The 55,501-nt window shown below is 63.6% G+C and carries 57 protein-coding genes and 1 riboswitch (2 of these 58 cut by a window edge); of the genes, 26 read left to right on the top strand and 31 right to left on the bottom strand.

What is annotated here, in order from left to right:
* Positions 1–135, top strand: partial view of a helix-turn-helix transcriptional regulator gene (locus U5A67_RS06210; protein ID WP_321818510.1) — the end only. Its footprint begins 738 nt before the window's first position; the window shows 135 of its 873 coding nt (coding positions 739–873); the start codon falls outside the window, past its left edge; its stop codon occupies positions 133–135.
* A 193-nt stretch (positions 136–328) separates the two neighbouring features.
* Positions 329–946 carry a LysE family translocator gene (locus U5A67_RS06215; protein ID WP_321818511.1) on the top strand — a complete coding sequence of 206 codons (618 nt, stop codon included), beginning with the start codon at positions 329–331 and terminating at the stop codon, positions 944–946.
* A gap of 22 nt (positions 947–968) precedes the next feature.
* On the opposite strand, the gene U5A67_RS06220 is transcribed toward U5A67_RS06215, so the two are convergent.
* Complete coding sequence (locus U5A67_RS06220) at positions 969–2,387, bottom strand: PLP-dependent aminotransferase family protein (protein ID WP_321818512.1); 1,419 nt, start codon at positions 2,385–2,387, stop codon at positions 969–971.
* Between the two features lie 145 nt (positions 2,388–2,532).
* Between U5A67_RS06220 and U5A67_RS06225 the strand changes: the two genes are divergently transcribed.
* Together U5A67_RS06225 and U5A67_RS06230 are read left to right on the top strand one after the other, a co-directional pair.
* Positions 2,533–3,861 (top strand): aspartate aminotransferase family protein, encoded by a 1,329-nt coding sequence (locus U5A67_RS06225; protein WP_321818513.1) that lies wholly within the window; start codon positions 2,533–2,535, stop codon positions 3,859–3,861.
* A gap of 156 nt (positions 3,862–4,017) precedes the next feature.
* Positions 4,018–4,266, top strand: coding sequence for a hypothetical protein (locus U5A67_RS06230; protein ID WP_205987665.1), 249 nt, complete (start codon positions 4,018–4,020; stop codon positions 4,264–4,266).
* 65 nt (positions 4,267–4,331) lie between these two features.
* Here the strand turns inward: U5A67_RS06230 and pcaC are convergent, their stop codons facing one another.
* The 5 genes from pcaC to U5A67_RS06255 form a co-directional block, all read right to left on the bottom strand.
* A complete protein-coding gene (gene pcaC / locus U5A67_RS06235) occupies positions 4,332–4,730 on the bottom strand; it encodes a 4-carboxymuconolactone decarboxylase (protein ID WP_205987666.1) in 399 nt (132 codons plus the stop codon).
* Positions 4,727–5,518, bottom strand: coding sequence for a 3-oxoadipate enol-lactonase (gene pcaD / locus U5A67_RS06240; protein ID WP_321818514.1), 792 nt, complete (start codon positions 5,516–5,518; stop codon positions 4,727–4,729). Before pcaD ends, pcaC begins: the two co-directional genes overlap by 4 nt.
* 4 nt (positions 5,519–5,522) lie before the next feature.
* Positions 5,523–6,911 carry a 3-carboxy-cis,cis-muconate cycloisomerase gene (locus tag U5A67_RS06245; protein WP_321818515.1) on the bottom strand — a complete coding sequence of 463 codons (1,389 nt, stop codon included), beginning with the start codon at positions 6,909–6,911 and terminating at the stop codon, positions 5,523–5,525.
* A 135-nt stretch (positions 6,912–7,046) separates the two neighbouring features.
* A complete protein-coding gene (locus tag U5A67_RS06250) occupies positions 7,047–7,706 on the bottom strand; it encodes a 3-oxoacid CoA-transferase subunit B (protein WP_205987669.1) in 660 nt (219 codons plus the stop codon).
* Between the two features lie 17 nt (positions 7,707–7,723).
* Entirely contained in the window at positions 7,724–8,425 is a 702-nt protein-coding gene (locus U5A67_RS06255) for a 3-oxoacid CoA-transferase subunit A (RefSeq protein ID WP_205987670.1), read from the bottom strand.
* A gap of 289 nt (positions 8,426–8,714) precedes the next feature.
* On the opposite strand from U5A67_RS06255, the gene U5A67_RS06260 reads away from it, so the two are divergent.
* Together U5A67_RS06260 and folE are read left to right on the top strand one after the other, a co-directional pair.
* The gene (locus U5A67_RS06260; protein WP_321818516.1) at positions 8,715–9,638 is read left to right on the top strand and encodes a LysR family transcriptional regulator; all 924 of its coding nucleotides are present in this window, start codon (positions 8,715–8,717) and stop codon (positions 9,636–9,638) included.
* Positions 9,639–9,751: 113 nt separating this feature from the next.
* The gene (gene folE / locus U5A67_RS06265) at positions 9,752–10,423 is read left to right on the top strand and encodes a GTP cyclohydrolase I FolE (RefSeq protein WP_205982778.1); all 672 of its coding nucleotides are present in this window, start codon (positions 9,752–9,754) and stop codon (positions 10,421–10,423) included.
* A gap of 105 nt (positions 10,424–10,528) precedes the next feature.
* On the opposite strand, the gene epsC is transcribed toward folE, so the two are convergent.
* Both epsC and U5A67_RS06275 read right to left on the bottom strand, forming a co-directional pair.
* A complete protein-coding gene (epsC, locus tag U5A67_RS06270; protein WP_321818517.1) occupies positions 10,529–11,452 on the bottom strand; it encodes a serine O-acetyltransferase EpsC in 924 nt (307 codons plus the stop codon).
* Between the two features lie 98 nt (positions 11,453–11,550).
* Complete coding sequence (locus U5A67_RS06275; protein WP_205982780.1) at positions 11,551–11,784, bottom strand: hypothetical protein; 234 nt, start codon at positions 11,782–11,784, stop codon at positions 11,551–11,553.
* Positions 11,785–12,146: 362 nt separating this feature from the next.
* Here U5A67_RS06275 and U5A67_RS06280 point away from each other — a divergent pair, with 362 nt between their 5' ends.
* The 3 genes from U5A67_RS06280 to U5A67_RS06290 all read left to right on the top strand — a co-directional run bounded on the left by U5A67_RS06280 (position 12,147) and on the right by U5A67_RS06290 (position 13,812).
* Positions 12,147–12,563: a DUF3005 domain-containing protein gene (locus tag U5A67_RS06280; protein WP_415767792.1), complete on the top strand. Its 417-nt coding sequence runs from the start codon at positions 12,147–12,149 to the stop codon at positions 12,561–12,563.
* A gap of 234 nt (positions 12,564–12,797) precedes the next feature.
* The gene (locus tag U5A67_RS06285; protein WP_205982782.1) at positions 12,798–12,941 is read left to right on the top strand and encodes a hypothetical protein; all 144 of its coding nucleotides are present in this window, start codon (positions 12,798–12,800) and stop codon (positions 12,939–12,941) included.
* Between the two features lie 166 nt (positions 12,942–13,107).
* Positions 13,108–13,812 (top strand): helix-turn-helix transcriptional regulator, encoded by a 705-nt coding sequence (locus U5A67_RS06290; RefSeq protein ID WP_205982783.1) that lies wholly within the window; start codon positions 13,108–13,110, stop codon positions 13,810–13,812.
* Here U5A67_RS06290 and U5A67_RS06295 read toward each other — a convergent pair.
* Entirely contained in the window at positions 13,796–14,122 is a 327-nt protein-coding gene (locus U5A67_RS06295; RefSeq protein WP_205982955.1) for an XRE family transcriptional regulator, read from the bottom strand. The two genes, U5A67_RS06290 and U5A67_RS06295, sit on opposite strands and share 17 nt — an antisense overlap.
* Positions 14,123–14,290: 168 nt before the next feature.
* Here U5A67_RS06295 and U5A67_RS06300 point away from each other — a divergent pair, with 168 nt between their 5' ends.
* Positions 14,291–14,881, top strand: coding sequence for an acyl-homoserine-lactone synthase (locus U5A67_RS06300; RefSeq protein WP_205982784.1), 591 nt, complete (start codon positions 14,291–14,293; stop codon positions 14,879–14,881).
* A 167-nt stretch (positions 14,882–15,048) separates the two neighbouring features.
* Here the strand turns inward: U5A67_RS06300 and U5A67_RS06305 are convergent, their stop codons facing one another.
* A complete protein-coding gene (locus U5A67_RS06305; protein ID WP_205982956.1) occupies positions 15,049–16,623 on the bottom strand; it encodes an MFS transporter in 1,575 nt (524 codons plus the stop codon).
* A gap of 384 nt (positions 16,624–17,007) precedes the next feature.
* Here U5A67_RS06305 and U5A67_RS06310 point away from each other — a divergent pair, with 384 nt between their 5' ends.
* From U5A67_RS06310 to U5A67_RS06320, 3 genes are all read left to right on the top strand, one after another.
* On the top strand, positions 17,008–17,478 hold the full coding sequence (locus U5A67_RS06310; RefSeq protein WP_205982785.1) for a universal stress protein: 471 nt from the start codon (positions 17,008–17,010) through the stop codon (positions 17,476–17,478).
* A 174-nt stretch (positions 17,479–17,652) separates the two neighbouring features.
* Positions 17,653–18,408, top strand: a complete 756-nt coding sequence (locus U5A67_RS06315) for a helix-turn-helix domain-containing protein (protein WP_205982786.1) — start codon at positions 17,653–17,655, stop codon at positions 18,406–18,408.
* Between the two features lie 145 nt (positions 18,409–18,553).
* Positions 18,554–19,843 (top strand): SUMF1/EgtB/PvdO family nonheme iron enzyme, encoded by a 1,290-nt coding sequence (locus U5A67_RS06320; protein WP_321813411.1) that lies wholly within the window; start codon positions 18,554–18,556, stop codon positions 19,841–19,843.
* Between the two features lie 53 nt (positions 19,844–19,896).
* Here the strand turns inward: U5A67_RS06320 and U5A67_RS06325 are convergent, their stop codons facing one another.
* The gene (locus U5A67_RS06325; protein WP_321813412.1) at positions 19,897–21,138 is read right to left on the bottom strand and encodes a multidrug effflux MFS transporter; all 1,242 of its coding nucleotides are present in this window, start codon (positions 21,136–21,138) and stop codon (positions 19,897–19,899) included.
* Between the two features lie 43 nt (positions 21,139–21,181).
* Entirely contained in the window at positions 21,182–21,346 is a 165-nt protein-coding gene (locus tag U5A67_RS06330; RefSeq protein ID WP_321813413.1) for a hypothetical protein, read from the bottom strand.
* A gap of 134 nt (positions 21,347–21,480) precedes the next feature.
* Here U5A67_RS06330 and U5A67_RS06335 point away from each other — a divergent pair, with 134 nt between their 5' ends.
* Entirely contained in the window at positions 21,481–22,392 is a 912-nt protein-coding gene (locus U5A67_RS06335) for a LysR family transcriptional regulator (protein ID WP_321813414.1), read from the top strand.
* A 114-nt stretch (positions 22,393–22,506) separates the two neighbouring features.
* Here U5A67_RS06335 and U5A67_RS06340 read toward each other — a convergent pair whose 3' ends face one another.
* The 5 genes from U5A67_RS06340 to U5A67_RS06360 all read right to left on the bottom strand — a co-directional run bounded on the left by U5A67_RS06340 (position 22,507) and on the right by U5A67_RS06360 (position 26,868).
* Positions 22,507–23,247 (bottom strand): SDR family oxidoreductase, encoded by a 741-nt coding sequence (locus tag U5A67_RS06340; protein WP_321813415.1) that lies wholly within the window; start codon positions 23,245–23,247, stop codon positions 22,507–22,509.
* Positions 23,247–24,401 (bottom strand): alkene reductase, encoded by a 1,155-nt coding sequence (locus tag U5A67_RS06345; protein ID WP_321813416.1) that lies wholly within the window; start codon positions 24,399–24,401, stop codon positions 23,247–23,249. Before U5A67_RS06345 ends, U5A67_RS06340 begins: the two co-directional genes overlap by 1 nt.
* Before the next feature lie 107 nt (positions 24,402–24,508).
* Entirely contained in the window at positions 24,509–25,201 is a 693-nt protein-coding gene (locus U5A67_RS06350; RefSeq protein WP_321813417.1) for a type 1 glutamine amidotransferase domain-containing protein, read from the bottom strand.
* Positions 25,202–25,314: 113 nt separating this feature from the next.
* A complete protein-coding gene (locus U5A67_RS06355) occupies positions 25,315–25,920 on the bottom strand; it encodes a TetR/AcrR family transcriptional regulator (protein ID WP_321813418.1) in 606 nt (201 codons plus the stop codon).
* Between the two features lie 57 nt (positions 25,921–25,977).
* Entirely contained in the window at positions 25,978–26,868 is an 891-nt protein-coding gene (locus U5A67_RS06360; protein WP_321813419.1) for a LysR family transcriptional regulator, read from the bottom strand.
* A gap of 115 nt (positions 26,869–26,983) precedes the next feature.
* Here U5A67_RS06360 and U5A67_RS06365 point away from each other — a divergent pair, with 115 nt between their 5' ends.
* Positions 26,984–28,351, top strand: a complete 1,368-nt coding sequence (locus tag U5A67_RS06365) for an amidohydrolase (RefSeq protein WP_321813420.1) — start codon at positions 26,984–26,986, stop codon at positions 28,349–28,351.
* Positions 28,352–28,399: 48 nt separating this feature from the next.
* On the opposite strand, the gene U5A67_RS06370 is transcribed toward U5A67_RS06365, so the two are convergent.
* Positions 28,400–29,353, bottom strand: a complete 954-nt coding sequence (locus U5A67_RS06370) for a LysR family transcriptional regulator (protein ID WP_321813421.1) — start codon at positions 29,351–29,353, stop codon at positions 28,400–28,402.
* A 118-nt stretch (positions 29,354–29,471) separates the two neighbouring features.
* Between U5A67_RS06370 and U5A67_RS06375 the strand changes: the two genes are divergently transcribed.
* Complete coding sequence (locus tag U5A67_RS06375) at positions 29,472–30,566, top strand: aromatic ring-hydroxylating dioxygenase subunit alpha (RefSeq protein ID WP_321813422.1); 1,095 nt, start codon at positions 29,472–29,474, stop codon at positions 30,564–30,566.
* Between the two features lie 5 nt (positions 30,567–30,571).
* A complete protein-coding gene (locus U5A67_RS06380) occupies positions 30,572–31,534 on the top strand; it encodes a PDR/VanB family oxidoreductase (protein ID WP_321813423.1) in 963 nt (320 codons plus the stop codon).
* Between the two features lie 63 nt (positions 31,535–31,597).
* Here the strand turns inward: U5A67_RS06380 and U5A67_RS06385 are convergent, their stop codons facing one another.
* The gene (locus U5A67_RS06385; protein WP_321813424.1) at positions 31,598–34,243 is read right to left on the bottom strand and encodes an alpha-L-rhamnosidase C-terminal domain-containing protein; all 2,646 of its coding nucleotides are present in this window, start codon (positions 34,241–34,243) and stop codon (positions 31,598–31,600) included.
* A gap of 204 nt (positions 34,244–34,447) precedes the next feature.
* Between U5A67_RS06385 and U5A67_RS06390 the strand changes: the two genes are divergently transcribed.
* From U5A67_RS06390 to U5A67_RS06405, 4 genes are read left to right on the top strand one after another with little or no spacing between them, the layout of a single operon-like run.
* Positions 34,448–35,614 (top strand): MFS transporter, encoded by a 1,167-nt coding sequence (locus U5A67_RS06390; RefSeq protein ID WP_321813425.1) that lies wholly within the window; start codon positions 34,448–34,450, stop codon positions 35,612–35,614.
* A 50-nt stretch (positions 35,615–35,664) separates the two neighbouring features.
* A complete protein-coding gene (locus tag U5A67_RS06395) occupies positions 35,665–36,921 on the top strand; it encodes an amidohydrolase family protein (protein WP_205982798.1) in 1,257 nt (418 codons plus the stop codon).
* Between the two features lie 25 nt (positions 36,922–36,946).
* Positions 36,947–37,861 (top strand): alpha/beta hydrolase, encoded by a 915-nt coding sequence (locus tag U5A67_RS06400; protein ID WP_321813426.1) that lies wholly within the window; start codon positions 36,947–36,949, stop codon positions 37,859–37,861.
* A gap of 45 nt (positions 37,862–37,906) precedes the next feature.
* Positions 37,907–38,803 carry a transporter gene (locus tag U5A67_RS06405; RefSeq protein ID WP_205982800.1) on the top strand — a complete coding sequence of 299 codons (897 nt, stop codon included), beginning with the start codon at positions 37,907–37,909 and terminating at the stop codon, positions 38,801–38,803.
* Positions 38,804–38,824: 21 nt separating this feature from the next.
* Here the strand turns inward: U5A67_RS06405 and U5A67_RS06410 are convergent, their stop codons facing one another.
* The 7 genes from U5A67_RS06410 to U5A67_RS06440 form a co-directional block, all read right to left on the bottom strand.
* Complete coding sequence (locus U5A67_RS06410; protein ID WP_321813427.1) at positions 38,825–39,736, bottom strand: LysR family transcriptional regulator; 912 nt, start codon at positions 39,734–39,736, stop codon at positions 38,825–38,827.
* 85 nt (positions 39,737–39,821) lie between these two features.
* Positions 39,822–41,228, bottom strand: coding sequence for an MFS transporter (locus tag U5A67_RS06415; protein ID WP_321813428.1), 1,407 nt, complete (start codon positions 41,226–41,228; stop codon positions 39,822–39,824).
* Between the two features lie 102 nt (positions 41,229–41,330).
* Positions 41,331–42,911 (bottom strand): bifunctional 3-(3-hydroxy-phenyl)propionate/3-hydroxycinnamic acid hydroxylase, encoded by a 1,581-nt coding sequence (locus U5A67_RS06420; RefSeq protein WP_415767782.1) that lies wholly within the window; start codon positions 42,909–42,911, stop codon positions 41,331–41,333.
* Positions 42,912–42,913: 2 nt separating this feature from the next.
* The gene (locus U5A67_RS06425; protein ID WP_321813429.1) at positions 42,914–43,780 is read right to left on the bottom strand and encodes a fumarylacetoacetate hydrolase family protein; all 867 of its coding nucleotides are present in this window, start codon (positions 43,778–43,780) and stop codon (positions 42,914–42,916) included.
* A gap of 51 nt (positions 43,781–43,831) precedes the next feature.
* The gene (locus tag U5A67_RS06430; RefSeq protein WP_205982804.1) at positions 43,832–44,743 is read right to left on the bottom strand and encodes a VOC family protein; all 912 of its coding nucleotides are present in this window, start codon (positions 44,741–44,743) and stop codon (positions 43,832–43,834) included.
* A gap of 1 nt (position 44,744) precedes the next feature.
* Positions 44,745–45,773, bottom strand: coding sequence for an amidohydrolase family protein (locus U5A67_RS06435; RefSeq protein ID WP_321813430.1), 1,029 nt, complete (start codon positions 45,771–45,773; stop codon positions 44,745–44,747).
* Positions 45,774–45,785: 12 nt separating this feature from the next.
* On the bottom strand, positions 45,786–46,211 hold the full coding sequence (locus U5A67_RS06440) for a GlcG/HbpS family heme-binding protein (protein ID WP_321813431.1): 426 nt from the start codon (positions 46,209–46,211) through the stop codon (positions 45,786–45,788).
* A 177-nt stretch (positions 46,212–46,388) separates the two neighbouring features.
* Between U5A67_RS06440 and U5A67_RS06445 the strand changes: the two genes are divergently transcribed.
* The 3 genes from U5A67_RS06445 (at position 46,389) to U5A67_RS06455 (ending at position 50,151) form a co-directional block, all read left to right on the top strand.
* A complete protein-coding gene (locus U5A67_RS06445) occupies positions 46,389–47,117 on the top strand; it encodes a GntR family transcriptional regulator (protein ID WP_205982807.1) in 729 nt (242 codons plus the stop codon).
* A 219-nt stretch (positions 47,118–47,336) separates the two neighbouring features.
* Entirely contained in the window at positions 47,337–48,446 is a 1,110-nt protein-coding gene (locus U5A67_RS06450) for a porin (protein ID WP_321813432.1), read from the top strand.
* 180 nt (positions 48,447–48,626) lie between these two features.
* Positions 48,627–48,717, top strand: a riboswitch (glycine riboswitch).
* Between the two features lie 165 nt (positions 48,718–48,882).
* Positions 48,883–50,151, top strand: coding sequence for a D-amino acid dehydrogenase (locus U5A67_RS06455; RefSeq protein WP_321813433.1), 1,269 nt, complete (start codon positions 48,883–48,885; stop codon positions 50,149–50,151).
* Here the strand turns inward: U5A67_RS06455 and U5A67_RS06460 are convergent.
* Positions 50,060–51,022 (bottom strand): 4-hydroxy-tetrahydrodipicolinate synthase, encoded by a 963-nt coding sequence (locus U5A67_RS06460; protein ID WP_321813434.1) that lies wholly within the window; start codon positions 51,020–51,022, stop codon positions 50,060–50,062. The genes U5A67_RS06455 and U5A67_RS06460 overlap by 92 nt on opposite strands.
* 1 nt (position 51,023) lies before the next feature.
* Positions 51,024–51,395 (bottom strand): hypothetical protein, encoded by a 372-nt coding sequence (locus U5A67_RS06465; RefSeq protein ID WP_321813435.1) that lies wholly within the window; start codon positions 51,393–51,395, stop codon positions 51,024–51,026.
* 145 nt (positions 51,396–51,540) lie between these two features.
* On the opposite strand from U5A67_RS06465, the gene U5A67_RS06470 reads away from it, so the two are divergent.
* Both U5A67_RS06470 and U5A67_RS06475 read left to right on the top strand, forming a co-directional pair.
* Positions 51,541–51,960, top strand: coding sequence for a MarR family winged helix-turn-helix transcriptional regulator (locus U5A67_RS06470; RefSeq protein ID WP_205982811.1), 420 nt, complete (start codon positions 51,541–51,543; stop codon positions 51,958–51,960).
* A gap of 87 nt (positions 51,961–52,047) precedes the next feature.
* Positions 52,048–53,355, top strand: a complete 1,308-nt coding sequence (locus tag U5A67_RS06475) for a chloride channel protein (protein ID WP_205982812.1) — start codon at positions 52,048–52,050, stop codon at positions 53,353–53,355.
* Positions 53,356–53,388: 33 nt separating this feature from the next.
* Here the strand turns inward: U5A67_RS06475 and U5A67_RS06480 are convergent, their stop codons facing one another.
* The 3 genes in view from U5A67_RS06480 to U5A67_RS06490 are tightly spaced (each overlapping or abutting the next) and all read right to left on the bottom strand, a layout consistent with a single transcriptional unit that may run on beyond the window.
* The gene (locus tag U5A67_RS06480) at positions 53,389–54,642 is read right to left on the bottom strand and encodes a cytochrome c (protein ID WP_321813436.1); all 1,254 of its coding nucleotides are present in this window, start codon (positions 54,640–54,642) and stop codon (positions 53,389–53,391) included.
* On the bottom strand, positions 54,639–55,304 hold the full coding sequence (locus tag U5A67_RS06485; RefSeq protein ID WP_205982814.1) for a (2Fe-2S)-binding protein: 666 nt from the start codon (positions 55,302–55,304) through the stop codon (positions 54,639–54,641). Before U5A67_RS06485 ends, U5A67_RS06480 begins: the two co-directional genes overlap by 4 nt.
* On the bottom strand, positions 55,301–55,501 hold the final stretch of the coding sequence (locus tag U5A67_RS06490) for a xanthine dehydrogenase family protein molybdopterin-binding subunit (RefSeq protein WP_321813437.1). Its footprint extends 2,649 nt past the window's final position; only the last 201 of its 2,850 coding nucleotides appear in the window; its start codon lies off the right edge, out of view; its stop codon occupies positions 55,301–55,303. The genes U5A67_RS06485 and U5A67_RS06490 overlap by 4 nt, the downstream gene beginning before the upstream one ends.

A 55,501-nucleotide genomic window follows, 5' to 3' on the forward strand; every position in this document is an offset into this window, starting at 1 on the left:
TTTGCCGTCGATGGCCGACCGGATCTGGGCATGATCGTCTATACGCCGCTCGACGACGATATGGCCGCACGCATCAAGACACTCGCCGACAGCGCGACGCTGGCCGCGCCCGCTGCGACGGCCACGCCGGAATAAACCGGAGCGCCGAAGCCGCGATCGTTGCACAACCCGGTTGGACAACCCCGGCCGGACAATCCCGCTCAATCGTCCCCCACGCCGTACCGGTTTCCGGCTGACAATCTGTACCGGTACTGTACCGATCCATCTCGTTACACTGACTCCTCGACGATCATCAGGATCGCCATCTTTTCCCCGGAGTCTTCGCCTCATGCTGCCCGAAATGCTCAGCGCCCTGCCTGCCGGCATGCTGTTCGTGGTCGTCACGTCCATTACGCCCGGCCCGAACAACACGATGCTGCTCACCTCCGGCGTCAACTTCGGCTTCCGGCGCACGGTGCCGCATATGCTCGGTATCAGCGCGGGCGTCGTGGTCCTGATGCTGTGCGTGGGTTTCGGTCTGGGCGAAGCGTTCCGGCGCATTCCCGTGCTGTACACGGTGCTCGAAGCCGCGAGCGTGGCTTATCTGCTGTGGCTGGCGTGGAAGATCGGCACCTCGGGCGGCATGAAGATCAAGAGTGGCGAGCGCCGCCCGATGCGCTTTCACGAAGCCATCGCGTTTCAGTGGATCAACCCCAAGGCGTGGATGATGGTGCTCACGGCCGTGACCACGATTCGTCTGTCGACGGACTTCGGCCTCAATATCGTAGCGATGGCCGTGCTGTTCTACGTGGTCGGCCTGCCCTGCATCTGCGTGTGGGCGGCGTTCGGCACGGGCATGCGCCGTTTTCTCGCCGATCCGCGCCGCCTGCGCCTGTTCAACATCGCCATGGCGCTGTCGCTGGTCGCGTCGATGTATCCGCTGCTTGTGCATCTGCTGCAGCGCTGATCCGTCTCATCAGGATTGCCGATCAAATCCTTTTGCCGATGCGCTCGATGAACCGCCAGAGCGCATCGTCGAGCGAATACGGCGCGTTGAAACGGAACCACGCGCTGGCCGCGTCGTCGGGGCGGAAATAGGAGCCGGGCGCGAGCCAGATGCCGTCGCGCAACGCAGCGGTGGCGACCTCACCGGCGCGCGCCGCTTCAACCGGCAGGCGCACCAGCATGAACAGGCCCGCGCGCGGCCGGCAGAATGGCTCCAGCCCCAGCGAATCGATACGATCTTCGAACGCCGCATGCGCGGCTTTCAACTGCTCGTTGACGATCTCGACGTGGCGCGTGTAACGCCCTTCCACCAGCACCTTGTCGACGATGCGCTCGATCGTCTCCGAAGACGTCAGACCCACCGCCATCTTCGCGCGCGCGAGTTCGCGCAGCACGTCGCGCTCCGCGACCACATAACCGCAGCGCAGCGAAGGCGTCACCGTCTTCGAAAATCCGCTCACATAAAGCACGCGGCGCAGGCCTTCCATCGCGGCCAGCAGCGGCGCGCCGGGCGGCGCGAGTTCGCGGCTCACATCGTCTTCCACGACCCACATGCGTTCGCGTTCCGCGATCTGCAGCAGCCGGAATGCGTTGGCCATCGTGTAGGTCGCGCCGGTGGGATTCTGCAGCGTCGTGTTGACGAAGATCGCCTTCGGACGATGGGCGGCCACCTGCTGTTCGAGCGCGTCGAGATCAAGCCCGGCGGGCGTGCGCGGCACGCCATGCACGGTGAGGCCCGCCAGCTTGAGAATCTGCAGCAGGTTGCAGTAACCGGGATCTTCCACCAGCACGGCGTCGCCGGGACGCAGCAGCGTGCGCACGATCAGATCGAGGCCTTGCGTCGCGCCCTGCGTGAGCAGCACGTTGCCGGTTTCGACCGGCAAACCCTGGCGGTCCAGTTGCGCGGCGATGCGCTCGCGCAGCGGCGCAAAACCGTACGGGTGGCCGTAGTCGCCCAGACGCACTGCGGGCACGCGGCTCGTCGCGCGCAATGCGTGATGCAGGCCGGTTTCGTTGATCCACTCGGCCGGCATCCAGCCGCAGCCCGCCTTGATCGGCACCGAATGATCGGCGAAAACGTCGGACAGCAGCCAGGTGGCCGTGAGCGCGGGCGGCTGCCAGACGGCCGCGCCGGCACTCGCACGCGGCGCGGCTTCGCGCGGCGCCACGCGATACCCCGAGCCGCGCCGCGCCACCACCAGCCCCATCGACACCAGACGGTTGTACGCGTCCGTCACCGTATAGGTGGACAGCGCGTGCGATTGCGCCAGTTGGCGCACCGAAGGCAGCAGCGCGCCCGCGCGCAGCGAGTTGCCCTCGATCGCCTGTGCGAAGGCCCGCACCAGTTGCTCGACAAGCGTGGCGGCGGCCCCGCGGCCGCGTTCCAGTTCGAATTCGATCATGAGAATGTGAGCGGCACGTTGCGCACCGACCAATACAGTTGCGGCAGATTGTCCAGCACGGTTATCAGCGCAGTATAGAGACTGTATATGCCGCGCTTCAAGCCCGGACGCTACATTCTGTTCAACCACTTTGGAGGAGAAACTCATGACTTCGCGCCCCGTCATCGACGATCTTTCGTCGTTCTGGATGCCCTTTACGGCCAACCGTCAGTTCAAGGCCGCGCCGCGCCTGCTGGAATCGGCCAAGGGCATGTATTACCGCACGACCGACGGCCGTGAGGTGATGGACGGCAGCGCCGGTCTCTGGTGCGTGAACGCGGGTCACGGTCGCGATGAAATCGTCGCGGCGATTGCGCAACAGGCGGGCAAGCTCGACTTCGCGCCCACCTTCCAGATGGGTCACCCGCTCGCGTTCGAAGCGGCCAGCAAGATCGCCGAAATCATGCCGGAAGGCCTCGACCGCGTGTTCTTCACGAACTCGGGTTCGGAATCGGTCGATACGGCGCTGAAGATCGCCCTCGCCTACCATCGCTCGCGCGGCGAAGGCCAGCGCACCAAGCTGATCGGCCGCGAGCGCGGCTATCACGGCGTGGGCTTCGGCGGCATTTCGGTCGGCGGGATTGGCGCGAATCGCAAGACCTTTTCGGGCCAGTTGCTGCCCGCCATCGATCATCTGCCGCACACGCACAACCTCGAACAGAACGCTTTCACGAAGGGCCAGCCTACGTGGGGCGCGCATCTCGCGGATGACCTCGAACGCATCGTCGCGCTGCACGATGCTTCGACGATCGCCGCCGTGATCGTCGAGCCGGTTGCCGGTTCGACGGGCGTGCTGATTCCGCCGCAAGGCTATCTGCAACGTCTGCGCGAGATCTGCACGAAGCACGGCATCGTGCTGATTTTCGACGAAGTCATCACCGGTTTCGGCCGTCTGGGCAAGGCCACGGCGAGCGAGTATTTCGGCGTGACGCCGGACATCATCACGATGGCCAAGGCGATCAACAACGCTGCCGTGCCGATGGGCGGCGTGGCCGTGAGCCGCACGATCCACGACACGGTGGTCAACAGCGGCGCGCCGGGCGCGATCGAACTGTTCCACGGCTACACGTATTCGGCGCACCCGCTGGCTGCGGCGGCTGCGATCGCCACCCAGGATCTGTACCGCCGCGAAGGCCTGTTCGAACGCGCGCACAGCCTCGCGCCAAAGTTCGAAGCCGCCGCGCACGCGCTGCGCGACGCGCCGCACGTGAAGGACGTGCGCAACCTGGGCATGGTTGCGGGCATCGAGCTCGATTCGCGCGACGGCGCAGTGGGCGCGCGCGCTTACGAGGTGTTCGTGAAGTGCTTCGAAGCGGGCGTGCTGATCCGCTTCACGGGCGATATTCTCGCGTTCTCGCCGCCGCTCATCATCACCGAAGAGGAAATCGAGCGCCTGTTCGGCACGGTGCGCGAAGTGCTGACGAAGGTCGCGTAACGCGGCTTCGGCATTGCGCGGTTGCAACGGCCTGCTCGCTTCGAGCGGGCCGTTTTGCTTTCAGTTGGCGCGCATTCGTCCGATCATCATGCGCGCACGGCGGGCGTCATCGGCGTATCGTTGGCTGATGGACACGGCAAGGCGGGAGGTCTGGCGATGAAGACACCAATTCGCGTGGGCGCGCACATCGAAGGCGTTCACTGGGTAGCGGAATATACGGCGGCGACACACGAGATTCGCGTGTTCCGCGAAGGCCACGAGTTCGAGACGATCGCGGCGCCGCCCGCATTGCTGGGCGAAGAGGAAGAAGCGGGATCGGCCAGCGACGCGGCGAGCCGCGCGGAAGATGCCGCGGTGCTCGCCGTGCTGCGCCAGTATGTGGCGGAGCACGACGCCGCCGAGTAAGCACTTGCAGGGCACGCGCGAGGCGTGCCCTTTTGCATCGATCCGGCGGCCCGGCGATCCGGCGATCAGGCCTTTTCTGCCGCCGCAGCGTCTTCCTCGCGGAAGATCTTATCGGCCAGATGGAAGGCCGAATTCGCCGCCGGCACGCCGCAGTAGATTGCGGTCTGCAGCAGCACTTCCTTGATTTCCTCGCGCGTCACGCCGTTGTTCTTCGCGGCACGCAGATGGAGCGCCAGCTCCTCGTTGCGATTGAGCGCGACCATCATCGAGATCGTCAGCAGGCTGCGCGTGTGGCGCGGCAGACCTTCGCGCGTCCAGATTTCGCCCCACGCATAGCGCGAAATGAGTTTCTGGAATTCTTCGGTCAGGTCCGTGCGGTTGGCGATCGAGCGATCGACGTGCGCGTCGCCCAGCACCGCGCGACGCACCTTCAAACCCGCTTCGTAGCGATCGTCTTCGTTCATTTCGACTCCAGCAGGAAACTCAGGACTACCTTGTTGAATTCGTCCGTCAATTCGACGTTCGAGATGTGCGAGGCATTCAGTTCGACGTAACGGCCGCCCGGCACCGATTCGGCGAGTTCGCGGCCCTGTGCGGGCGTGGCGGCCAGATCGTGCGTGCCCGAGATCACGAGCGTCGGCGCCTTGATCGAGGCGGCTTCGCCGCGCAGATCGGCGGCGTTGAGCGCGTCGCAGTTCGAAGCGTAGCCGTCCTTGTCGGTGTGCACGAAGACGTCGCGCGCCTGCGCGATCACGAGCGGGTTGCGCTCCATGAATTCGGCCGTGAACCAGCGCGGCAGCACTGCATCCGCGAGCGACAGCATGCCTTCGTTGCGGGCCTTCGCCGCGCGCGGCTCCCACACTTGCGGCGAGCCGATCTTCGCCGCCGTATTGCACAGCACGAGACGGTCGATGCGGCTCGCGAAACGCGCGCCCAGGCCCACGCCCGTGAGACCGCCCATCGAGACGCCGCAGAAATGCGCGCGCGCGATGCCGAAATGATCGAGCAGGCCGATCACGTCGCCGGTCAGTTGCTCGATGGTGTACGGACCTTGCGGCGCGGCCGAGTGACCGTGGCCGCGCGTGTCGTAGCGCAGCACGCGGAAGTGCTTCGAGAATTCGACGAGTTGGGGCGTCCACATCGACACATCGCTGCCGAGCGAGTTCGACAGAACCAGCCAGGGCGCGTCGGTGTTCTCTGCGCCATCGATGCGGTAGAACAGCTGCGTGTCGTTGACGGCTGCGTAAGGCATGCGGTTACTCCTGATGAGTCTGCGATGAAGAAGGGGGCGTGCGCTGCAAGGCGCTCGCATACGACGCGAGCACCGCGTCGACGAACGCGTGCGCTTCGCCCACGTAATTGGCGGGATCGAGCAGCGCCTTCAGGCGCGCTTCGTCCAGATGTTGCGTGACGGCGGGTTCGGCCGCCAGCACGTCGTACAGCGTGCGGCCCGACTGCACCGCCGATTTCGATGCGCGCTCAACCAGATGATGCGCATCCAGACGGCCGATGCGGTCTCCCAGCGCGAGCATCACGGCTTCGCCCAGAATCAGGCCGTGCGTGACGTCGAGATTCGCGGCGAGACGCTCGGGACGCACTTCGAGTCCGCCCGCGATCTGCTCGATCTGTGCAAGCGCACCGCCGGCGAGGCGGGCGAGCTCGGGCAGCGCGTCCCATTCGGCCTGCCAGCCGCCGAGCGCGCGTTCGTGCTCCTGCACCATGCCCGCGAACACTGTGGCGACGAGACCAGGCGCGCGCGTCGCGGCGGTCAGCACAGCCGCGCAACCCACCGGATTGCGCTTGTGCGGCATGGTCGACGAACCACCCTTGCCTGCCGCCGCAGGCTCGCCGAGTTCGCCGATTTCGGTCTGCATCTGCAGCGAAATATCGCGCGCGATCTTGCCGAGCGTGCCGATCAGCATGCCGAAGAACGAAGCGGCTTCGGCGATGCGATCGCGCTGCGTGTGCCACGGCAGCGCGGGCTGCGCGAGGCCGAGGTCTTTGGCGAGTTCGGCGCTGACGTTCGCAGCGGCAGCGCGCAGGCTCGCGAGCGTGCCCGCCGCGCCGCCGAACTGCAGCACCAGCGCGCGTTCGCGCAGCGCAGCCAGACGGTCGCGATGACGCAGCAGCGTGTCGAGCCACTGCGCGAATTTGAGGCCGAGCGTAATCGGCAAAGCCTGTTGCAGCCAGGTGCGGCCCACAGCGGGCGTCGCGCGATGCGCACGCGCGAGATCGGCAACTTTTGCGCAGGTGGCGTCGAGGCTGGTTTCGATCAGCGCGAGCGCGTCGCGCAGTTGCAGCACGGTCGCGGTATCGATGATGTCCTGGCTCGTCGCGCCCCAATGCACGAATTTGGCGGCTTCGGGGTCGGCGTCTTTCACGCGCGCCGTCAATTGCTTGACGAGCGGAATCGCCAGATTGCCGCCCAGCGCGGCGTCGCGTGCGAGCGCTTCGGCGTCGAGCTGGCTGGCCTTGCAGGTCGCAACGATGGCGTCCACGGCGCTGTGCGGAATCACGCCATGGACTGCCGAAGCGCGCGCCAGCGCCGCTTCCACGTCGAGCATGCGCTGCAGCGTGGCCTCGGTCGACCAGACGGCGTTCATCGGCTCGGTGCCGCAGATCAGGCTCGTGAGGCGTTCAATCATGGATCGATATGAAAAAAGTCTGGATGCGCGCGCGACAAACATCGCGCGCAAATGCAGATGGCGCGACGCCCGGCGACGATTGCCGCCAGACGCCGCGCCACGCTGATTCACATACGTTAAGCGCGTTGCAGGAGTTTACGCTGCGCGGCGGTTTTGCGTCGCGTCGATCAGCGCCACGCCGGCAAGCTTCTGCAGCGCGTCAAAGTCGATATCCGAATAGATTTCGCGCACTTCGAGGCCATCCGGCGTCACGTCGAACGCAGCGAGGTCGGTGTAGATGCGGCCCACGCAGCCCACGCCCGTGACCGGGTACGAGCATTCGTTTACGAGCTTGCTTTCGCCCTGCTTCGTGAGCAGTTCCATCATCACGAACACCTGCTTGGCGCCCAGTGCGAGGTCCATTGCGCCGCCCACGGCGGGGATCGCATCGGGTGCGCCGGTGTGCCAGTTCGCCAGGTCGCCCTTCACGGACACCTGGAACGCGCCCAGCACGCAGTAGTCGAGGTGGCCGCCGCGCATCATCGCGAACGAATCCGCGTGATGGAAGAACGCGCCGCCGGTGAGCAGCGTGACGTGCTGCTTGCCTGCGTTGATCAGTTCGTCGTCTTCCGCGCCAGCCGCCGGTGCCGGGCCCATGCCGAGCAGACCGTTTTCGCTGTGCAGGAAGATTTCCTTGCTCGGATCGAGGTGGTTGGCCACCAGCGTCGGCACGCCGATACCGAGATTCACATAAGCGCCCTCAGGAATGTCCTGAGCCACGCGTTGAGCCATTTCGTCGCGATTCAACCGTTTCATTGCTTAACTCCGTAGCTTCAGGCGGCCTGACCGGCTTGCTGCGCTTGATGCGCCGCCTGCGGCACTTCAACGACGCGTTGCACGAAAATGCCCGGCGTCACGATGTTTTCGGGGTCCAGAGCGCCGAGTTCGACGACCTCCGAGACCTGCGCGATCGCAACCTTCGCCGCGCTCGCCATGATCGGGCCGAAGTTGCGCGCCGTTTTACGATAGACCAGATTGCCCCAGCGATCGCCCTTGTACGCCTTGATGAGCGCGAAGTCGGCGTGCAGCGGCGCTTCGAGCACGTAATGGCGGCCGTCGATCAGGCGCGTTTCCTTGCCTTCGGCCAGCTTCGTGCCGTAGCCCGTGGGCGTGAAGAAACCGCCGATACCTGCGCCCGCCGCGCGGATGCGCTCGGCCAGGTTGCCCTGCGGCACGAGTTCGAGCTCGACTTCGCCGGCGCGATACAGGCCGTCGAACACGTACGAGTCGGTCTGGCGCGGGAACGAGCAGATGATCTTGCGGACCCGTTTGGCCTTGAGCAGCGCGGCCAGACCCGTGTCGCCGTTACCGGCGTTGTTGTTCACGATCGTCAGCTCGCGCGAGCCTTGCGCGATCAGCGCGTCGATCAGTTCCGCCGGCATCCCGGCCGTGCCGAAGCCGCCGATCATGACCGTGGCGCCGTCCTGAATGTCGGCGACGGCGGCTTGAAGCGAATCAAAAATCTTGTTGATCATGCCTGTTCCTGAAAGCGATGCGCATCGCGGAAAGTCCACGCCACCCGATCGCGAAAAGTTCTATATACGAACACTGATTCGTTTAGCGAACGTCCAGCGCATTATCGGAGTGTGAATGCGCGCTTGTCAAGGCGGGGTGAACCCGAGGCCGTTATCGTCGGAAGCGCGCTTTATCAGACGAAATGCCAATCCCCGCGCGGCTGTGCGCAGTTTCCCCAATATCGGGAATTCCGATTCATGCACTAAGGTTTATCCCGTTTCGACATAGTCCTGCCTGCCCCGCCTTCCGATGCACGACCTCGACCTGAACCTGATTCCCTACCTCGTGGCGATGGAGGAGACGCGCAACGTCAGCCGCGCGGCCGAGCGTCTGGGCGTGAGCCAGCCGCGTGTGAGCACCGCGCTGGGCAAGCTGCGCGAGTACTTCAATGATCCGCTTTTCGTGCGCACTTCGCGCGGTATGGAGCCCACTCCGCGCGCGCTTGGCCTGATTCCGGCGGCGCGCGATGCGCTGGTGCGGATCGAGAAAGGCATGCTCGAAGCGCAGGAGTTCGATCCGGCCACCAGCACGCACACGTTTTCGATTGCGCTATCGGATGTCGGCGAGATCGTGTTTTTGCCGCGTCTGGTGCAGATGTTCGCGAAGCGCGCGCCGCACGCGAATCTGCGCTCGGTCTCGCTGCCGCCGAACCAGGTGGAACGCGGCCTGGAATCGGGCGACGTCGATCTGGCCGTCGGCTATTTCCCGGACCTGGGCGGCAATAACTTCTTCCAGCAGCGCCTCTTCACGCACCGCTTCATCTGCCTGATGCGCAGCGACCATCCGCTCGCCGGCAAGACGATGACGATGGAACAGTTTCTCGGCCTCGGTCACGCGGTCGTGCGCGCCGAAGGCCGCAGCCAGGAAATTCTCGAGCACTATCTGGAGAAGAACCGCCTGCGCCGGCGCGCGGTGCTGGAAACGCCGCACTTCATGAGTCTGCCGTTCATCCTCACGCGCACCGATCTGATTGCGACGGTGCCGCACGCGATCGGCTTCGCCTATGTTTCCGAGCACGCGTCGATCACCCTGGTCGAGCCGCCGCTGCCCTTGCCGCGCTTCGATCTCAAGCAGCACTGGCATCGCAAGTATCACAACGCGCCGCGCGGCGAATGGCTGCGCAGCACGGTCGCCGAACTGTTCAACGATGCGATGGACGAATGGCCTAAATAAGGCGCGTTAAGGCGATCGCGCCGTGAAGCTGCGCGTGTGTGCGGGAATCGTGGAACAATGCGCCTTTCGTGGTCGACGTCGCAGCGGCGCGGCCACCTGACAGGAGCCGATGCATGAGCGACGAAAAGAACGCAGAAAAAGCGAAGAAACGGAAGTCGAAGTCCACTGTTACGACGGCGCCCGCCAGCGTCGAGCGCCCCTCGCGCGCGCAGGCCGAAGACGCCGTGCGCGTGCTGCTGCGCTGGGCCGGCGACGATCCCTCGCGTGAAGGTCTGCTCGATACGCCCGCGCGCGTCGTGCGCTCTTACGAAGAATTTTTCGCGGGCTACGAACACGATCCGCGCGAGATCCTCTCGCGCACCTTCTCCGAAGTCGATGGCTACGACGAAATGATCGTGCTGAAGGACATCCGCTTCGAAAGCTACTGCGAACACCACATGGTGCCGATCATCGGCCGCGCGCACGTGGCCTATCTGCCCGAGCATCGCGTGGTGGGGATTTCGAAGCTGGCGCGCCTGGTCGACGCGTTCGCCAAGCGTTTGCAGATCCAGGAAAAGATGACCGCGCAGATCGCCGATACGCTCAACGAAGTGCTTCAGCCCAAAGGCGTGGGCGTGATTCTCGAAGCGGCGCACCAGTGCATGTCCACGCGCGGCGTGCATAAGGCCGGCGTGACGATGGTGACCTCGCGCATGCTCGGCACCTTCCGCAGCGATCCTTCGACGCGCCGCGAATTCCTCTCCATCGTCGGCAATCCCGGCGTGATGAGCGTGCCGAATACCTGAACGCCGGCTGAGTTTTCCGCGTTTTTCCGATCGGAAACTTCAAGACACGCGCGGGACTTCAAAACTGCAATGTCCCGCGCGACCCTTTAAAACAAGGGGTTTTCTTCAGGGCGCTTCGTTGCCGCGCTCGATCTCGCGAATCTTGCCCTGGCGCACGCTGCTGCCTGCCGGCACGCTATGCGTGAGCCACACATTCCCGCCAATCACCGAACCGCGCCCGATCGTCACGCGCCCGAGAATGGTCGCGCCCGCGTAAATCACCACATCGTCTTCGACGATCGGGTGACGCGCATTGCCCTTCACGAGCGTGCCGTCGAGATCGGCGGCGAAACTCTTCGCGCCCAGCGTGACCGCCTGATAGACGCGCACGCGCTCGCCGATGATCGCCGTTTCGCCGATCACCACGCCCGTGCCGTGATCGATAAAGAAGCTCGAGCCGATCTGCGCGCCGGGGTGAATGTCGATGCCGGTCGCCGAATGCGCGATCTCGTTGATGAAGCGCGCGAGCAAGGGCACGCCCATAAGATGCAGCGCATGCGCGAGCCGATGGTGCGTCATGGCCCAGACGCCCGGATAGCAGAGCAGAATTTCGGTGATGTGCTGCGCAGCGGGGTCGCCCGTGAAAGCGGCCTGAATATCGCTGACGAGCAATGCCCGAATGTCCGGCAGTTGATGGCCGAATTCGCGCGCCACTGCGAAGGCACGTGCACGCAGGACATCGTCGCCGGCTTCGGCGTTTTCGGGCAGGAAGCGCAGCGCGCGGCGGATCTGCTCCGCCAGCAGGCGCAAGGTGCTTTCGAGCGTATGACCGACGTAGTAATCGACGCTTTCGTCGGTGAGATCGGGCGCGCCGTAGTGCGTGGGAAAGAGCGCGGCGCGCAGGCCCGCGACGATGTTGACCACGGCTTCGCGCGAAGGCAGTTCGCGGATACCCAGCGGATGGCGCGTGCGATGACGTTCTTCACGCGACGCGCGCAAATCGGCGACGATCTGTTCGAGGCCCCAGTCGGGGGAAGCGGCATTTGACATGGTGACGCGGCGGCGGCGAAGGTGCGCCGTCCAGGAGTGTATCGACCCCAGAGGTTACCGCTTTTTGGGAGAGTTCGCCGAAGCGCCCTTTGGGCGGCTCAGAGCGTCACGCTGCTCGCATCGATCCAGCGAACGGCCCAGTCGCGCGCGTGGGCGATGGCGTCGGCTTCGTCGGAAAATCGCAGTTCGGCGGGAAAGAAACGGTTGGCCACCAGTTCGCCGTCGCTCGAGCGCGATATCACCACGTAGGGTTGATAAGCGCCGTCGCCGGTGCGTGCCGGTGCGCAATTGAGCAAATAGCCGCGATGCGTGAATGCAGCGTCGAAGTGCATGTGTCTCGTCCGCCCCTGCTTGCCTTGTCCGTTTTTGTAGGCGCGTGCAGGATCGTGCGGCAAAGCCACAGCGCGGCCCTTCGTTCGGGCCGTCTATCTAAAGCGCGCCAACTCGTTGAAAGAGGATCATACTCCCAGGAAATAAGGCGATCCAACGAAAAAAAACCGCGGCGGCTGGAAGCGTTTTCCTGGCGGCCGGGCTTGCTTTTCCGCCGGATATTGGGTTCGCAGCGGGTTTATGGCGGCGGCTCCGGAACGCCTCTTGCGCGACGTCGGCAATGAGGCTTTAACAGACACTTCTGCGTCTTTTCATGGAGGACGAAACCATGGCTCCTTCCGATGGCACCCGCCGCCCAGCCGACATGCCCGCCCCGACGGTCCGCCCGCATAGCGCCGAATCGCATAACGACCGCACCCACGACAGCACCGTCGACACCGACGGCAAGAACCGCGAAGCCGCCCGGCTCGCGGGCGCCGGCGCGATCGGCCCGGACGAAGTGACCACGAGCAACGCATCGCTCGACGACAGCGTGCCCGAGAGCGGCGACGGCCTCGCCGGTTTCGACAGCCGTGGCCTCGCGCATCGCATGCCGTTTTTCCCGCAGGCCGATTTCGAAGCCGTGGATCTGGGCATGAGCGCGCCAGCCACGCGCGAAGCATCCGAAGATCAATTTGCGGGTTCCAGCGACGTTCCGCAGCGTCGCAGCCCTGGCCGCCTGCACTTCGCGATCAATCACCTGCGCCCGTCCCGCATCTTCGAACTGCATCGCAAGAATTGATGCGCCGCCGCAGCGCCGAGATTCGCGTCGCCCGCATGACGACGCCATTTCGTCATGCGGGTCTGTCGCATTTTTCACAGATTGGCGCGAATCGCCAAAAAGTTATGCGTTTTGAATAAAAAAATCGCCGCTGCACAAAAATGCATTCGGCGATTTTTGATGTCCGCGCAATTTAGCCAATTTGGGTTGCCGCGATTATTGCCAAATACGATTTAGCGATTTACGAAATCGGCAATGAAAGCGGAAATGCAATTCCGCCGCGTTTCGTTACTCGCGATTCCCGACCGCCCGGACGGGCTAAAACCGGCACTTTTGTTCAGCAACGGCCTGAAACCCGCCTGGGATTTTCCCGAAAGAAGGGGGAAATCCCTGGCGTAAAGCCTGAAGCCCTGCGGGATAAAGACGATCATTGCAGAATTTAGTGATAAATTGTTACATCATAAGAAGCGAGGCTAGCGAGGGCAGCAGCTCGCCCGTGTGACGCCTGCGGTCTGGCCCACCGCCGATGGAGAGTCTTGACGTGCCTCTACATTTCATTGAGCAGATGTCATCCGTACTGGATGCGCCCGAGGATTCGGCGTGGTTCGACGCGGTGTCTCAGCTCGCCAGTTCGTGGGGTTTCGGCCAGGTCATGCTGGCGATCCTGCCGCGTCCAGGTATGCGGCTCGAAGACGCGTTCATCCGGACGAACTATTCGAACGCCTGGCGACAAAGCTATAGCGACCACAACATGGCGTATTTCGATCCGACCGTCACGCATTGCGCGACGCGCTCGTCGCCGCTGATCTGGTCGCCGGAACTGTTCGCCACCGAGCAGCAGCAATCGATGTATGAAGAAGCGCGCTCGCATGGCTTGCGCGCCGGCATTACCCTGCCGATCCATGGCCCGCGCCAGGAGGCGGGCATGCTGTGTTTCGTCAATGACGCGAGCCCATCGGACTCGTTCTGGCAGGACGTCAATCGTGCGCTGCCGAATCTGGTGCTGCTGCGGGATCTGGTGCTCGACACCAGTCAGCGACATCTGAACGACCACGCCCAGTCGCTGATCCCGAAACTCACGCCGCGCGAAAAGGAATGCCTCAAGTGGACTGCGCTCGGCAAGTCCACCTGGGAAATTTCGCACATTCTCAACTGCTCCGAAGCAGTCGTGAACTTCCACATGAAAAATATTCGAGGGAAGTTCGGCGTGAATTCACGGCGGGCGGCCGCCGTGATTGCCACCCAGATGGGTCTTATTGACCCGGGCTAAGCATCATCATCGACGACGGCAGTTCCGGGCGGCGTAGCACGCGCTCGGCACGGCCCAGATCGCCGTCGGAAATCGTCTTGTTGAAGTAGAGCCCCAGCAGAATCGAGACCGGCGGCGGAATTTCCGCGCCCGATTCAAAACGGCTGCCACGCGACTGCGTAACGCCAAAGCGCGCCCAGAAGCGGCGCTGGCTTTCCTTCTTCTTTTTCCGATACGCGATGATCAGGACACGGTCGATTACCGACGACAGGTCCCCTGCATTGTGAAGGGAGTTCGTGCCCGCCTGCCATTGATTGTCCAGAAGTTCCATTTTGTATCTCGCTGTCAGATATGCCTGTTGAGTGACGCCGCCCAGCCATTCTCCAGAACTCCCCCTCCCTCCGCACCTACCTATCTGGATAGGTGTTTTTTTATATTCATAACGCATAGCTTTCGATCCATACCGCTGCCCCCTCCACACCAAAAAGGGAGAGTTGTCATGCAAGCTGCGATTCGGATCGGACTGCGTCAGGAATTCGACAACGAGGACATCAACGAAATGTACCGGCTGCGTGCGCGGGTTTTCCGCGACCGCATGGGTTGGGACATTCCCACCATCGCCGGGATGGAGATCGACGGGTACGACGCGCTCGGCCCGCACTACATGCTGATCCAGGACGGCGGCGGCAAAGTGAGGGGCTGCTGGCGCCTGATGCCCACCGAGGGCCCCAACATGCTGCGCGACACCTTCCCGCAGCTTCTACACGGCAAAGATGCGCCAACGGGGCGCAACATCTGGGAACTGAGCCGCTTCGCCATCGAATCGAGCAACGAACACGCCTTCGGTTTCGCCGACGTGACGATGCGCGCGATCCATTCGCTGGTCTGGTTTGCCGACCGTATGGCGATTTCCCGCTACGTCACCGTGACGACCACACCGATCGAGCGCATGCTGCGCCGCACCGGCATCGAGGTCAGCCGTCTGGGCGCACCGGTGCGCATTGGCGTGGAGAATGCGGTGGCGCTGGAAATTGCCGTCAGCACGCAAACGCGTAATGCGCTGTTCGGCCAGATGGCGGACGCTGCTTGATCCCGCTGGGCAGAGAAGGTTCGAATCGACCCTGTTTCCGGCAGGCGGTCCGTGGCACCCCGTCAAGCGAGTTTACGCTTTTGTCTGACGAATTGTGCCAAAGGTGGCAGAAACCACCGCAGCGGACGGACCGCCCGCCCCGGATTCGGGTGAGATAAAAACCACACTCAGTCAGATTTAGCAGGATTGATTGCGGAATCTTTCTCGGAATCTTTTGCTGGATTAGCAGGCGCTGCGGCGCGGCTGAAGCGGATATGCGAGATGCGGCGCACGCACAGCGCCGCAACGAGCGCCGCCAGACCGGTCAGGCCGATACCCAGATGGATGGCATCGACCAGCACATGCCGCACCGCCTCGATCAGCGCCGCGCCGTCGAGCCCTGCCGCTTTCATATGGAGCGTCAGGCCGTCGCGCAGCGCCGGATCGATCAGCACGCGCGGATCGGACAGCTGCGGCTGCCAGCGCGCCGCACCCGGCGCACCCAGCACGGCAAGCGCGTCGCCAATGCCAGCCGCATAGCGATGGTTCACGATCGTCGCCACGATGCTGGTGCCGAGCATGCCGCCCACCATGCGCGTCGATTGCAGCAGCGCGGTGGTAATGCCGAAGCGCTCGCGCCCGGCAATTTCCTGCCCGAAAATATTGAGATTGTTCAGGATGAAGCCGAGCCCGATGCCGACTGCGGCCATCGACAGTTCGAGCCATATATAAGAGGTGTCGCGCGTGGTGAACGCGAGGCCGACCGACGCCGCCACCAGCAGGCCGAAGCCGACGCTCAGAATGGCGGTCGGCTTTTTCAGGTGAATCACGATGCGCGTGTTGACGAGACTGCCGAGCGCAATGCACGCGGCAATCGGCGTCGCCAGCAGACCGGCCTGCTGCGGCGAAAGGCCAAAACCGCCCTGCAGCAGCAGCGGCGCGAAGAAAATCAGCGAAAACATCACGAAGCCGGATAGCGTCGACAAGGTAAACAGCGTGACGAGCTGCGGATCGCGAAACAGATCGAGCGGGATGATCGGATGCGTGGCGCGCCGCTCGCAGATCAGCAAAGCCGCCGCGCCAATCGCCACGAGTACGATCAGCACCAGATTGGCGGTCGTGAGGCCATCCTTCGGCACGGCCTCGATGACGGTCTGAAATCCGCCCAGCACGAGCGCGACCAGCACCGCGCCAGTCCAGTCGATGCGAATCTCGCCTGTGCGCGCGGGACGATAGGCCGGCAGATGCGCCCAGATGAAGTACAGCGCCAGCGCGCCCACCGGCAGATTGACCATGAAGGTCGAACGCCAGCCGAAGTGCTCGGAAAGCCAGCCGCCCAGCGACGGCCCCGCCGCCGTGCCGATCCCGTAAGCCGCCGCCATGACCACCTGCCAGCGCACGCGCGCACGCGGATCGGGAAACAGATCGGGGATCGAGGCGAACGCGGTGCCGACCATCATGCCGCCGCCCACGCCCTGCAAGGCGCGCGCCGCCGCCAGAAAACGCATATCGGTCGCCAGACCGCACAGCACGGACGCCACCGTGAACACGATCACGGCCGCCAGCACGAAACGCTTGCGGCCAAAATAATCGCCGAGCCGGCCGAACACCGGCACGGTCACGACCGACGCCAGCAGGTAGGCGCTTGCAATCCACGCGTAATACTCAAAGCCGTGCAATTCGGCGACGATCGACGGCAGTGCGGTACTGACGACGGTCTGATCGAGCGCGACCAGCATATTGACGAGGCCGATGCCGAGCATGGCCAGCAGCGCGTCGCGAAACGGCAAGGGGGAATGGGTAGAAGTCACGGATCGGGATGCTGCGGCGCGGGAGTGCCGCGGGTATGCGAAAGAGACGCAACGATAACGGTCAGGCGAGAGCGGCGCAACCCGACGAAATGCCATGACCCGGCAGCGCGCCGGAATCGCGCCTCGGCGGCGCCTCAGCTTATCCTGACAGACGCTGCCTGTGGCCTGCCGACGCAGACCTCTTGATCTCCTTCATCCGCCTTCCACATTTCATACAGCGGCGCTGCATCTTTTTAGCCGATCCATTAAGCTCAAAAGAAATCGATACAGACCGCGCACGCCTTTTGGCGCAAGGCCAGGCGGCGCGCATCCCCGTTCAACTCACGCGGAGGTTCCATGTACAAACGCATTCTGGTCGCGGTCGACGGTAGCGCTACGTCGCGCCGCGCATTCGAAGCCGCACTCGATCTGGCGAAAGCGATGGGCTCGATCCTGCAGCCGTTTTACGTGATCGAAAACACGCCGATGTATTTCGACGCACCCGGTTACGACCCGTCGATCCTGCGCAACCAGATGATCGCCCAGGGCAACGAGCTGGCCGAAGACATGAACAAGGCGATGAGCGCGCACGGCGTGCAAGGCGGCATGGTGACGGGCGAGGCTTCATCGCTCGACGACGTGCCCACGCTCGTGCTCGACGCCGCGAAAGCGCAAGGCGCGGATCTGATCGTGATGGGCACGCATGGACGGCGCGGTTTCCAGCGTCTGATCCTGGGCAGCGTGGCCGAGCGTTGCGTGCGTCAGTCGACCCTGCCCGTCCTGCTGATCCCGAGCGCCGCCGGAACGCCCGAAACGGACGCGGAATAAAAAGATAAGCGGTCGAATCGCACCTTTCTGCAACCTCTTGCGCTTGGTCATTTTCCGCGAAAGCGGCTTCTGACAAGGCGCAAGCGCCGGCATCTCAAAAGCGCGGCGTTTTGTCGCCTTTTTAAGATTTGTTCGCGGTCAAGAATGCTCCGAAACCGATCAAAGGAGCAAGACATGCTGACCTCGACCGTCGTCAATCACACCACCGTGCGCCGCGCCAGCCGTACGCCTGCAGCCAGCCCGCGCACCACGGCGCGCTGCTCGAGCTGCGCGATGCGTCATCTCTGCATGCCTCAAGGTCTGGCGCTCGACGATCTCCCCAAACTCGAAGCACTGATTTGCAACGCGCGCAGCGTGCGCCGCGGCGAAGCGCTGTATCGCGCGGGCGACCCGTTCGACACGCTGTACGCCGTGCGCTCCGGGTCGCTCAAGACCGTCATGGCGCACCGCGACGGCCGTGAACAGGTCACGGGCCTGCGCCTCGCCGGCGACCCGCTGGGGATCGACGGCATCAGCACCGATCATCACAACTGGAGCGCCGTGGCGCTCGAAGACAGCTCCGTGTGCATCATCCCGTACTCGGCGCTCAAGCATATGTGCCGCGAAACCGGCGCGATGCAGGACCGTCTGCACCGCCTCATGAGCGACCAGCTGATCCGCGAATCGTCGCAGATGATGGTGCTCGGCTCGCTGTCCGCCGACGAACGCGTGGCCGCCTTCCTGCTCGACGTGTCCGAACGCAATGGCCTGCGTGGCTATTCGCATGCGGAATTCAATCTGCGCATGACGCGTGAAGATATGGGCAGCTATCTTGGCATGACGCTCGAAACGGTCAGCCGTACCCTGTCAAGATTTCAAAAGCGCGGCTTGATCGATGCGCAGGGCAAACTTATCCGCATCATCGACCTTGAAGGTCTGAAGCACCTCTAAGGCCCAGACAGGCGGTTTTTCGGGGCGCGCCGCCCTGGCTCCGGCCGGGCGGCGCGTCCGTTATAGCGTCTGACAGCGCGTTGGCACAACTCCTGCGCAGCGGTTACAGTCTCAAAAACCCGCTCAAGTCAGGAGACTCGCCGCAATGCAGCTCCCGCTCACGCCTACGCTCGCCGCCCGGCTCGCCGAAGCCCGCGCCGCCAGCGACGCCCTGTTCGATATCGTCAAGCCCGAATTCCTCTACGAGCGCCCGATTCGCGAGCGCCACCGGATCGTTTTCTATATCGGCCATCTCGAAGCGTTCGATCGCAATCTGTTCGATCAGCGCCTGTTCCATCTGCCGTCCGCCGATGCGCGCCTCGACCAGTTGTTCGCCTTCGGCATCGATCCCGTGGATGGCGGTTTTCCCACCGATACGCCCGCAGACTGGCCGCGTCTGAACGAGGTACGCGAGTATGCTCGCGACGCGCGTACGCGCATCGACGCGCAGATCGCCGCGCTCGATCTGCCGCATGACGCGCCGCAGCACGACACGCCGGCCCAATTGCTCAACGTGGCGATCGAGCATCGGCTGATGCACGTCGAGACGTTGGCTTACATGCTCCACCAGCTGCCGTTCGCCTACAAGCAAATGCCGGCTGACGCGCGCGAATTCGCCGATCATCTTTACTCCGCAACGCCGGCGATGGTGAACGTGCCCGCCGGGCGCACCGAACTCGGCATGACGCGCGAGCGCGGCGTCTTTGGCTGGGATAACGAATTCGGCGAGCAGCAGGTGGAAGTGCCGGCGTTCGAGATCGATCGCTATATGGTGTCGAACGGCGCCTTCCTCGAATTCATCGACGATGGCGGATATCGGCGCAAGGCGTTGTGGGACGACGCCAACTGGGCGTGGAAAGAAGCCGAGGGCATCGAGCATCCGGTGTTCTGGCTGCGCGACGATGCGCACGATAGCGCCAGCGGCTGGCGTCAGCGCACGATGTTCGAGGATGTGCCGTTGCCGCTGTGCTGGCCTGCTTATGTCAGTCACGCCGAAGCGGCGGCCTATGCGCGCTGGCGCGGAGCGAGTTTGCCGAGCGAAGCGCAGTGGCAGCGCGCCGCGCATGGCGCACTGCCCTGCGCGACCGATAACTTCGATTTCCGCAACTGGAACCCTGTCGCCGTGGACGCAACGCCCGATAGCGCGAGCACATGGGGCGTCGAAGGACTTTACGGCAACGGCTGGGAATGGACGTCGACGGTGTTCGGGCCGCTACCGGGCTTCGAAGCGTTTCCGTTCTACGAAGGTTATTCGGCGAACTTCTTCGACGGTCAGCATTACGCCATGAAAGGCGGTTCGTCGCGCACCGCCGCGTGCATGCTCAGGCCCACCTTCCGCAACTGGTTTCAACCGAGATACCAATACGTTTATGCAGGGTTTCGGTGTGTGAAGTGATGTGTTGAATAAGGCATAAGTTGAGGCTACTGCGCTTATGCCTTATTAAATAATTAGGCACCCTTATTTTTCTTGAGTATGAACAATGCACATGCCGCGCATCCGATACAGAGTGCGGCTATGACCGACACCATCGGCACTGGCGTGCCGTCTGCAAAAAAACCCACCAGACCCGAACCAACAATTCCTGTGCCGTATTGAGTCGCACCAATAAACGCTGACAGTGACCCTGCCCGTTCAGGAGCGACATGCAGCGCACCCGCAATAGCGTTCGCGACAACAAACCCAGTCGACGAAACGATAACGAATAGCGGAATCACAAGTCCCCAGAGACCGCCAAAGTCGCTCAAACCATCGATAAAAAGCACGCATGCGGCAAGCGCTGCTCCGATGCAGCCATACGTCAAGATAGCGTCGCTGCGATAACGCCGAACGATGCGTGCATTGATCATATTGGTCGCCATGATTCCGGCGATACCAACTCCGAACAAGATGCCGTACCAGTGCGGCGGCACGTGATAGTAGGTGATATAAGCGAACGGCGTCCCGGCGATATAGGCATAGATGGCACCGTAGAACAGCGCGCCAACGCCCGCATAACCCATGATCCGTCCGTTCGCCAGAAGCTCGCCATAACGCAAGAATGCTTTGATCAACGAATCCTGATTACGTCGCTCGACTGGATGCGTTTCGGGCAGCCAGATGAGAGAAAGCAGCGTCAAGATGCCCACCACAACGAGCGTCCAGAAAATCGCTCGCCAGGACGACCAGATCAGGATTTGACCGCCTACGCTCGGGCCAATCAGCGGCGCGACGGCCATGATGGTGATGAGCGTCGACATCATGCTGGCTGCGCGGTGCCCCGCATACAGGTCGCGCACCATGGCACGCGCGAGCACGACATTGGCGCAAGCGCCAATTGCCTGCACGATACGCCACGCAATCAATGCGACGGCGCTGTGCGACATCGAACATCCGATCGAGCCGATGATAAAAAGCACAAGCCCCAGTGTGATGGGAAGACGACGGCCCCAGCGGTCGCTAATCACGCCCCACACCAATTGACCAAGGCTAAACCCGACGAGAAACCCCGAAACAGTCAGTTCGATTTCGCCGTCGCTTGCATGCAGATTGCGAGCCATTTCCGGCATCGCCGGCAGATAGAGATCCGTAGAAATAGAGGCGAATGCCATCAACGCACTGAGGATCAGCAAGATCCTTAGTGGATGCGATGTCGATTCGTCGGAGGCTGGCGCGTATTGCGTCTGGGTACTGGATACAGCAGTATTTTTCATCGTTGTTTCCGGCGCGCCATTCATTACCGACGCGTCCCATTCATCATTCAGCAGGCGGAAAAAGACGCGCTTCGATTTCCTGCAGCGCGGCGACGAGTTCGTCTTTTTCTGCGGTGGCATCAGGCACGTTGCGATCCCATAGCGCGTCAAATCGTGTTGAGAGAACGCGATATCGCTCGCCGAGCAAAGCCCGCTCTGTTTCGTTCATAACGAAGATGGATTTCGGTCACCAGCGGAATGCCACGCGCCCGCGAGGGCACGCGTCGAGCAGACATTGTAGGATTAGCAATAGGCCTCAACAATAGACGCCCAGCTTCATGACTTTATGAGAGGAATTCATCAATGCTTCGCGCCGGTTTTTCTGAACTGAATGCCTTCGTTGCCGTCGCGGCCAGCGGCAGTTTCAGTGCTGCCGCGCGCACGCTGGAAGTGTCGCCATCGGCATTGAGTCACGCGATGAAGGGTCTGGAGGCGCGCCTGGGCGTTCGCCTGCTGAATCGCACGACCCGCGCCGTATCACTCACCGAAGCCGGAGAGCGTCTGCTCGCCCGCGTGCGTACGGCATTGAGCGACCTGGAGGAAGCGCTTGAAGAAACCGCTTCGTCACGCGCGCGCCCATCGGGTTCGATTCGTATCAATGCGCCCGAATCCGGCGCCAAACTGCTGTTGCTCAACGTGCTGCCGGACTTTCTGGAAAAGTATCCCGACATTCACGTCGAATTCGTTATCGACAGTCGTTTGGTGGATGTCGTGTCGGAAGGTTTCGACGCGGGCATTCGCGTTCATGAAGACGTGCCGCGCGACATGATTGCGGTTCGCTTTGGCCCCGACATTCGCCTTGCCGCCGTGGCCTCGCCCGAATATATCGGCAAGTTCGGCAAGCCCGAAAAGCCTGCGGATTTATTGAAACACCGCTGCATCCGGTTTCGATTCGAAAGCGGAAAAATCTATCGTTGGGATTTGCGAAAAGGCAGCCGCGAAACATCGATCGATGTGCAAGGCCCGATGACGCTCGGCAACATCAATATGATGGTGGAGGCTGCGCTGGCCGGCATTGGCGTCGCGTGGGTGCCGGAGCACAGCATTACCGAACATCTGGCCAGCGGCAGGCTTCTGGACCTATTGCCAAAGTGGAGTCCGTCTTTCGCGGGCTTATGCCTTTACTACCCTGCCAACCGCCATCCACCCACTGCTTTGCGCCTGTTTAGCGAGGCCATTCGTGAATGGGCATCGACTCAGGCATTGTCCAGATGATGCCGCGCTTTCGAAGAAAATCCTGGACAGCTCAGCAAAGGCGCTGGTTTTCGGAAAACAATCCCACACAGGCTTTACACCTGTGTAAGCGCAGCGCTGCCGATTGCTGAGCGACTAGAACTCCTGCCGCGTCGGGCGAATCACAATCTCATTGATATCGACGTCCGCCGGCTGCTCGATCGCGAAAGCAATTGCGCGCGCAACAGACTCGGCCGGCACCGCCTGCTTGTAAAAGTCGAGTACGGTCTGCTGCGCCGTCCCCGTGGTAATGAGTTTAAGCTCGCTATCCACTGCGCCAGGTTCGATCGACGTCACGCGAATATTCTCGCCCACCTCCTGCCGCAGTCCTTCGGAAATGGCCCGCACAGCGAACTTGGTGCCCGAATAAACCGTGCCGCCCGGCGCGAACACCTTGATGCCTGCCACCGAGCTGAGATTGATGAAATGGCCGCTTTGCTGCTGCATGAATCGCGGCAACGCCGCCGCAATGCCATACAGCACGCCCTTGATATTCACGTCGATCATGGCGTCCCATTCGTCCGTGTTCACTTCCGCCATCGGACGAATCGGCATGAGCCCCGCATTGTTGATCAGCACGTCGAGACGACCGAAGTCGTTGATCACACCCGCAACCACGCTCTCGACCTGCGCCTTGTCGGTGACATCGAGCGCATAGGCCTTTGCACGCCCACCGGCCGCTTCGATTTCGGCAACCAGTGCGTCGAGCCGATCCGTGCGACGTGCGGCAACCGCCACGTGCGCGCCCAACGCCGCGAGATGACGCGCAGTCACCGCGCCAATGCCACTGCTCGCGCCAGTAATCAGCACAACCTTGTTTTCAACGTTCTTGCTCATCACAGAACCTCTTCGCTAACGATATGTTGGGATTCGCTATAGACCGGGTAATCGGTAAAGCCTTTTTCCGTGCCGCCATACAGCGTTGCGGCGTCGACTTCATTCAATGGCCAGCCATTGGCGATACGCGCGGGTAAATCGGGGTTCGCAATAAAAGGACGGCCGAATGCAATGAGATCCGCCAGCCCGCTTTCCAGCAGTCGCGCGCCGCGCTCAGCCGTATAGCGCCCGGCATAAAGAATGCGGCCCCGGAAAGTCTCGCGCACGGCGCGGCGGAAATCGTCGGGCAGATCCGGCGCGTTGTCCCAATCGGCTTCCGCGATCGAGAGATACGCCACGCCGATTTCGTCGAGAATCTTGATGGCTTCGATATAAGTCCGATGCGGATCGTCCTCGACCATGCCGATATACACGCGGTCCTCCTCGGTACTGGCGAACAGCGGCGCAAAGCGCACACCCAGGCGGCCAGGACCCACGACCTTCGCCACCGCTTCGACCACTTCACGCAGGAAACGCAGACGGTTTTGCAGCGAACCGCCGTATTCGTCCTCACGCTGATTCGAATGCGCCGAAATAAACTGATTGACGAGATAACCGTTGGCCGCGTGAATTTCCACGCCGTCGAAACCGGCTTCAAGCGCATTGCGCGCGGCCTGAGCATAGAGTTCGACGAGTTCGCTGATTTCCGCCTGGGTCAGCGCACGCGGCATCGAAGGCGCGACCAGCGTGCCCGTGTCGGGCCCGGTGGCGATAAACGCCTTCGCTTTTTCAGCCTGAATCGCCGATGGTGCAACCGGCGCCGCGCCATTCGGCTGCAGCCCGTGATGCGATACGCGGCCCACGTGCCAGAGTTGCGCGAACATGATGCCGCCCGCTTCGTGCACGGCAGTAGTGACCTTGCGCCAACCGGCGATCTGGTCTGCGCTGTAGATGCCGGGCGTCCACGCATAGCCCTGACCGCGCGGTTCGATCTGCGTGCCCTCGCTCACGATCAGACCGGCGCTCGCACGCTGGCGATAGTACGCGGCCATCAGATCGGTGGCGACATCGCCTTCGCGTGCGCTGCGCTGACGCGTGAGCGGCGGCAGCACAATACGGTTCTTGAGTCGATACGGCCCGAGCGCCACGGATTTGAAAAATTCGGAGTGCTGCATAATTTTTCCTTGAAACGGATTGCGAGAGGCGGCGGGCTCGTCAGCCCGCGCTGCGTGAAAGTTAGTGGTCGATCAGATCGATGGAGCCCTGTGCCGGGCCCTCGTTGTTAGCGCTGGCCGTTGAGCGCCGGATGCGCGAGCAACTCGATCGCGGCCGGACCGGACGACGCCGGATTCTGGCCGGTGATCAGCACGCCGTCGGTGACGACATAGGGCGCCCAGTCGTCGAGCTTCGAATACACGCCGCCCTTCGCCTTCAATTCGTCCTCGACGAGGAACGGCACAACGTCGGTCAGGCCCACGGCTTCTTCTTCGGTATTGGTGAAGCCCGTTACCTTGCGGCCTTCCACGAGGGGACGCCCATCCGGCGCCTTGGTGTGGCGCAGCACGCCCGGCGCGTGGCAGACCAGCGCCGTGGGCTTGCCGGCGGCGAAGAAAGACTGGATCAGCGCGATCGAAACCGGATCTTCCGCCAGATCCCACAGCGGGCCGTGGCCGCCCGGATAGAAGACCGCGTCGAAGTCTTCGTGCGACACGCTATCGAGCCGCACGGTGGCCGCGAGCTGCGCCTTCGCGGCAGCGTCGGCCTGGAAGCGATGCGTCAGCTCGGTCTGGAAGGCGGGCTCGTCGCTCTTCGGGTCGAGCGGCGGCTGGCCGCCCAGCGGCGAAGCGAGGACGATCTGCGCGCCCGCGTCCTGAAACGCGTAGTACGGCGCGGCCAGTTCTTCGAGCCAGAAACCCGTCTTGCGGCCCGTATTGCCCAGTTGATCGTGCGAGGTCAGAACCATCAGGACTTTCATGTTGCTGCTCCGTCAAGCGAGGCAATTTGCCCCATATAGTAGACCGGTCGTCTAGTAACCGGGCCTAAAAAAGGCACTTCGGAAGAAGTGCCCGGAAAACCTTATTGCGCCGATCAGGCCGGCAGATTGAGCGTGCGACGCGTGGTTTCGAGTGCGACCTCGAAAGGCTGCAGATTGCGCACGATCTTGACCATCACGCTGGACCCGAGCCAAAGCTGATAAAGGCTTTGCGCCACCACACGCGGTTCGGCATCGACCGTGAGCGAACCTTCCGCAGCGCCTGCCTCGATGGCCCGCGCCAACCGCTCGACTACGCCGGCGGTGCCGCGATTGAGCGTTGCCCGCATGGGCTCCGACATATCGGCCACTTCAGCGCCCAGTTTCACGGCGAGGCATTTGCCCTGGCAGTCGAAAAACGACTGCGTTTCGCGCCAGACCTGCCAGTACTGCATCAACCGCCCGGCCATGCTCATGCCGGGCAGGCTTAGTGTCTTATCGAGTTCGGCGAGATAATCCTCGAAATAGCTTTCGAGCAAAGCCACGCCGAACGCGTCTTTCGACGCGAAGTAATAGTAGAACGACCCCTTCGGCACGCCGGCAGCCGCGAGAATCTCGCTCAAGCCCACCGCAGCGAAGCCTTTCGCGCCGATGATGCTCTGCCCGATCGCGATGATCTTCTCGCGAACGTCAGCGGTTTCAGAGGTGTTGGTCGTTTCCATGGGTCGAACTATGACACGTAGTCGACCGGTCGTCTAGTAAATTTTTTGCAGTTATCGTCAGACAAAAGACGGCGTGCGCATGAGTTCGGATTTCAACCAGAGCGCGATCGCACCTGGTCTGGATTCCGCCTTCCAGAGCAGATCGAGGCCAACGGTCCATTCGGTGAATGGATAGGCCTCAAGCTTCAACTCCGCCAGTTCGCCGGCAGCGAGTTCCTTCGCCACCGACCATCGCGGCACGCTCGCCCAACCGGCAGCGCTCTTCAGCAGATCGATCAGGATCGTGTGACTTTGCACCGTCCATGTCCTGGGCGACTTCAAATATTCCGCAGTCAGAAGATGCCGATTCTGCCCCGTCAATTGCAGATGCAGATGATCCGACAACTGGGCAAAACGCACGCTTTCATACCGCGCCAGCGGATGGTCGCGATGCACGACATTCACAAACGCGACCTGCCCTAACCGGCAAAATCCAATGCCCGCAGGATATTGCGCGCGTGCGCAACCCAACCCGAGCGAGACGCTCTCCTTCATCACCATGTCCAGAAGATCGCAATCGGAAGGCTGCCGAATGTCGACCTGAACAGCGGGAAATCTGCCCGGCAGGCTCGCGAGGATCGGGGCCAGCGCGGCTCCAGGAAACGCATCGTCGACGCCTATCGCAATCTGCGTTTCCAGATCGCCCGTGAGTGCGCTCGCGCGCTCCTTGAGCCCAACGCAACGCGAGAGGATGGCCTCGGCCTCGGACAACAGCGCCTCGCCTTCCGGCGTGAGGACCGGATAACGGCCGCGACGGTCGAACAGCGTCACGCCCAGATCGATCTCGAGCTCTCCGATCGCCGTGCTCACCGCAGATTGCGCCTTGCCCAGGCGCCGCGCCGTCGCGGAAAACGACGGTTCACGCGTCGCAATAACGAACACCTCCAGTTGATCGAGGGAGAGTTGCATCGGACCTATCTCCGTTTCTGATAGATCCCATTTTTACACATCGATTCCACCCGCCGAAAATGCGCGCAATGGCCAGTCAATCACTCAGCAGTGCTTTCCAACGACAGGTTTCTCCATGCCCGCCCTGATCCTTCACGCCGACCATCTTCTGACGATGGACGCCGACAACACCATCGTGTCCAACGCCGCCGTATTGATCGATGGCGATGGAAAAATCGCAGCCACAGGCAATGCGGCCGATCTGATTGCGAATCACCCCGGCATTCCCGTCAAGCGGCTCAAGGATCGGCTGCTGATGCCCGGCCTGATCAATACGCACGCGCATTCGGGACTGTTGCGCGGTACGGCGGAAGGCTTGCCCGTGTGGGAGTGGTTGCAGCGCTATATCGACCCGATGCATCGGGTCGTCTCGCCGCGCGAAGCGCACATTGCCTCGCAGTTGTGCTACGCCGAAGCGCTGTTATCCGGCACGACCACCATCGTCGATATGTGGCGCTACATGCATGGCAGCGCGCAAGCCGCGAACGATCTGGGCATTCGCGCCGTGCTGGTGCCCTATGTGGCGGAACATCCCGATCACGATTATTTCGAAACGCTCGACAGCAATGAAGCGCTGATCCAGCAATGGCACGGCGGCGCGAACGGACGCATCAACGTCTGGGTCGGCCTCGAACATATGTTTTACGCCACGCCGAAAGCCTGGCAACGCGCGATCGAAATCAGTCAGCGTTACGGTGTGGGCTTTCATACGCACAGCAACGAAAGCCGTTTCGACGTGGAAGAAACGCAAAAACGCTATGGCGTCAGGCCGATTCAGGCGCTGGAGCGTTTCGGCCTGCTCGACGCGCCGCGCGTGCTGCTCGCCCACTGCGTCTGGCTTTCCGACGATGAAATCGACATCCTCGCAAGACGCGGGATTGGCGTGGCGCATAACCCGGTCAGCAATATGAAACTCGCCAGCGGCGCGGCGCCCGTCGAAGCACTACGGGCTGCCGGCGTGGCGGTCGGACTCGGCACGGATGGCGAGAAGGAGAACAACAACCTCGACATGTTCGAGGAAATGAAGACGGCTTCGCTGCTGGCCAAACTCTCGACACTCGATGCGTCCGCGCTCGGCGCGTGGCCGGTGTGCCGGATGGCGACCATCGACGCGGCGCGCGCGCTGGGTCTCGATGCGCAGACCGGCTCGATCGAAGTGGGCAAACAGGCCGACCTGATCGCCGTGCGCACCGACACGCCCCGCATGACACCTCTGCTCGGCGGCGCGGACGGCAATCTGCACCACAACCTCGTGCATGCCGTGCAAGGCGGCGACGTGGCGATGACGATGGTGGCCGGACGCATCGTGGTGGACGAAGGTCAACTGTGCACCGGCGATCTGAAGTCCTTGATCGCCGAAGCCAACGCGGCCGTGCCCGATCTGTTCCGGCGCCGGGAAAACTGGCTGCGCGCGCACGGCACGATCGACGCCCTGCATACCTGATGCCGGATGTCGCGTGCCTGATACGCCGGCACGCGCACCGCGCCAACGCTACTTGCGTTTGCGCACCGGTTCCGGCTCGGCGAGCGCGACGGAACCCGCCGCCGCCAGGCTTTCCATCGCGGCGATCACCTGCTGCATGACCATCTGCGCGGCGCGCGAAAGCTGACGCCGCCGCGCCACGCACAGCGCAAGCGCCAGCGGCCGCACCCGGCGCCCGCGCAACGGCACAAAAGCCAGCGCGCCGCTCTCGACATCGCTGGCCACATCGAGCAGGCTCAATACGCCGATACCGGCGCCGCTACGAATCAGCGAACGCATCATGCGGATGCTGTTGCACGAGACCCGCTCGATGCCTTCGGCCTGATGGCTCGCATACAGCCCGCGCGTGCGCTCGTGCACGATCAGCGGCGCAGCCGGCACAAGCTGACGATAGTCGAGCAGGCTGCCGAAAGTGACGTCGCGATTCGCGGTGAGCGGATGCCCCGGCGGCACCACCGCGCCCAGCGGCACATCGACCAGCGCGCGAATCTCCAGCCCGCCATGCTCGGTTGGATCGAGCAGCAAACCGAAGTCGACTTCGGATGCCGCGACCAGATCCGCAACGCGCCGGTTCTCCACCACCTGCAGATCGAACGACAGTTGCGGATAGTCGCCGCCAACCTGCGCGACTGTATTCGTCACGAGACCGTCGCTCAGCGCATCGATCACGGCGATACTCACGTGCCCGCGCCGCATGCCCTGCAATTCGTCGAAACGCTCAACGGTACGGCGGTATTCCTTGCGCCAGCGGCGCAGATCGTCCAGCAGCAACTCGCCCGCGGCCGTGAGTTTGAGCCCCGAAGGCAAGCGCTCGAACAGTTCCGTTTCGAGTTCGCGCTCGGCCAGCAGAATCTGCCGGTCGATGGCCGATGCGGAAACATGCAACTCCTCGGCAGCCTTGCGCAGGCTGCCCGACTGGGCGACTTCAACGAAGTAACGGGCAAAACGCGAGAACGGCAGCATGGGCGAGGTGTTCGAATTTTTGCAACAGGTTCCTGAATTATCTCTGATGGATTGCAATGGGCAATATTCTTAAAGTGGGACTCAACGAAACCCGCCATCCAGACGAGCCCCACGCATCATGTGCGAAACCACCCTGCAAAACGCCGCTGGCGTCACCACGATCAAGCTGCAGCCCGCCGCATTGCCGCTTCAGCCGCTGCCGCCGCATTGCACCTTCCACGCCGACGACTGGCATCGGCTATCGCGTCACTGGTATCCGGTCGCGCACGCCGATGCGGTAGGCGAAGCGCCCTTCAAGGCGACCCTGCTCGACGAAAACCTCGTGCTCTATCGCGCCGATGGCGAGCTGGTCGTGGCCCGCGATGTCTGCCCGCATCGCGGCGTGCCTCTCACGCTCGGCACGCATGACGGCCAGGGCGTCGTGTGTCCGTATCACGGGCTGCGCTTCGGCGGCGGCGGACGCTGCAACCGCGTGCCGTCGAGCCCCGATCAGGCCATTCCCGCCAAGCTGCATCTGACGACCTATCCGGCCGTGGAGCGCTACGGCCTCATCTGGACCTGCCTCGCGCCCGAAGCCGGTGCCCAGCCCGCCGTTCCGCGCATGCCGCACTGGGACGACGCGGACTTCCAGCAGATCGTCTGCCCGCCATTCGATGTGGCGGGCTTCGCGGGGCGTCAGGTCGAAGGCTTTATCGACGTCGCGCATTTCGCGTGGATTCACACCGAGACCTTCGCCGATCCCGACAACCAGGCCGTGCCGCCCTATCAGCCGAAAGACACGCCGGAAGGTTTCGAAGTGGACTATCGCAGTTTCGTCGGCAACTATCCGATTGGCGTCGATGGACACGCGCCCGCCGGGTTCGAATGGCTGCGCCATTTCGAAGTCCATCTGCCTTTCACGGCCACGCTCACGATCCACTTCCCCGAGAACGCGCGCCTTGTCATCATGAATGCGGCCTCGCCGGTCTCGGCGCGGCAGACGCGCCTCTTTGCGCCGATCGCGCGCAACTTCGACAAGCATCTGCCGGTCGAGGACGTGCATGCCTTCAACCTCAAGGTCTTCGAAGAAGACCGGCTGATGGTCGAAACACAAAAGCCCGAGCGCCTGCCGCTCGACCTCACGCTCGAAGCGCACATTCCCGCCGACCGGAGTTCCATCGCGTATCGGCGCGGCCTCAAGCGCATGGGTTTCGGCGACTTCTTCCTGGTCTGAACGTCATGCAAACCATTCCGGTGATCGTGGACGCGCTCAGCGCGCAGGGACGCGGCAATCTCGCCGTGCGGCTGGTGGCGGCCGATGGCGGCGCGTTGCCACCGTTCGATGCCGGCGCGCATATCGACGTGCATTTGGCACGCGGTTTGATCCGCCAGTATTCGATCGCCAGCGCGGCGCACGAGCGCGATCATTACGTGCTGTGCGTGAAACGCGAAGCGGCGTCGCGCGGCGGATCGGCGTATGTGCATGAGCGGCTGCGCGTGGGCGACCGGCTCGATGTGTCGCTACCGCGCAATCTGTTCGGACTACAAAGCGGTCAACGCCATCTGCTGATTGCAGGCGGAATTGGTATCACGCCGCTGCTTTCGATGGCCGAGAGTCTGGAACAATCGGGCACGCCGTTCGAGTTGCATTACTACGTGCGCGAGCCGATCGACGCGGCTTTCAAGGCGCGCTGGCGTGCGGGCTTCACGCAGGGAAGCGTGCATATTCACAGTTCGAGCGAAGGCGAGAGTGCACGCGACGCGCTGCCTGCCGCGCTGCATTCGAGCGCCGATGGTGCGCAGCTTTATGTGTGCGGCCCGGAAGGCTTCATGCGCCACATCACGCAGACGGCGCGCACGAGCGGCTGGCAAGACTGCGCGATCCATCAGGAAGCGTTCGGCGCTTCGGCGTTACCAGCGAGCGCCGATGGCGCAAGCTTCCAGGTCGTTCTTGCCTCCAGCGGCCAGGTCTTTAACATCGCGCAGGAACGCAGTATCGCTTCGGTGTTGCTGGAGGGCGGCGTGAATGTGCCCTTATCGTGCGAGATGGGCATTTGCGGCGCGTGCCTCACGCCGGTTGTCGAAGGCGTGGTCGATCATCGCGACACAGTGCAGAGCGACACGGAAAAATGCGCGGCCAACCAGCAGATCGCGCTGTGCTGTTCGCGCGCGCATACGCCGAGCATCGTGATCGACCTTTGAGTTCACACAACGGGGCCGCCGTGGCGATCACTCGACCGAACGCAGCCGCCCCGCTCCTTCGTCTTACTCGCCCACCACGATCGAATAGCTCCCCGGCCCGATGCCGTTGAGATACTGCCAGGCCGTGCCATCGCTCGCGACCGCGCCCGGATCGAGGCTCGACGACGCCGCAGCAGCCGTCACCGCCCCATTGACCTTCACCGTCCCGCCAGCCGGCAGCGCGATGGTTCCGGTCGTCCCGGCCGGCACGGTCACGTCGATACGGAACGCGCCGCCTTGCGGCCGCCCCCATTTCACCGACACCGCGCCATAAGGCGTCGGCACCGTGCCCACGGCCCACTGCAGATCGCCGGTTTGCGGCTTGATCAGCCATTGTTTGAAACCCGCCGCAGCCGGCCGCACACCGAGCACATAGCGCGAGAGCGCCGCCGTCGGCCCCGAAGCCCAGCCGTGCGCGAGGCTCGTCTGCGCGCTCACCGGCGCGCCATCGGTGCCGAGCGCCTCCCACACCGTACCCGTGTAGTGATCGCCGTCCGCGATCATGTTGCCCCAGAGCGTGCCGATCAGACCCAGCGCGCCGCGCGTGTCGCCGCTCGCAAAACGCGCGCGCACTTCGATATCGCTCGCGAACGGACTCACGACCGCCGTACGCCCGCTGTCCGAAGAAAACGCGAGCCGCCCGTACTGATTCGCGAGCCGTTGCGCGAGCGTCGAAAGCAGGCTCGCGGCGCTGTCCTGCGACGCCACGCCCGTCACCACGGCGAGCGCATTGGCGTCCTGCGCCACCGCGTTCATGCTCGTCGCACTCATGCCGTAATAGCCGCTGGCCGCGTTATACAGATGCGTGTTGATCGCCTGCTTCAGCGCAGCAGCGCGCTGCGTATAGGTCGCGGAGGTGCTTGCATCGCCCATTGCGCTCGCCAGCTCGGCGGCATCGCTCAATACCTGGTAGTACAACATATTCGTCGATGTCACTTCGCCCACCACCGGGCTCGCGAAATTCGGCAACCAGTCCTGCGCATTGCCCGCATTGACGGCAATCAGGCCATTCGAATCGACCAGCGTTTGCAGATAAGCCAACTCGCCCTGCACGGCCGCCCATTGCGACGACAGCAACGCGGAATCGCCTGAAAACAGGTAGTAATCGTGCAGCACCGTGACGAAGTACATCGAATACTGCGTCGAATAAAAACTCGCCGAACCATAAGGATCGGCCACCGTCGAGATCAACGGGTCCTGCGGGCTGTGCGTGGTGGACACTTCGCCGCTCGCGAGACGATAGCTGCCGAGCAGCTTGAGCGATCCGGCAACGGCATCGTTTTGCGCGGTCGTATAGAACAAGGTGGGCGCCTGCGCCGCCATGTCGCCGGACCAGACGGTACGGTCGCGCTTCGCGCCGTCGATCAGTAAGGGCAAGGTATTGGTGTTCGCGGAAAAATCGTCGAGGGCCGCCGATGTCATCAGCGAATTCGTGTAGAGCGAAGCGCCGTTCGCGGTGATCGTGAGATTGCGATACGTGGCCTGGCTGGCCGGCAGATTGAAAAAGCCCGCCGTGCCGTAATTGGTCAGCAACACCGACGCCGCGCCCGACGCATCCAGCGTACCCAGCGCCGTGCCGTCCAGCGTAATGCTCACGGTATTGCCGCTAAGCGACGTGCTCACGCTATGCCACGTGCCCGTCGCGATGCCCGCCGAAACCGGCAGCGAACCCAGTTTGACCGCGCCGCCCGCAAAGGTGCTGAACGCATCGAGTTCGAGCGTATCGGGCGTGCCTTGCGTGTCGCTCGCCGAATGCAGGATGAAGCGCAGGCTCGTGAGGTTGTTCGCGTTGCGCATCGTCCAGCCGGCGCTATTGCTGTTCACCCGCACGTCGAAAGCCATCGCGTAATCGGACGGCCAGGTGCCGCTCTTCTGCACGATGCCCGTACCGCTCGTGCCGATCGTCATGCCTTCCGCCGTTGGCTGCCATGCGAGCGGCAGCGCCGTCGCCGCCAGCCGGTTCATCTCCACCGTGTACGCGCCGGCCGTCCAGATGCGGTTGAGCGCATCGGAGCTGGAAACGAAGCTGCCGCGCGTGGCCGTGGTGGGCGCCGAATAAAGCGACTGGATGCCGACGCTGTTGAGCGTCACTTCGCCAGGCGTGGCGAGCGAAAGCGTTTCGTAGCGTTCGCCGCCCTGCACGGCGCTGGCCTTGAGCGTCCCCGTGCCGCTCACGGGATACAGGCTCGTGCGCTGCGGATCGACGGAGACGGTCAGGCCCGCGCTCACATCGCCCGTCGTGGCGGTCGTGCGGCTTTCGCTGAAGGTGGCCGAGAGCGTCGGCTGACCGCTTTGCGCCGCGATGCCGAAGGTCGGCAGGCCGCCCACTTCCTGACCGTAATCGAGCACGACCGTGGGCGCGGTGCCGCCCGCCACGTACTTCAGCGTGAGCGCGCCGCCGCTCAGCAGCGAATCCGCGCCCGTGACCGAGCCCGACACGCTCACCACCTTCACCGGCCGCAGGTTGCCCGCTTCGGGCAGATAGCTGGCCGCGTTTACGGTGGCGGGCCAGGGCGTGGCGCTACTCCCGCCCGCGAGCCCGCCGCCGCACGCCGCGACCGCACAGGCAGCCGCGCAGGCAGCGGCGATGGCAGCCAGCAGCGGCGTGGTACGTGGTGATGTGCGAGTAGCGCGCGTGGCGGCGCGCCTGCATGAGGAATGCGGGGGCATGTCTGTCTCCATTGCCTGTTCTGTCTTTGTATGAAGGCGCAGTGTCTTGCGCCGCGCCATGGAGCTTGCCCTACTTCACGCGATCCATCCCTCGTAAATCGCGATACGTCACATCGCGAAACGCGTCAGCTCGCCTCGCGACGAGTCCTTACACTTTCGCCACGCGCCCCACTTTGCGCGAAATCAATACAAATGGAGACAGACATGCCCCCACGCCGAGGATCGAATGGCGCGCTCGTAGTTGCCCACGTCGCGGGGATGATCGATCTGGTGGCCCTGCCGGTCTGGGTCAACACGCTCATCGAACGTTTTCACTTCGACGCCCAGCGCGCAGGCGCGCTGGCCACGGCCTATCTGGCCTGCGCGGTGCTCTGCTCCGTGTGTATCGCGCCGCTGTTTGCGCGCCTGCCGGGACGCCTGGCATCCGCGTTCGGCTTTGGCCTGGCTGCTTGCGGCTTCGGCTTTGCGGCGAGCGCCACCACCTTCGGCGCGATGATCGCCGTTCATGCGATTGCGGGCGCGGGCGTTGGCTGCGGGCTGTCGGTGGCGCACGGCGCCATCGGCAAGACGGCCAATCCGCATCGTCTCTTTGCGATGGGCCATCTCGCGCTGGCCGTGTTCGGCGTGGCCTATTTCGCGGCCGTGCCGCAACTGGTGATCACGCACGGCGGCGCGGCGCTGTTCCTCGTGTTCGTCGCGCTTTCGCTGGTGGCCTTTCTTGCGCTGATCGTCGCGTGGCCGACCGGCCTCGCTCATGTCGATGCCACCCCGCGCCTCGCGGCCACACGCGGCGCGCGGCTGGAGCGCGGCTGCTGGAGCGCGATCGCCGGCATCGTCTTCATGGCGATCAATCAGGCGATGGTGTTCAGCTTTGCGCAACGCATCGGCCTCGCACGCGGCTTCGGTGAAGCGCATGTGAACGCGATGCTGGTGGCGGTCGGTCTCGTGAACATGCTGCCGCCCGTACTGGCCGCACTGCTGCAGCGCCGCTTCGACGCCCGCAACGTGGCGCTGGCCGGTCCCATCGCCCAGGCCGTGCTCGCGCTCGTCATCGGCAATGCCACGACTTTCATGCCCTATGCGCTGGCCGCCAGCCTCTGGGTCTTCGCGATGATCTTCACGCACACCTTCCTGTTCGGCCTGCTCGCGAAGCTCGACAGCTCCGGCCGCGCCGTCGCCTACACGCCGGCGATGCTGATGGCGGGCTCGGCCGTTGGCCCGGTGCTCGGCGGCGCGCTGATCGTGCGCTACGGCTTTGGCGCGCTCGGCATCGCGGCGGTGCTGATCGCCATCGTCAGCTTTACGTGCTTCGGCCGTCTGCGTGCGCTCGCCGCGTCGCAAACGGGTCTGCAGCTTCCTTCCGCACATTGAACTTCACGCTACGGCGATTTCGCTTCGGCAACCTATTTGAGGCACTAAAAATGGCAGGCATCGTTTTCAACAACGTTCGCGTATTCGACGGCAGCGGCTCGGCGCCCTTCCCCTCGCAGGTGCGCGTCGAAGGCAACCGCATCGCGGCGCTGGCCGCGCCCGGCGCAGCCTCGCTCGTGCAGCCCGGCGACGAAGTCTACGAAGGCGCAGGCGCGACGCTCATGCCCGGTCTGGTCGAAGCGCACGCGCATCTGTCCTGGCCCAGCTCGGTCGAAAAGTTCGTGCCCGGCATGGCACTGCCGCCCGAGGAACTCGTGCTGACGACCGCCCGCAACGCGCGCATTCTGCTCGACCACGGCTTCACCAGCGCCTACTCGGCGGGCTCGTTGAGCAAGCGTGTCGAAGTCGCGCTGCGCGAACAGATCGAAAGCGGCGGCATGCCCGGCCCGCGTCTGGTCGCATCGTCGATCGAGCGCACGCCGCCCGTGGCCGCCGACGAACAGGCGCTGAACCCCGGCGAAGTCGATCCGCACGGCGTCGGCCCCGATGCGATTCGCGCCTTCGTGCGCTCCTGCGCCGACATGGGCGCGCGCTCGGTCAAGTTCCTGCTCTCGGGCGAAGACGCGCTGCAACCGGGCGCCTCGCAGCAACTGCTCTATTCCGAGGAAGAAGCGCGCGCGGCAGGCGAACAGGCCGCCGAATCGAACGTCTGGCTCGCCGCTCACGCGCAGGCCGCCGATGCCGTGAAAATGGCGCTGCGCAATGGTTTCCGCGTGCTCTACCACTGCACTTACGCCGACGCCGAAGCGCTCGACATGCTCGAAGCGGCGCGCGAGCGCATCTTCGTCGCGCCCGCCATCGGCATCATTCAGGCCACGCTCGACGCCGTGCCGCCGCCGCATTTCGACATGAAGCACATGAAGGAAAGCGCCGCCGAAGTGCGCGAACTGCAGCAACGCCTGATTCCCGAACTGGTGCGCCGCGGCGTGCGCGTGCTGCCCGGCGGCGACTACGGTTTCCCGTTCAACCCGAACGGCCGCAACGCGCGCGATCTGCAACTGTTCGTCGAACTGTTCGGCTATACGCCCGCGCAGGCGCTGCATGCGGCCACCGCACTGGGCGGCGAACTGATGGGCCTGGCCGGCGAACTCGGCCGTATCGAGCCGGGTTATCTCGCCGATCTGCTGCTCGTCGATGGCGATCCGAGCGTCGATGTGGCGATCCTCCAGGACAAGCAGCGCCTCACCGCGATCATGAAGGACGGCCGCTTCCACAAGACGCCGCACGCGCTGCGCGCTGCCCGGTAAACCCCGCCAACACCGACACACGACGATGAGCCAGAACGATCTCCCCACCGCGCAGCAACTCGCCGAACTGATCCGTACGACCGGCGCGGTGATCGACCCGCCGCTGGTCAAAGGCTGGTACGCGCCGTTTCGCGAAACCCAGTCGCGCGAAGGCGCGGAACTGCGCGCCGATATCGCTTACGGCGACGACGAACGGCAAAAGCTCGACGTCTATCTGCCCACCGCCGAAGCCACCGGCGACAGCGCGAAGGGCCGCCCGCTGCTGCTCTTCGTGCACGGCGGCGGCTTCGTGCGCGGCGACCGCCGCGAGCGCGCCAACGTGGGCCTGCGCTTCGCGCGCGCGGGCTTCGTGACCGTGCTGCCGAGCTATCGCCTCGGCCCTAAAGACCACTGGCCCGCGGGCGCGCAGGACATCGCCGCTGCATGGGCCTGGGCTTACGCCAACGCCGCATCGCTGGGCGCGGACCCGGAGCGCATCTATGTCGCCGGAGAATCGGCGGGCGCGGCGCACGTGGCTGCCGCCACGCTGATCCAGCGCCTGCGCCCGGCCAACGTGCCCGCGCCGCGCGCCGCCGTGCTGATCTCCGGCGTCTATAACGTGCATCTGGAAAAGCTCGCGCGCCGCCAGTTCGGCGTGCCGAGCCCCGACCCGCGCAACGAAGCCTATTTCGGCAGCGATTTCGCGCGTTATCCGTCGATGTCCACGATCGAACTGGTCGACAGCGCGCCGTTCCCGCTGCTCATCACCTGGGCCGAACTCGATCCGCCGCAGATGCAGATCCAGGCCGGCGAACTGTTCGCGCGCCTGACCACGCAACACGGTTTCGATCCCGATATCGCCGTGATTGCGAATCACAACCATCTTTCCCAGCTCGAAGCGATCAACACCGTCGACGACACACTGGCGCTCAAACTCATCGATTTCATGCAGCGCCGCTAAAAAAACCCACAACCATAAAAACAATAACTCCAGGAGACACCGGCCTTGAAAACCCTCACTTCTTTCGCATTCCGAACCATTGCAGTATCCGCCTGCCTCGCTGGCGCAGCACACGCCACCGAAGGCGGCGGCACCGTAGTGCCGATTGGCGTGCAGACCATCGCCTCGGGCGTCTTGCAGGACCCGGGCGATTATCTGCTCAACTACAACACCTGGGTCTACGCCAACAGCTTCCCCAATAACGAAGGCAAGAACTCGCTGCCCGACGGCAATCTGCGCGTGCAGGCGCATTCGCTGCGCTATCTGCACGTGTTCGAAAACTTCAAGATCGCGGGCGGCGATACGGCGTTCGAAGTCGCCTCGGCCTATGTGGATTCGAACCTGAGTTCGCTCTACGCGAACGGCCATAGCAGCGGGATCGGCGATACGTCGCTCGGGCCGTCGATCGGCTGGCATAGCCCGACCTTTCACCAGATGGTCTCGCTGCTCGCCGTGCTGCCCACGGGCTCGTACGAAGCCACGCGCGCGGTCAACGTGGGCCGCAATTACTACGCGCTGCAGGCGGATTACGCAGCAAGCTGGTTCTTCGCGCGCGGCTGGGAATTGAGCGGCATGTTCAAGGTGATCTTCAACGCGAAGAATCACTCGGACGGCTATAAATCCGGTATCGAAACCGATCTCGACTACGCGCTCAACTATCACCTGCCGTATGGCTTTTTCGCGGGCGTCGGCGGCTACTGGCACAACCAGCTCACCAACGACACGCTCAACGGCAACGTGGTGGACGAAGACGGCTATCGCGTGCGCGATGTCGCCGTCGGTCCGCAGGTGGGCTGGGGCACGCAGAAGTACGGCGGCTATCTGGCGTGGCAGCATCAGGTCTACGCACGCAACACGGCCAAGGGCGATCTGCTCTGGCTCAACCTCTTCGTGAAGTTCTAAATGGCGGATGCCGCGCCGCGCTCAGGCCGCGAGCGCGGCGGCGGCTTCGACGATGCGCTCGCGCAGCCAGCGATGGCACGGGTCTTTCTCGCGATACTCGTGCCATTGCAGAAACTCCCGCACCGTGGGAATCGCCAGCGGCGGCTCGACCAGACGCAGCGGCATGGTGCGCGCCAGTTCATTGGCGAAACGCCGGTGCATCGTCGCGACCATCTGACTGCCGATCAAGGCCGGCGCAATCGAGCTGAAATCCGATGTCGTCACGCGCACGCGGCGGCGTATGCCTTGCGCCTCCATATAGCGGCTGTCGTAAGTCGGCGCGCGCGGCCAGCCCAGCAAGGCGGCGATATGATCGAGACGCTCGAATTCCTCCATGCTCAGGCGCTCGCCCACCTGCGTATTGCCCTCCCACACCACGCACGTATAGCTATCGTCGAACAAGGGACGATGCGGATGATCGTTCGCGATGAAAGGCTCGGGAATGATCAGCAGATCGTATTCGCCGCGCCGCAGCTTTTCCGCCGAATCCTCCACTTGCGGCATGAATTCCAGCGTGATGTGCGGCGCGACCGCTTCGATGGCGGGAATCACGCGGCGCATCAGCACGTTGATCACATAATCCGAGGTGGCGATCTTGAAGTGACGGCGCGCCTGCGCGGGCTCGAAAGCCGGGTCGATGGCAACGATCGTCTGCACCTGCAGCAGCAGATCGCGCACCGGCTGCACCAGTTCCTGCGCGAGCGGCGTGAGTTCGAGGTTACGGCCGACCGGCACGAGCAGTTCGTCGTCGAAATATTCCCTGAGCTTGGCGAGCATGCCGCTGATCGCCGACTGGCTCAGGTTCAGGCGCTCCGCCGCGCGCGTGATACGGCGCTCGTCGAGTAACGCATCGAGCGTGACGAGCAGATTCAGGTCCAGTCTGTTGAAGCGCATCGCGCGCGTCTCCATGCAAAAGGCCGCCTCGCCGGGCGGCCCTGTCGTGTTTCAAAGGCTCATGCGCATTGGCGCATCGCGACGCTTATCCGGCCACGCCGGGGTCGTGGCTTACATTGCCTTGCCCGGCATCGGCTTTAGGGTCGATCCGATCGGTGTGAGGTACGTCGGCGGGCAAGGCGGCAATTTCGGTGCGGCCCAGCGCGATCACGCCAGCGGCCACGACCAGCGCGCCGGTAAAGAGCGCGAAGGTCCACATCGGGTCGGGGTTGATCGACGCGACGACGCCCACGATAACAGGCCCGAGTATCCCGCCTATCCGGTTCAACCCCACCGCCATGCCCATGCCGGTGCCGCGAATCTCGGTGCGATAACACATCGCCTGGTAATTGTTCATGACAGCCTGCGCGCCGAACACGAAGAAACCCGCGCCCGCCACCAGCACCATCGCGAACGGTTTGCCCAGCGCGACAGACAGCACCGCCATGAACAGGCCCGCGCCCAGATAGCCGACGATCATCGCGCGGATGCGGCTCTGCAGACGGTCCGCGAGCCAGCCCATCGAAATCCCGCCGAACACCGACGCGACCATCACCAGCGTGCCGTACCCAAACGCCGACGACACCCCGCCGCCGCTCGCCACCACCAGCGAAGGCAACCAGCCGGTCAGACCGTGAATGCAAAAGAGACTGAGCGCGCCCGCGATCCAGTGTACGAGCGTGTTATGGCGATACTCGCGCGAAAGCAGATCGGCGACGGAACCGGTGCGCGAAGCGGCCCGCATCGACTGGATGGTGGCGTCGCGATAGACCTCGGCGCGTTCGGGCCGCGCGGCGGCGAGCAGCTTGCGCACGTCGTCCGTGCGGCCGCGCAAGGCAAGGAATTGCGCCGATTCGGGCAACCAGCGCATCGCCGCTAAAGCCACGAACGCGGACAGCACGCCCACGAAATAGAGAGATTGCCAGCCGAGCCGCGAAGTGAGCGTGAGCCCAGCGATGCCTGCGAAAATGCCGCCCGCCGAGAAGCCGAATTGAAACACCCAGGTCGCAAAAGTATTGGCATTGCGGCGCGGCGCCCATTCGTTGATACAGGTGAGCGCAAGCGGCGTGACCATGCCCAGCGCCGTGCCCAGCACCAGACGCGCAAGCGCAAATTCCACCGCGGAATGCACCACGGTTGCCAGCAGCACGCTTGCCGCCGTGAGCGTCCAGAGCGCGCCGAGCATGACCTTGCGCCGGCCGATGCGGTCCGCGATCAGCCCTTGCAAGACCGAGCCAATCGATAACCCGACGATCCCGCTCGACAGCATCATGCCGATCATCGCGGGCGACGGCTGCCACGCGTGGCGCACGAGCGGGATCACATAGGCAGCGTTGAAAAGATCGTAACCGTCGAAAAACATGATGAACGCGACGAGTACGGCAAAGCGCAGATGGAAGCCGCCGATGCGCGCGTGCGCCAGCTCCTCCCTGACATTGATCGATGTTGCCAAGGTTGTCTCCGTGTTGTTGGTTGCCGGCACCGCCTCTTCTGGGCAGTTAACCGGTCAGCGCTTGCGGGACGCCGGCAATCGGCGCCCCGCTACGCCGGTACTTCAGCCGTGCAGCGCTCCATCCAGTTGCGCGAGCGCCGCCGCCAGCGCGCCAGCATCGGTAGCCACGCCGTAGACGTAGTGGTCCGGACGCACAATCGCCGCGCAGCACTCGTTACGCTTGAACCACGCCGCCAGCACGCCGTCGATTTCGACGATGCGATGGGTATCGGGCAGCACCGCCGCGTGATGCGCATCGCCATCGGGCGCAAGCTCGATGATCTGCGCGCCAATGCGTTTCGCGGCCAGTTGCACGGCTTCGCTGGCAGGCTCCGCGCCCAGCGTCACCACACGCCAGTTGCCACCCGCGACGAGGTCGAGCAAGGTGGCATCGTCGGCATGCTGCACGAAAGGTTGCGGGAACAACGTTCCGTTCGCCGCGTGCTGCGTGCTGACGAGCAGACCCGCTTCGAGCTTCGGCACGATGTCCTGACGCGCGATCGTCTTCACTTCGCCGCCCGCTTCGCGCAGCAGACGCGCATCGCGTTCGCGCGCCGCCGCCACATCGCGCTCGCAGATCAGCTTGCCGATCTCCTTGATGCGCGTGGTCAGGCGCCGCACGTGCAGGCCGCGCTCTTCGCCGTAGCTGTCGAGCAGCGCCGGTTGCGCTTCGCCCTGCATCACGGCGTCGAGCTTCCAGACGAGATTCACCACGTCGCGGATGCCCTGGCACATGCCCTGACCGATAAACGGCGGCTGCTGATGCGCCGCATCGCCGGCGATAAAGACGCGCCCGCGCCGCCATTCCTGCGCGACCAGCGCGTGAAAGCGATAGCTGGCAGCGCGCCACAATTCGCCGTCTTCACGCGTAAGCCAGCGCGAGAGCAGCTTCCACACCTGCTCTTCGCTTTGCATCTCGCGCGGGTCTTCGCCCGGCATCAGCATGATTTCCCAGCGGCGATGACCGCCCGGACCGACGATATACGTGCACGGCCGCGACGGCTCGCAATACTGGATCGCCGTCTTCGGCAGCTTCGCAATGCCGCTTTCGTTCACGCGCACATCCACCACCAGCCACGGCTCGTCGAACACGAGGTCTTCGTAGGCGATGCCCAGTTGCGTGCGCACCGTGCTCGACGCGCCATCGCAACCGATCAGGTAATCGCAGGTCACCGTGCGCGTGTTGCCCGCATCGTCCTTCAGTTGCACGCTCACGCCTTGCGCAGTTTCCTCGAAGCTCACGAGTTCCGTGCCCAGCGCCACTTCGACCGATTCATACGCGCACGCATGCTCGCGCAGCGCGGCTTCCACCGGCGGCTGGGTGAACACCATCGTCGGCATGTAACCGAGCGGCCAGGGTTTGGCCACCGTGTCGATACGCTTGATCAGCTGGCCGTCGACGCCGTAAAACTCCGAAGGCGGAAACACGGCCACGTGTTCGGCAATGCGCTCGACCACGCCCAGGCCCTGAAAAACCCGCATGATTTCGTGATCGACGGCAATCGCGCGCGGCTTGTCGTAGACCTCGCGCGCACGGTCGACGCACAGCACCTTGCGCCCGCGCTGGCCGAGCAGGCCCGCCGCCACCGCGCCGGACGGCCCGAAACCGGCCACCAGCACTTCGTAATGATTGTTCGCCGCCATCGTTATGCGCTCTGTTCGTCCTGCACCGTGTTTTGCAGACGGCCCACGCGTTCGATATCGACCTCCACGCGGTCGCCGTGCTTGAGCCACACCGACGGTTCACGCGCCCAGCCCACACCGGCCGGCGTGCCCATCGCCACGACATCGCCCGGTTCGAGCGTCAGACATTCGCTGAGCAGCTCGATGGTTTCGGCCACGCCCCAGATCATGTCGCTCGTGCTGGCCTGCTGCATCACCTGACCGTTGAGGATCAGACGCAGCGACAAGCCTTCGGCGCCCGGCGGCAGATCGTCGGCGGTCACGAGCCACGGACCGAATGCGCCGGTGCCGTCGAAGTTCTTGCCAATCGTCCATTGCGAAGTGCGCTTCTGATAATCGCGCACCGAGACATCGTTGAAACACGCATAGCCGAACACATAGTCGAGCGCATTTTCGCGCTTGACATGACGCGCGCGCTTGCCGATCACGATCATGAGTTCCGCTTCGTAGTCGAGCTTTTCCGACACGCGCGGACGGATCACCGGATCTTCATGCGCGATCAGCGACGAGGCGCCGCGGAAGAAAATCAGCGGATAAACCGGCTTGAGATTGCCGCCTTCTTTCGCGTGATCGTAGAAGTTGTGACCGAGGCAGACGATCTTGCCCGGCTCCGGCACGACCGGCGCGAGGTCGAGCGAAGCATACGGCGCGCGATGCTCGCCGCTGGCGATGGCGCGCTGCGCCGCCGCGTTCAGATCGACACCGGCCTTGAGCGCGGCGCGCAGATCGGCGGGCACGGAAGGATCGGCTTTGTTGAGATCGACGACGTCGTCGCCATCGATAACGCCAAGACGCGTGGTATCGCCCGAACGGAAAGTAACCAGTTTCATGATGTTTTATCTAACCTTTTGAATTGATCTGTTATGCGAACTATTCTTTATTCAGCTTGCGTCGACTTGCGCCGGGCGAAAGAAGATGGTCTTTTGCGCGGTCTTCAGCTTGTCGGACGGGTGACGGCCCACGCCCCATTGATCGATACGTCCCGGCGGCCACTTCCAGTCTTCCGGGCCGCCCGTGGGATAGCTGTCGTCCACCTGCTGCACTTCGGCCGTGTATTCGATAACGAAATCGAACGGTCCGAGAAAATAGGCAAACACGTTGTTGCCGGGACCGTGACGGCCCACGCCCCACTCGATCGGATAACCCGCATCGTTCATGCGGCCGCCGCCGCGCATCACCGAATCCAGATCCGGCATCACGAAAGCGATGTGATTGAGGCTGTTCTCCTGCGCATCCGCCAGCGCGATGCTGTGGTGATCGCTCGAACAGCGCATGAAGGCCATGATGCGCGTGCGGTCGGAAAGCCTGAAACCCAGCGCGTTTTCGAAAAACGCCTGCGCCACCGCCACATTCTCGCTATTGAGGACGACGTGCGTGATCTTGATCGGCCGGTCTTTCACGCTTTCCGTATTCGCATGGCTGCGGCCGCCCGCGATAAAGCGCAGCACACGGCCCTGCGGATCGAGTGCTTCGAGCATCGTGCCCGCGCCCGGCATGGTCGTGGGCGCAGGACCGGAAACGATCTGGCCGCCATGCTCGACAATCGCCTGCGCGAGCGTATCCAGATGCGCCACTTCGGCCACGCTGAATTCGACGGCGCGCACATCGGCGCGATCGCTTTGTGTCAGCGTGAGAATGTGATGCGTCTCGCCGGTGCCGCGAAAATAGACTTTTTCCGGACGGCGCGTGAGTTCGGTGAGATGCCAGGTGTCCGCGTAGAAGCGCGCGGCCAGTTCGAGATCGGGCACGCCGATCTCGATGCCTCTGAGGCCCGTAACGAGGCACTGCGTCATGTCATGCTCCATTCCTGATGCCCAGGAAATCCCGGGCGTTGCGATAGATGAGCCGTTCGGCGGCGGCCGCATCGAGGCCGAGCGCCTGCACGCCGCCCACGGGGTCGCGCTCGCGGAACGCGAACGGGTAATCGGTGCCCAGCATCACGCGCGTGTCGCCGAAGGTATCGACGAGATGGCGCAAGGTAGGCGTGTCGAACACCAGCGAGTCGTACCAGAGGCGGCGCGCCTGCTCGCGCGGCGTCTGCTCCAGCGATTCGCGCAACGGCGCGAATACGTGGCTGGCCTGTTCCAGACGCGGCAGCAGCGAAGCCAGCGTGCCGCCGCCGTGACTGAAGGCGATACGAAGTTTCGGATGCCTGACGATCAGATTCGATGTGATGGCCGATGCTGCCGCCAGTCCGACATCGGTGGGAAACGCCAGCGCCTGCACCAGTTGCGCCGGACCGACCAGACGCTCCTTGCCGGTGGGCCGCAGCGCATGCACGAACACCGCCGCGCCCAGCGCTTCGCAGGCGGCAAAAAAGGCCTCGAATTGCGGCGCGCCGATGGGCGCACCATTGATATTGCTGCCAATCTCCACGCCCGCGAAACCCGGCGTGAGCATCAAGCGTTCGAGTTCGCGGATCGCCATGTCGACGTCCTGCAACGGCACCGCGCCGAGCCCCACCATGCGGCCCGCGCTGGCGTCGCACATGCGCGCAATCGTGTCGTTGAGGTATTGCAGCAGCGGCAGCGCGTCGGCGGGCTCCATCCAGTAGGAGAGCAGCTCGGGCATCGGCGAGATGGCCTGGATGGCCACGTTCTGCGCGTCCATATCGGCGAGACGCTTGTCGGTGTCCCAGCAGAGATCGGCGACCGTGCGATAGATTTTCTCGTCGATCACCACATGGCGATGGCAGGCGTGCGCGTCCTGCATCGACGGCCAGTCGCGCGGCACCCGCGCGCCGAGATAGCGCGGGAATTCGGCGGGCACGATATGCGTGTGAACGTCGATGCCGTGGCAGGCGCAGCGATAAGCGGTCTGCATTGCGCGACGCTCCTAGCGGTGTGCGAGGCCGGCTGCGCGCAGGCCTTCGATGCAGATGGCTTCGTCTTCGTCACCGGTGCCGCCGCTCGCGCCGATCGCGCCCACGACCTGCCCGCTAGCCGCGACGATGACCACCGCGCCGGTCTGCGCGATGAACTTGCCGCCGCTCGCGGGCCCGATGGCGTTGAAGAACACCGGGTTGCCGCTCGCGCGTTCGTGCAGCGTGCGCGTATTGACGCCCATGCCGAATGCGGCGGTGGCCTTGCCCTGGGCGATATCCGTGCGAAGTTGCGTGGCGCCGTCTTCGCGTGTCACGAGCTTGACGTGGCCTGCTTCGTCGAGCAACACGAGCGACATCGGCCGCAACCTGTCGCGGCGGGCGGCGCCCAGCGCGGCGGTGGCAATGCGGTTGGCCTGATCCAGCGTCAACGTCTCCATCTTTCCTGTCTCCTGCATGCGTCTAGCGATTCGATCTGTCGATGATCATAATATATACAAAACGTCGATGTCGATAATTTTGTGTATTTACATGGGGAAAACCCCATAGCCTAGCAAGGCAGCAGGAAACATTCGCGGATCGGATATACTTTCTCGCAAACGAAACATTGCAGAGGTGTGAACTTGTCCCGCACAGTGACTTATCCCGCGACACCCGCGGGCGCGGGCGGCGCAAGCGCCGCCACGCTGGCCACGAACCTGTATGACCGCATCCGCGCCGACCTGCTCGACGGCAAGCTCGAACCGGGGCGCAAGCTTCAGATCGAGTTTCTGTGCGACCAGTATCAGGCCGGACAGACGCCCGTGCGAGAAGCGCTCAATCGCCTGACCTCGGACGGCCTGGTGGAGCGGCGCGACCAGCGCGGCTTCGCGGTGGCCGGCATCAGCGCGAGCGATCTGCAGGAAATCACCCGAACGCGCTGCTGGCTGGAGGAAGTCGCGCTGCGCGAGGCGTTCGCAAGCCGCTCGGTCGAGTGGGAAGAGGAAGTCGTGCTGGCCTATCACCGGCTTTCGAAAGTGCCGCGCTCGCTCAGCGACAGCGAGTACAAGGAGAACCCCGAATGGGAGCGCCGTCACCGCGAATTCCATCGCGCGCTGATCGGCGGCTGCCAGTCGCGCTGGCTCATCAACTTCTGCGAGCAACTGGCCGACCAGCTTTATCGCTATCGCCAGCTTTCGGTGCGGCGCGTGTTTCCCAAACGCCATGAAGGCGCCGAACACAAGTCGATGCTCGACGCCGTGGTGGCCGGCGACGCCGCGCTCGCCATCCAGTTGCTGACCACGCACTACCGCCAGACCGCGGACATCATCCTCGCGGACGCCGATCTGTTCCCGCCTTCGCGCTAAGCCGTCCGGCCAGGCGCGCTCCCCGTTTTTCCCCTTCCAGAGCCGTTCCGTGCGCCCTTCGAGGCATACGGAACGCGTTCGCGCGTTTTTCGCCCATCGAATACATAACCTGGTGTTTTCGATAGTTTTGTATATTTTTTGTTGACCAAGCTTCGCTCGTACACAAAACTCTTGTTTCCACAGAGCGCTGCATTTCGACGGCGCCATTCAGGAGACACCGTGAAGCCCCAATCCGCAACCTTCGCCACCACCGCTTTGGTCACGCTGGCCGCCGCCGCGCTCGGCACGCCTTGCGCCCACGCTCAATCGTCGGTCACGCTCTACGGCATCGTCGATACCGCCATCCAGGTCGCCAACACGGGCGGCCAGACCGTCGTGCGCGAAGCGTCCAGTTCCGTCGCGCCTTCGCGCTGGGGTTTCTTCGGCAAGGAGGATCTGGGCGCGGGCTATACCGTCGTCTTCAAGCTGGAAAACGGCTTCAACGTGAATTCGGGCGCGTTGGCCAGCAGCACAGCGCTCTTCAACCGCGAGGCGTGGGTTGGCATCCGCGGTCCGTTCGGGCAGATTCAGGCGGGCAACAACTACACGCCGCTGTTCCTGAGCTACGTGACCTATTCGATCGGCGAACTCAATGCGCTGGCCTGGGGCAACGCCACCAACAATTACGTGTTCGTGCCGGTCGCGCGCACGGCGAACTCGCTGCGTTATGTGTCGCCGGAAATCGCGGGCTTCACGCTGCGCGCGCTCTATGCACGCGGCGCGAACGGATCGGGCGGCGTGCCGGCGTCGCTGGGCGACACGCTTTCGGCTGGCATGAACTTCAAGGCAGGCGCGTTTTCCGCCGATGTCGATTATCTGCAGCAGCGTTTCGCGCCCACCGCCACGCTCACGACCAGCACGCAAGTCGGCACCGGGCGCTATTACCTGATCGGCGCGTCATACGATTTTGGCGCCGTGAAAACCGCCGCGCTTTATCAGATGCACCGCAACGCCACCGGCGTGAGCAGTTCGATTTCGAGCGCCTACGCCACGCCCAATCACGACTTCTACGAAGTGAACGCCTTGATCCGCCATGTTGCGGGCGGTTCGCTGCTGGCGAGCTTCGGCCAGTACTGGCTGCGTTCGGGCGGCGACGGCCACGCGCTCTCGTGGGCCTTGCGCTATGACTATCTGCTGTCGAAACGCACGGGCTTTTATGCGGGCGTGGCGGGCGTGCGCAACCACGGATCGACGGCATTTACCGTGACCGATGCAGCCGGCCCAGGCATCGCCGTGGGCGCGGGCAAAAACATCACGACGGAAATCATCGGTCTGGTGCACAACTTCTGATACGCGGATTAACAGCGATGGCGGATGCCGCGGGCAAGCCGCGCGAATCGGTGCCGCACGCGTGCCGATAGAACGACATCGCGCTGCGCGATAGAAAATCTATCGGCGAAACATCGCAGAGCGAATTTTGAAAAAGCGGTTGCCGTGAGCACTCTGCCCCGCTAATCTTGAGGCGTTCTCACACGCTGCATGGAAGAGATCGTCCTACCGGAACGACGCCGACGGAGCAACCGCCCCGGAAACTCTCAGGCAAAAGGACCACGCAGCCGGAACATCTGGAGAGCGGCGCATCGCAACGATGGCGCCCACCGAAGGGGAGCCTCGCGCGCCGTAAGCACGCAGGCGAAACTCTCAGGTACATGGACAGATGGGGCATCGGCGCCGGTTGCAATCGGCCGGCGATGCCTAATGCGCTTCACGCACTCTGGACCATGTCATGTCACGAATCGCCGTTATCGGCGCCGGCATTACCGGCGTCACCACCGCCTATGCACTCGCACGGCGCGGCCATAGCGTCACCGTTATCGATCGTCACCGCTATGCCGCGATGGAAACGTCGTTTGCGAACGGCGGCCAGCTATCCGCCAGCAATGCGGAAGTCTGGAACAGCCGCGCCACGGTGCTAAAAGGCCTGCGCTGGATGATGCGGCGCGATGCGCCGCTGCTGATGAATCCGCGCCCCAACTGGCATAAATACTCGTGGATTGGCGAGTTTCTGCGCCAGATTCCAAACTACCGCAGCAACACGATCGAAACGGTGCGGCTCGCCATTGCGGCGCGCGAACATCTCTTTTCGATTGCGCAAAGAGAGTCCATCGATTTCGATCACGAACAGCGCGGTATTTTGCACTTCTATGCAACGCAAAAGGAATTCAATGCCGCGACGAAAGTGAATACGCTCTTGCGCGAAGGCGGACTCGACCGGCGCGCCGTCACGCCCGACGAAATCCGCGCTATCGAACCCACGCTTCAGGGCGACTTCTTCGGCGGCTTCTTTACTGAATCCGATTCCACCGGCGATATTCATAAATTCACGCGGGGTCTCGCGCAAGCCTGCGAGCGTCTGGGCGTGGCGTTTCAATATGACACAAGCGTGCAATCGATCGTCGATGCTTCAAGCGGCAAGGTTGAAATCGCTTCCGTGCGCGACGCCTTGCCTTCGACATCCACATTCGACCGCGTCGTGATTTGCGCGGGTGTAGGCAGCCGCGCTCTGGCCGCGCAGGTGGGCGATCACGTCAACGTTTATCCCGTGAAAGGCTATTCGATTACCGTGTGTCTGGACGACGAAGCGAGCCGCGCCTCCGCACCGTGGGTAAGCCTGCTCGACGACGCGGCGAAAATCGTCACGAGCCGGCTGGGCGCGGATCGTTTTCGCATCGCCGGTACGGCAGAAATCAATGGCGCGAATCGCGATATCCGCTCGGATCGCATCGAGCCGCTGGTGCGCTGGGCGCGTGAGCACTTCCCTGCGATCTCGACTTCGCGCGTGATCCCGTGGGCGGGTCTGCGGCCGATGCTGCCCAGCATGCTGCCGAAGGTCGGACGCGGGCGGCAGCGCAACGTCTTCTACAACACGGGGCACGGGCATCTGGGCTGGACGCTTTCGGCGGCTACGGCCGATGCTGTCGCGTCGCTGGTTGACGAAGACGTCGCAGCAACGCGTGCGCCGCTTGTTGCGCAGGCGGCTGCGGCTGGCCGATAAGCGCCCGCAATTCGTCGAGTTCGATGCGCGCCGCTGCGAGGCGGCGCACGAGAGTCTCGTCGGCGGGTGTGATGGGCATGCGCGTTTCGGCGCGCAGGCTTGCGTCGAGCGACATCATCGCCTTGATTGCGCTGGGGTTGGGCGCGGCAAATAGCAACCGTAGAACCGGTTCGAGATGCGCGAATAACTGCGTTGCTTCCTCTGCCTGCCCTGCGTTGAAAAGCTGTTGCACGTGTGCGAGCAGATCGGCACACACGTGGGCGCTCGCCAGAATGCCGCCGGTTGCGCCTGCACGCAGGCAATCGAGAAACGCATCGTCGTTGCCGCACAACATGGCGATGGGTAGCGCGCCGAACGCATCGAAGCGTTCGCGCGCGCATGCCTTGATTGCCTTGATTGCCTTGATATTAGGAATACGTATTAATTCGGAAACTGTCTCCGCAAAAATACCAACCCCAGTTCGATGCGGCACATCGTAAAGCACGATATCGCGCCCGGTGACCTGAGCCGTCTGAGTGAAATGCCAAAGCAGCCCAGCCTGATTCGGGCACAGATACGCCGGCGCACTCACCAGATAGCCGGCCAGATCCCAGACTTCCAGCCGGTGGATTTCATCGACGAAATCTGCCGTGTCGATACCGCCCACGCCTGCGATCACGGGAATACGTCCCGCGACGACTTCGGTAATCGCCTGCATCACCGTGCTGCGTTCGCTGCGGTCCAGCAAGGCCGCCTCGCCGGTCGTCCCCAATGCGACGAGCCCTGCGATTCCGCTATCGACGGATCGCTCCGTCAAGGCTTCGAGCGCGGCCACGTCCACGGTGCCTTCGCGAAACGGTGTCACGAGCGGCAGCCAGATTCCTTTGTACATATCAGTTCGCCTCGCTGTCGTGGCGCGGGCGCAGTGCGCTCACCGTTGCCTCCGGCACGACACCCAGCAGCGTATGCAAGGTGAAGCCGAAATCCTCGGGCGCGATATCGAGCCGGACGATCACCGACTCGCCGCGCTCGCACGTGCGCGTCACATAGACACCTAATGCCGAATGCAGCAGCGCCACCAGATTTGCGCGCGAATCGGCCAGTGTTTTGCCTTCGAGCGCAATATCGAGCCACGCGCGCGGCGCGCGAAACGGCAGAACGGCGGCGCTCGAACGGCGCAGGACAGGAAGCGTCGAAGAAACCGCTACGGAATGAGCGTGTTGCATGCGATTGGGCACGGCAAGCGTGCGTTGTGTCGATGACAAGCAGCGTATCGGGCTTCGCGTAAAGCAGGCGTAAAAATCATGGGCAGCGCCGCAAAGACCGTGAATGCAGGCGCGTGGTAACCTCCTGGCGGCTGGCCGTGCTGGCACCTGTACAGCACAGCCGGCAACGCACCTAGGAGCACAGATGAACCCCGCCAAACCCGCCCGCCCCACGCTTCCGCACAAGCACGACCTCGAAGCCATGTCGGCCTTCCGCTACGACTTGCGTAAATTCCTGCGCGCGTCCGAGGAAATCGCCAATGCCGCCGGCATCACCACGCTCCAATATCAGTTGCTGCTGCATGTCTGCGGCTTCCCGGACCGGCAATGGGCCACCGTGGGCGAACTGGCCGAACGCCTGCAGGCCGCGCCCAACGGCACCGCCGCGCTGGTTTCTCGCTGCGAATCGGCCGGACTCGTGACGCGTAAAACCGATCCCGCCGATCGCCGTCAGGTACAGGTGCATCTCACGCCCAAAGGCGAGTCTTTCCTGCTCGATCTCGCGGCCCAGCACAAGGCGCTGTACGGCGCGTTCCGCTGGGTCTTCGATCAAGCCGCCGAGTAGCACCAGGCCTCGCTTTGCCCGCGCGGCCTGGGTGACGTTAAAATTTATGTCACAATATGCCTTAATCGGCATTTTCCCAGCGCTCTTATGCGAATCCTGACCCTTATCGACCGCCGCGCCATCCTGCGCAGCCAGCGACGCTGGCTCTATTTCGGCATGTTCTGGCTCGGCGCGGTCGTGACGGGTCTCGTCGCGGTGCTCTACGCGCGGCTGATCGACTACGGCTACGACCTGTTCCTGAAGATGACCGCGCACGCCTTCTGGCTGCCGCTGATCGTCACGCCGGCGGTCGCGGCGCTGGGCGTCTGGATAACCCGCCGATGGTTTCCGGGTTCGGAAGGCAGCGGCATTCCGCAGGTCATCGCCACGCTGCATGACGTGCGCACACTCGGCCCGCGTCTGCTGACGCTGCGCATTCTGGTCGGCAAGATCGCGGTTTCATTTCTGGCGATACTCGGCGGCTTCACCATCGGCCGCGAAGGGCCGACGATCCACGTCGGCGCGGCGCTGATGTTCAGCCTGCGGCGTTTCTATCCGGCGCGGCTGCGCAGCATCTATGGCGTCGGGCTCGAACACAAGCTCGCGCTTGCGGGCGCGGCGGCCGGCCTGTCGGCGGCATTCAACGCGCCGCTTGCGGGCGTCGTGTTCGCCATCGAGGAATTGACGCGCAGTTTCGAGCAGCGCACCAGCGGCGTGCTGATTACCGCAATCATCTTTGCAGGCGTCGTTTCGCTCGCGCTGCAAGGCAATTACGTTTATTTCGGCACTATCGCCATCGACGGGCATTTTCCGAATCTGCTCGCGGCGGCCGTCTTGCTCGTGGGCGTGCTGACGGGTGTGGCAGGCGGATTTTTCTGCTGGCTATTGCTCAATACGCCGCGCTGGATGCCGTCGAAACTGCTGACGTTGCGCACGCAACGACCGGTGGTATTCGGCGCCGCCTGCGGGCTCTTTATCGCCGTGATCGGCGTGGCCAGCGGCGGGCATCTGTTCGGCAGCGGCTACGCGGAAGCGCGCAACATGCTCGAAGGACATTCGCAACTCGGTGCGGCTTATCCGCTGCTCAAGATGGCGTCGATGGTGGGTTCGTATCTGCCGGGCACGCCGGGCGGCCTGTTCGCGCCGTCACTGGCGATTGGTGCGGGTATCGGCAATGCCCTGCATATGGTGTTCGGGCAAATGCAATTGCCGATGCTGATCGCGCTCGGCATGGTGGGTTATCTGGCCGCGGTCACACAAAGCCCGATTACGGCGTTTGTCATCGTGATCGAAATGATCAACGGACACGCGCTGGTGCTTTCGCTGATGGCGACCGCGCTGATTTCGAGCCAGGTGTCGAAGATTTTCGCGCCGCCGCTTTACGAGGCGCTGGCGAAGCGCTATATCCGCGCATGAGGACGGTGCAAGCACCGTCCTACTCGCACGCAATTAACGCAGCGCCTTTACATCGCCTGCGGCCACGTTAGCGGCTTGCCCGCCCCACGTCGCGCGCAGATAGTTCGCCAGTTGCGCGAGTTCCTCGTCGCTCAAGGTCGACGCAAACGCCGGCATTGCCTGCATGTTTTCGACGCCCGCGAACTTCTGCGTATCGATACCATCGAGCATCGCCACCAGCAGGTTGTGCGGATCGGCCTGACGCAGCGTGGAATTGCCGTTCATCGCCACCGCAACGTGCGGCTTGCCCTCGCCCGCCAGCCCGTGACAACCCGCGCACACGGCCAGATAGACCGAACGTCCTGCCGCGAGCGCGGCGCCATCGGCTGAGACCGCCGGCAGCGGTTGCGGCGCAGGCGGCGTATCGCCGAGCAGATAGACACCCAGCGCGCGCACATCGTCGTTCGTGAGGTATTGCGTGCTCAGATGCACGACCGGATACATCTCGCCGAACGCCGAGCCTTGCGGCGCGATGCCCACGCTGAAGAAACGCTGCAGATCAGCAGCCGTCCAGCCGCGCGCCGCGAGACCCGCCGGCGTGATGTCCGGTGCAATCACGCGCCCGAGCGCCGCGCCCGAAAGCGGTTTCGCATCCACCAGCTGGCCCGCGAAATTACGCGGCGTATGGCATTCGGCGCAGTGGCCGAGCGCGTTCGCGAGATAGCGTCCGCGTTGCCAGTCCGCCGATTGCCCCGTCGAGGCATCCGGCAACGTATCCTTCAGGAACACCATGTCCCACAACGCCATGCCGAAGCGCAGGTTGTACGGGAACTTGAGGTCGTGCGCGTGGTTCTCGACCGGCGCCGGTTTCACCGTCATCAGGTAGGCGTAGATCGCGTCCGAATCCGCGCGCGTGAGCTGCCGGTACGACGTGTAAGGCATCGACGGATACAGATGCTTGCCGCGTGCATTGCCGTCGTGCAGGGCGCGATAGAAGTCGTCGGCGCTCCAGTTGCCGATGCCGTGTTGCTTGTCCGGCGTGATATTCGAGCCGTAGAACGCGCCATAAGGCGAGGCGATTTTCACGCCGCCCGCGAACGGCGCGCCGTCCTGCGAGGTATGACACGCGGCGCAATCGGCGGCCTTGACCAGATAGCGGCCGTGCGCGACCTGCTCGGGCGTGGGCGTGAAGACGTCGTGCGATGGGGTCGATTCTTCCTGACCGCAGGCCGCCAGCGTGAGCACACTCAGCGCACAGGCTGCCGCCAGCACGCCATGCGCGAATCGATCAACGAGAGCGCGCTTCATGCCGCGTCCTTCACGAGACCGGGCGTGCTCATCACCACGTCCTTGACTGCCTCGTAGTAGCGCACGTAGCCCGTGCAGCGGCACAGATGGCCGTCGAGCGCGCTCATGATGGTGCTTTCGACATCGGCCTTCGCAACCGGCTCACGCTTGAGGCGTTCGATCAGCACCGTTGCGGCGTTGACGAAGCCCGGCGTGCAGTAGCCGCACTGGAAGCTGAAGTGTTCGAGAAACTTCTGCTGCACCGGCGAAAGCTCGACCACTTCGCCCGCTTCGTTGCGCTTCGCGTGGCCTTCGATCGTGCGAATCTTGCGGCCATTGAAGAAGTGCGCGCCGGTGATGCAGGTGCGCATTTCCTCGCTCGTACCGTCGGGTTGATCGACGATCACCACGCAGGCGTGGCACACGCCCTGCCCGCAGCCCAGACGCGAGCCCGTGAGGCCCGCGTACTCGTGCAGGAACTCGATCATCATGAGACCTTCGGGCACCTGCATCGGGCCGACGGCTTTATCGTTGATCGTCAGTGCAAGCGCCTTCGGCTTGTATTGCACGAGCGGACGCTCGACCGGCGCCGCCGGCTGAGCGGGCACGGCCGAAGCCGCGGTGGCGGACGCCGCGGCGGCGCTGGCGCTCACCGCGGAAGCAGCGGATTGGGCCTGCGTCATGCGAGCACCTCCTGAATGTTTTGCGGGGTCACCGGCAGATCGGTAAAACGATGGCCGATGGCGTGCGCGATGCCGTTTACGATCGCGCCAACCACGGGAATCATCACCACTTCGGCGATGCCCTTGGGCGGATCGGTATCGGACAGCGGCGCGAGCACTTCGCCGGTCTGCGACCAGACGGCCACGTCCGATGCGCG

This window comes from Paraburkholderia sp. J69-1 (genome assembly GCF_905220255.1).
Classification (GTDB): domain Bacteria; phylum Pseudomonadota; class Gammaproteobacteria; order Burkholderiales; family Burkholderiaceae; genus Paraburkholderia.

What these genes read in the sequence shown, in the direction of transcription:
- U5A67_RS06215 (WP_321818511.1), top strand. Translation starts at nt 329, where the DNA reads ATGCTGCCCGAAATGCTCAGCGCCCTGCCTGCCGGCATGCTGTTCGTG.
- U5A67_RS06220 (WP_321818512.1), bottom strand. Translation starts at nt 2,387, where the DNA reads ATGATCGAATTCGAACTGGAACGCGGCCGCGGGGCCGCCGCCACGCTT.
- U5A67_RS06225 (WP_321818513.1), top strand. Translation starts at nt 2,533, where the DNA reads ATGACTTCGCGCCCCGTCATCGACGATCTTTCGTCGTTCTGGATGCCC.
- U5A67_RS06230 (WP_205987665.1), top strand. Translation starts at nt 4,018, where the DNA reads ATGAAGACACCAATTCGCGTGGGCGCGCACATCGAAGGCGTTCACTGG.
- pcaC (WP_205987666.1), bottom strand. Translation starts at nt 4,730, where the DNA reads ATGAACGAAGACGATCGCTACGAAGCGGGTTTGAAGGTGCGTCGCGCG.
- pcaD (WP_321818514.1), bottom strand. Translation starts at nt 5,518, where the DNA reads ATGCCTTACGCAGCCGTCAACGACACGCAGCTGTTCTACCGCATCGAT.
- U5A67_RS06245 (WP_321818515.1), bottom strand. Translation starts at nt 6,911, where the DNA reads ATGATTGAACGCCTCACGAGCCTGATCTGCGGCACCGAGCCGATGAAC.
- U5A67_RS06250 (WP_205987669.1), bottom strand. Translation starts at nt 7,706, where the DNA reads ATGAAACGGTTGAATCGCGACGAAATGGCTCAACGCGTGGCTCAGGAC.
- U5A67_RS06255 (WP_205987670.1), bottom strand. Translation starts at nt 8,425, where the DNA reads ATGATCAACAAGATTTTTGATTCGCTTCAAGCCGCCGTCGCCGACATT.
- U5A67_RS06260 (WP_321818516.1), top strand. Translation starts at nt 8,715, where the DNA reads ATGCACGACCTCGACCTGAACCTGATTCCCTACCTCGTGGCGATGGAG.
- folE (WP_205982778.1), top strand. Translation starts at nt 9,752, where the DNA reads ATGAGCGACGAAAAGAACGCAGAAAAAGCGAAGAAACGGAAGTCGAAG.
- epsC (WP_321818517.1), bottom strand. Translation starts at nt 11,452, where the DNA reads ATGTCAAATGCCGCTTCCCCCGACTGGGGCCTCGAACAGATCGTCGCC.
- U5A67_RS06275 (WP_205982780.1), bottom strand. Translation starts at nt 11,784, where the DNA reads ATGCACTTCGACGCTGCATTCACGCATCGCGGCTATTTGCTCAATTGC.
- U5A67_RS06280 (WP_415767792.1), top strand. Translation starts at nt 12,147, where the DNA reads ATGCCCGCCCCGACGGTCCGCCCGCATAGCGCCGAATCGCATAACGAC.
- U5A67_RS06285 (WP_205982782.1), top strand. Translation starts at nt 12,798, where the DNA reads ATGAAAGCGGAAATGCAATTCCGCCGCGTTTCGTTACTCGCGATTCCC.
- U5A67_RS06290 (WP_205982783.1), top strand. Translation starts at nt 13,108, where the DNA reads ATGTCATCCGTACTGGATGCGCCCGAGGATTCGGCGTGGTTCGACGCG.
- U5A67_RS06295 (WP_205982955.1), bottom strand. Translation starts at nt 14,122, where the DNA reads ATGGAACTTCTGGACAATCAATGGCAGGCGGGCACGAACTCCCTTCAC.
- U5A67_RS06300 (WP_205982784.1), top strand. Translation starts at nt 14,291, where the DNA reads ATGCAAGCTGCGATTCGGATCGGACTGCGTCAGGAATTCGACAACGAG.
- U5A67_RS06305 (WP_205982956.1), bottom strand. Translation starts at nt 16,623, where the DNA reads ATGCTCGGCATCGGCCTCGTCAATATGCTGGTCGCGCTCGATCAGACC.
- U5A67_RS06310 (WP_205982785.1), top strand. Translation starts at nt 17,008, where the DNA reads ATGTACAAACGCATTCTGGTCGCGGTCGACGGTAGCGCTACGTCGCGC.
- U5A67_RS06315 (WP_205982786.1), top strand. Translation starts at nt 17,653, where the DNA reads ATGCTGACCTCGACCGTCGTCAATCACACCACCGTGCGCCGCGCCAGC.
- U5A67_RS06320 (WP_321813411.1), top strand. Translation starts at nt 18,554, where the DNA reads ATGCAGCTCCCGCTCACGCCTACGCTCGCCGCCCGGCTCGCCGAAGCC.
- U5A67_RS06325 (WP_321813412.1), bottom strand. Translation starts at nt 21,138, where the DNA reads ATGAAAAATACTGCTGTATCCAGTACCCAGACGCAATACGCGCCAGCC.
- U5A67_RS06330 (WP_321813413.1), bottom strand. Translation starts at nt 21,346, where the DNA reads ATGAACGAAACAGAGCGGGCTTTGCTCGGCGAGCGATATCGCGTTCTC.
- U5A67_RS06335 (WP_321813414.1), top strand. Translation starts at nt 21,481, where the DNA reads ATGCTTCGCGCCGGTTTTTCTGAACTGAATGCCTTCGTTGCCGTCGCG.
- U5A67_RS06340 (WP_321813415.1), bottom strand. Translation starts at nt 23,247, where the DNA reads ATGAGCAAGAACGTTGAAAACAAGGTTGTGCTGATTACTGGCGCGAGC.
- U5A67_RS06345 (WP_321813416.1), bottom strand. Translation starts at nt 24,401, where the DNA reads ATGCAGCACTCCGAATTTTTCAAATCCGTGGCGCTCGGGCCGTATCGA.
- U5A67_RS06350 (WP_321813417.1), bottom strand. Translation starts at nt 25,201, where the DNA reads ATGAAAGTCCTGATGGTTCTGACCTCGCACGATCAACTGGGCAATACG.
- U5A67_RS06355 (WP_321813418.1), bottom strand. Translation starts at nt 25,920, where the DNA reads ATGGAAACGACCAACACCTCTGAAACCGCTGACGTTCGCGAGAAGATC.
- U5A67_RS06360 (WP_321813419.1), bottom strand. Translation starts at nt 26,868, where the DNA reads ATGCAACTCTCCCTCGATCAACTGGAGGTGTTCGTTATTGCGACGCGT.
- U5A67_RS06365 (WP_321813420.1), top strand. Translation starts at nt 26,984, where the DNA reads ATGCCCGCCCTGATCCTTCACGCCGACCATCTTCTGACGATGGACGCC.
- U5A67_RS06370 (WP_321813421.1), bottom strand. Translation starts at nt 29,353, where the DNA reads ATGCTGCCGTTCTCGCGTTTTGCCCGTTACTTCGTTGAAGTCGCCCAG.
- U5A67_RS06375 (WP_321813422.1), top strand. Translation starts at nt 29,472, where the DNA reads ATGTGCGAAACCACCCTGCAAAACGCCGCTGGCGTCACCACGATCAAG.
- U5A67_RS06380 (WP_321813423.1), top strand. Translation starts at nt 30,572, where the DNA reads ATGCAAACCATTCCGGTGATCGTGGACGCGCTCAGCGCGCAGGGACGC.
- U5A67_RS06385 (WP_321813424.1), bottom strand. Translation starts at nt 34,243, where the DNA reads ATGCCCCCGCATTCCTCATGCAGGCGCGCCGCCACGCGCGCTACTCGC.
- U5A67_RS06390 (WP_321813425.1), top strand. Translation starts at nt 34,448, where the DNA reads ATGCCCCCACGCCGAGGATCGAATGGCGCGCTCGTAGTTGCCCACGTC.
- U5A67_RS06395 (WP_205982798.1), top strand. Translation starts at nt 35,665, where the DNA reads ATGGCAGGCATCGTTTTCAACAACGTTCGCGTATTCGACGGCAGCGGC.
- U5A67_RS06400 (WP_321813426.1), top strand. Translation starts at nt 36,947, where the DNA reads ATGAGCCAGAACGATCTCCCCACCGCGCAGCAACTCGCCGAACTGATC.
- U5A67_RS06410 (WP_321813427.1), bottom strand. Translation starts at nt 39,736, where the DNA reads ATGCGCTTCAACAGACTGGACCTGAATCTGCTCGTCACGCTCGATGCG.
- U5A67_RS06420 (WP_415767782.1), bottom strand. Translation starts at nt 42,911, where the DNA reads ATGGCGGCGAACAATCATTACGAAGTGCTGGTGGCCGGTTTCGGGCCG.
- U5A67_RS06425 (WP_321813429.1), bottom strand. Translation starts at nt 43,780, where the DNA reads ATGAAACTGGTTACTTTCCGTTCGGGCGATACCACGCGTCTTGGCGTT.
- U5A67_RS06430 (WP_205982804.1), bottom strand. Translation starts at nt 44,743, where the DNA reads ATGACGCAGTGCCTCGTTACGGGCCTCAGAGGCATCGAGATCGGCGTG.
- U5A67_RS06435 (WP_321813430.1), bottom strand. Translation starts at nt 45,773, where the DNA reads ATGCAGACCGCTTATCGCTGCGCCTGCCACGGCATCGACGTTCACACG.
- U5A67_RS06440 (WP_321813431.1), bottom strand. Translation starts at nt 46,211, where the DNA reads ATGGAGACGTTGACGCTGGATCAGGCCAACCGCATTGCCACCGCCGCG.
- U5A67_RS06455 (WP_321813433.1), top strand. Translation starts at nt 48,883, where the DNA reads ATGTCACGAATCGCCGTTATCGGCGCCGGCATTACCGGCGTCACCACC.
- U5A67_RS06460 (WP_321813434.1), bottom strand. Translation starts at nt 51,022, where the DNA reads ATGTACAAAGGAATCTGGCTGCCGCTCGTGACACCGTTTCGCGAAGGC.
- U5A67_RS06470 (WP_205982811.1), top strand. Translation starts at nt 51,541, where the DNA reads ATGAACCCCGCCAAACCCGCCCGCCCCACGCTTCCGCACAAGCACGAC.
- U5A67_RS06475 (WP_205982812.1), top strand. Translation starts at nt 52,048, where the DNA reads ATGCGAATCCTGACCCTTATCGACCGCCGCGCCATCCTGCGCAGCCAG.
- U5A67_RS06480 (WP_321813436.1), bottom strand. Translation starts at nt 54,642, where the DNA reads ATGAAGCGCGCTCTCGTTGATCGATTCGCGCATGGCGTGCTGGCGGCA.
- U5A67_RS06485 (WP_205982814.1), bottom strand. Translation starts at nt 55,304, where the DNA reads ATGACGCAGGCCCAATCCGCTGCTTCCGCGGTGAGCGCCAGCGCCGCC.